This window comes from Burkholderia sp. SRS-W-2-2016, from assembly GCF_001931485.1.
Taxonomy (GTDB): Bacteria; Pseudomonadota; Gammaproteobacteria; order Burkholderiales; family Burkholderiaceae; genus Paraburkholderia.
Genome location: NZ_MSDV01000026.1, coordinates 171,007 through 228,677, shown reverse-complemented (window position 1 = coordinate 228,677; position 57,671 = coordinate 171,007). Strand labels below are relative to the sequence as shown.

48 protein-coding genes (2 of these 48 only partly in view) are annotated in these 57,671 nt (G+C 62.6%); 38 read left to right on the top strand and 10 right to left on the bottom strand.

All coding sequences use genetic code 11. The annotated features are described in order from the left end of the window. Positions 1 to 628: the end of a glucose/quinate/shikimate family membrane-bound PQQ-dependent dehydrogenase gene (locus tag BTH42_RS13665; protein WP_075300080.1), read on the top strand. It extends 1,883 nt beyond the left edge of the window; 628 of the gene's 2,511 nt are visible here — the last part of the coding sequence; the start codon falls outside the window, past its left edge; its stop codon occupies positions 626 to 628. A 137-nt stretch (positions 629 to 765) separates the two neighbouring features. Here BTH42_RS13665 and BTH42_RS35455 read toward each other — a convergent pair whose 3' ends face one another. The 3 genes from BTH42_RS35455 to BTH42_RS13655 all read right to left on the bottom strand — a co-directional run bounded on the left by BTH42_RS35455 (position 766) and on the right by BTH42_RS13655 (position 2,561). Further along, positions 766 to 918, bottom strand: a complete 153-nt coding sequence (locus BTH42_RS35455; protein WP_178392168.1) for a hypothetical protein — start codon at positions 916 to 918, stop codon at positions 766 to 768. A 402-nt stretch (positions 919 to 1,320) separates the two neighbouring features. Continuing rightward, complete coding sequence (locus BTH42_RS13660) at positions 1,321 to 1,599, bottom strand: hypothetical protein (RefSeq protein ID WP_075300078.1); 279 nt, start codon at positions 1,597 to 1,599, stop codon at positions 1,321 to 1,323. A 182-nt stretch (positions 1,600 to 1,781) separates the two neighbouring features. Next, complete coding sequence (locus tag BTH42_RS13655) at positions 1,782 to 2,561, bottom strand: class II aldolase/adducin family protein (protein ID WP_075300076.1); 780 nt, start codon at positions 2,559 to 2,561, stop codon at positions 1,782 to 1,784. 287 nt (positions 2,562 to 2,848) lie between these two features. Here BTH42_RS13655 and BTH42_RS13650 point away from each other — a divergent pair, with 287 nt between their 5' ends. The 14 genes from BTH42_RS13650 to catC all read left to right on the top strand — a co-directional run bounded on the left by BTH42_RS13650 (position 2,849) and on the right by catC (position 17,433). Continuing rightward, complete coding sequence (locus BTH42_RS13650; protein WP_075300074.1) at positions 2,849 to 4,087, top strand: porin; 1,239 nt, start codon at positions 2,849 to 2,851, stop codon at positions 4,085 to 4,087. A 116-nt stretch (positions 4,088 to 4,203) separates the two neighbouring features. After that, positions 4,204 to 5,430, top strand: a complete 1,227-nt coding sequence (locus BTH42_RS13645) for an alpha-hydroxy acid oxidase (protein ID WP_075300072.1) — start codon at positions 4,204 to 4,206, stop codon at positions 5,428 to 5,430. A gap of 105 nt (positions 5,431 to 5,535) precedes the next feature. After that, the gene (locus tag BTH42_RS13640; RefSeq protein ID WP_075300070.1) at positions 5,536 to 6,444 is read left to right on the top strand and encodes an NAD(P)-dependent oxidoreductase; all 909 of its coding nucleotides are present in this window, start codon (positions 5,536 to 5,538) and stop codon (positions 6,442 to 6,444) included. Positions 6,445 to 6,500: 56 nt separating this feature from the next. Further along, positions 6,501 to 7,952, top strand: coding sequence for an NAD-dependent succinate-semialdehyde dehydrogenase (locus BTH42_RS13635; RefSeq protein WP_075300068.1), 1,452 nt, complete (start codon positions 6,501 to 6,503; stop codon positions 7,950 to 7,952). 69 nt (positions 7,953 to 8,021) lie between these two features. Then, positions 8,022 to 8,921: an alpha/beta hydrolase gene (locus tag BTH42_RS13630; protein ID WP_178392167.1), complete on the top strand. Its 900-nt coding sequence runs from the start codon at positions 8,022 to 8,024 to the stop codon at positions 8,919 to 8,921. Positions 8,922 to 9,142: 221 nt separating this feature from the next. Next, entirely contained in the window at positions 9,143 to 10,060 is a 918-nt protein-coding gene (locus tag BTH42_RS13625) for an SMP-30/gluconolactonase/LRE family protein (protein ID WP_075300064.1), read from the top strand. 112 nt (positions 10,061 to 10,172) lie between these two features. Next, complete coding sequence (locus tag BTH42_RS13620) at positions 10,173 to 11,495, top strand: MFS transporter (protein WP_075300062.1); 1,323 nt, start codon at positions 10,173 to 10,175, stop codon at positions 11,493 to 11,495. 22 nt (positions 11,496 to 11,517) lie between these two features. Further along, positions 11,518 to 12,174 (top strand): hypothetical protein, encoded by a 657-nt coding sequence (locus BTH42_RS13615; RefSeq protein WP_075300060.1) that lies wholly within the window; start codon positions 11,518 to 11,520, stop codon positions 12,172 to 12,174. A gap of 129 nt (positions 12,175 to 12,303) precedes the next feature. After that, positions 12,304 to 13,308, top strand: a complete 1,005-nt coding sequence (gene dctP, locus BTH42_RS13610) for a TRAP transporter substrate-binding protein DctP (protein WP_218642011.1) — start codon at positions 12,304 to 12,306, stop codon at positions 13,306 to 13,308. 1 nt (position 13,309) lies between these two features. Then, positions 13,310 to 13,936: a TRAP transporter small permease subunit gene (locus tag BTH42_RS13605; RefSeq protein WP_075300058.1), complete on the top strand. Its 627-nt coding sequence runs from the start codon at positions 13,310 to 13,312 to the stop codon at positions 13,934 to 13,936. A 12-nt stretch (positions 13,937 to 13,948) separates the two neighbouring features. Then, positions 13,949 to 15,256: a TRAP transporter large permease gene (locus BTH42_RS13600; protein ID WP_083654788.1), complete on the top strand. Its 1,308-nt coding sequence runs from the start codon at positions 13,949 to 13,951 to the stop codon at positions 15,254 to 15,256. A 23-nt stretch (positions 15,257 to 15,279) separates the two neighbouring features. Next, positions 15,280 to 16,209, top strand: coding sequence for an SMP-30/gluconolactonase/LRE family protein (locus tag BTH42_RS13595; RefSeq protein WP_075300056.1), 930 nt, complete (start codon positions 15,280 to 15,282; stop codon positions 16,207 to 16,209). A gap of 52 nt (positions 16,210 to 16,261) precedes the next feature. Next, positions 16,262 to 17,080 (top strand): IclR family transcriptional regulator, encoded by an 819-nt coding sequence (locus tag BTH42_RS13590; RefSeq protein ID WP_075300054.1) that lies wholly within the window; start codon positions 16,262 to 16,264, stop codon positions 17,078 to 17,080. A gap of 77 nt (positions 17,081 to 17,157) precedes the next feature. Then, entirely contained in the window at positions 17,158 to 17,433 is a 276-nt protein-coding gene (catC, locus tag BTH42_RS13585; protein ID WP_075300052.1) for a muconolactone Delta-isomerase, read from the top strand. On the opposite strand, the gene BTH42_RS13580 is transcribed toward catC, so the two are convergent. Further along, the gene (locus tag BTH42_RS13580; protein ID WP_075300050.1) at positions 17,399 to 18,391 is read right to left on the bottom strand and encodes a LysR family transcriptional regulator; all 993 of its coding nucleotides are present in this window, start codon (positions 18,389 to 18,391) and stop codon (positions 17,399 to 17,401) included. The two genes, catC and BTH42_RS13580, sit on opposite strands and share 35 nt — an antisense overlap. A gap of 119 nt (positions 18,392 to 18,510) precedes the next feature. Here BTH42_RS13580 and BTH42_RS13575 point away from each other — a divergent pair, with 119 nt between their 5' ends. Then, positions 18,511 to 19,368 (top strand): oxidoreductase, encoded by an 858-nt coding sequence (locus tag BTH42_RS13575; protein WP_075300048.1) that lies wholly within the window; start codon positions 18,511 to 18,513, stop codon positions 19,366 to 19,368. A 130-nt stretch (positions 19,369 to 19,498) separates the two neighbouring features. On the opposite strand, the gene BTH42_RS13570 is transcribed toward BTH42_RS13575, so the two are convergent. The 5 genes from BTH42_RS13570 to tssC are packed head-to-tail and all read right to left on the bottom strand — an operon-like array spanning position 19,499 to position 23,742. Further along, on the bottom strand, positions 19,499 to 19,777 hold the full coding sequence (locus BTH42_RS13570) for a PAAR domain-containing protein (protein WP_075300046.1): 279 nt from the start codon (positions 19,775 to 19,777) through the stop codon (positions 19,499 to 19,501). Between the two features lie 58 nt (positions 19,778 to 19,835). After that, on the bottom strand, positions 19,836 to 20,267 hold the full coding sequence (gene tssE / locus BTH42_RS13565) for a type VI secretion system baseplate subunit TssE (RefSeq protein WP_075300044.1): 432 nt from the start codon (positions 20,265 to 20,267) through the stop codon (positions 19,836 to 19,838). 7 nt (positions 20,268 to 20,274) lie between these two features. Next, positions 20,275 to 20,952 carry a DotU family type IV/VI secretion system protein gene (locus BTH42_RS13560; protein WP_075300042.1) on the bottom strand — a complete coding sequence of 226 codons (678 nt, stop codon included), beginning with the start codon at positions 20,950 to 20,952 and terminating at the stop codon, positions 20,275 to 20,277. Next, positions 20,949 to 22,295 carry a type VI secretion system baseplate subunit TssK gene (gene tssK, locus BTH42_RS13555; protein ID WP_075300040.1) on the bottom strand — a complete coding sequence of 449 codons (1,347 nt, stop codon included), beginning with the start codon at positions 22,293 to 22,295 and terminating at the stop codon, positions 20,949 to 20,951. Before tssK ends, BTH42_RS13560 begins: the two co-directional genes overlap by 4 nt. Before the next feature lie 43 nt (positions 22,296 to 22,338). After that, positions 22,339 to 23,742: a type VI secretion system contractile sheath large subunit gene (tssC, locus tag BTH42_RS13550; RefSeq protein WP_075300038.1), complete on the bottom strand. Its 1,404-nt coding sequence runs from the start codon at positions 23,740 to 23,742 to the stop codon at positions 22,339 to 22,341. Between the two features lie 262 nt (positions 23,743 to 24,004). Here tssC and BTH42_RS13545 point away from each other — a divergent pair, with 262 nt between their 5' ends. From BTH42_RS13545 to BTH42_RS13500, 13 genes are all read left to right on the top strand, one after another. Continuing rightward, positions 24,005 to 26,332 carry a type VI secretion system Vgr family protein gene (locus BTH42_RS13545; protein WP_075300036.1) on the top strand — a complete coding sequence of 776 codons (2,328 nt, stop codon included), beginning with the start codon at positions 24,005 to 24,007 and terminating at the stop codon, positions 26,330 to 26,332. Between the two features lie 17 nt (positions 26,333 to 26,349). After that, positions 26,350 to 29,151, top strand: coding sequence for a lytic transglycosylase domain-containing protein (locus tag BTH42_RS13540; protein ID WP_256702013.1), 2,802 nt, complete (start codon positions 26,350 to 26,352; stop codon positions 29,149 to 29,151). After that, on the top strand, positions 29,135 to 29,761 hold the full coding sequence (locus BTH42_RS13535; protein WP_143752041.1) for a hypothetical protein: 627 nt from the start codon (positions 29,135 to 29,137) through the stop codon (positions 29,759 to 29,761). Before BTH42_RS13540 ends, BTH42_RS13535 begins: the two co-directional genes overlap by 17 nt. A gap of 136 nt (positions 29,762 to 29,897) precedes the next feature. Next, positions 29,898 to 30,857, top strand: a complete 960-nt coding sequence (locus tag BTH42_RS34825; RefSeq protein WP_143752040.1) for a hypothetical protein — start codon at positions 29,898 to 29,900, stop codon at positions 30,855 to 30,857. A gap of 937 nt (positions 30,858 to 31,794) precedes the next feature. Then, positions 31,795 to 32,403: a hypothetical protein gene (locus BTH42_RS34820; RefSeq protein WP_143752039.1), complete on the top strand. Its 609-nt coding sequence runs from the start codon at positions 31,795 to 31,797 to the stop codon at positions 32,401 to 32,403. A gap of 12 nt (positions 32,404 to 32,415) precedes the next feature. Further along, a complete protein-coding gene (locus BTH42_RS34815; protein ID WP_143752038.1) occupies positions 32,416 to 32,670 on the top strand; it encodes a hypothetical protein in 255 nt (84 codons plus the stop codon). Between the two features lie 2 nt (positions 32,671 to 32,672). Next, a complete protein-coding gene (locus BTH42_RS34810) occupies positions 32,673 to 33,560 on the top strand; it encodes a hypothetical protein (RefSeq protein ID WP_143752037.1) in 888 nt (295 codons plus the stop codon). A gap of 14 nt (positions 33,561 to 33,574) precedes the next feature. Continuing rightward, complete coding sequence (locus BTH42_RS13525) at positions 33,575 to 34,732, top strand: hypothetical protein (protein WP_075300030.1); 1,158 nt, start codon at positions 33,575 to 33,577, stop codon at positions 34,730 to 34,732. Continuing rightward, a complete protein-coding gene (locus tag BTH42_RS13520; protein WP_075300028.1) occupies positions 34,729 to 38,328 on the top strand; it encodes an ImcF-related family protein in 3,600 nt (1,199 codons plus the stop codon). Before BTH42_RS13525 ends, BTH42_RS13520 begins: the two co-directional genes overlap by 4 nt. Before the next feature lie 69 nt (positions 38,329 to 38,397). Continuing rightward, positions 38,398 to 40,197 (top strand): type VI secretion system baseplate subunit TssF, encoded by a 1,800-nt coding sequence (gene tssF, locus BTH42_RS13515; protein WP_075300026.1) that lies wholly within the window; start codon positions 38,398 to 38,400, stop codon positions 40,195 to 40,197. 77 nt (positions 40,198 to 40,274) lie between these two features. Beyond that, the gene (gene tssG, locus BTH42_RS13510) at positions 40,275 to 41,297 is read left to right on the top strand and encodes a type VI secretion system baseplate subunit TssG (protein ID WP_075300024.1); all 1,023 of its coding nucleotides are present in this window, start codon (positions 40,275 to 40,277) and stop codon (positions 41,295 to 41,297) included. 32 nt (positions 41,298 to 41,329) lie between these two features. Next, positions 41,330 to 41,974, top strand: coding sequence for a type VI secretion system lipoprotein TssJ (gene tssJ / locus BTH42_RS13505; protein WP_075300196.1), 645 nt, complete (start codon positions 41,330 to 41,332; stop codon positions 41,972 to 41,974). Positions 41,975 to 42,155: 181 nt separating this feature from the next. Beyond that, positions 42,156 to 43,748, top strand: a complete 1,593-nt coding sequence (locus tag BTH42_RS13500) for an EAL domain-containing protein (protein WP_083654787.1) — start codon at positions 42,156 to 42,158, stop codon at positions 43,746 to 43,748. A gap of 217 nt (positions 43,749 to 43,965) precedes the next feature. On the opposite strand, the gene ppk2 is transcribed toward BTH42_RS13500, so the two are convergent. Continuing rightward, positions 43,966 to 44,784, bottom strand: coding sequence for a polyphosphate kinase 2 (ppk2, locus tag BTH42_RS13495; protein WP_075300022.1), 819 nt, complete (start codon positions 44,782 to 44,784; stop codon positions 43,966 to 43,968). Positions 44,785 to 45,067: 283 nt separating this feature from the next. Here ppk2 and BTH42_RS13490 point away from each other — a divergent pair, with 283 nt between their 5' ends. The 9 genes from BTH42_RS13490 to BTH42_RS13450 form a co-directional block, all read left to right on the top strand. Continuing rightward, positions 45,068 to 45,655, top strand: a complete 588-nt coding sequence (locus tag BTH42_RS13490) for a YSC84-related protein (protein ID WP_075300020.1) — start codon at positions 45,068 to 45,070, stop codon at positions 45,653 to 45,655. A 1,013-nt stretch (positions 45,656 to 46,668) separates the two neighbouring features. Beyond that, entirely contained in the window at positions 46,669 to 47,934 is a 1,266-nt protein-coding gene (locus tag BTH42_RS13485) for an ATP-binding protein (RefSeq protein WP_256702011.1), read from the top strand. Further along, positions 47,931 to 48,557, top strand: a complete 627-nt coding sequence (locus tag BTH42_RS13480; protein WP_075300016.1) for a response regulator transcription factor — start codon at positions 47,931 to 47,933, stop codon at positions 48,555 to 48,557. Before BTH42_RS13485 ends, BTH42_RS13480 begins: the two co-directional genes overlap by 4 nt. A 168-nt stretch (positions 48,558 to 48,725) precedes the next feature. After that, complete coding sequence (locus BTH42_RS13475) at positions 48,726 to 49,115, top strand: response regulator transcription factor (protein WP_075300014.1); 390 nt, start codon at positions 48,726 to 48,728, stop codon at positions 49,113 to 49,115. A gap of 256 nt (positions 49,116 to 49,371) precedes the next feature. Further along, positions 49,372 to 50,619 carry an efflux RND transporter periplasmic adaptor subunit gene (locus BTH42_RS13470; protein WP_143752046.1) on the top strand — a complete coding sequence of 416 codons (1,248 nt, stop codon included), beginning with the start codon at positions 49,372 to 49,374 and terminating at the stop codon, positions 50,617 to 50,619. Positions 50,620 to 50,634: 15 nt separating this feature from the next. Next, on the top strand, positions 50,635 to 53,862 hold the full coding sequence (locus BTH42_RS13465) for an efflux RND transporter permease subunit (RefSeq protein ID WP_075300012.1): 3,228 nt from the start codon (positions 50,635 to 50,637) through the stop codon (positions 53,860 to 53,862). Position 53,863: 1 nt separating this feature from the next. Further along, positions 53,864 to 55,489: an efflux transporter outer membrane subunit gene (locus BTH42_RS13460; RefSeq protein WP_083654785.1), complete on the top strand. Its 1,626-nt coding sequence runs from the start codon at positions 53,864 to 53,866 to the stop codon at positions 55,487 to 55,489. Next, a complete protein-coding gene (locus tag BTH42_RS13455; protein WP_075300010.1) occupies positions 55,486 to 56,835 on the top strand; it encodes a paraquat-inducible protein A in 1,350 nt (449 codons plus the stop codon). The genes BTH42_RS13460 and BTH42_RS13455 overlap by 4 nt, the downstream gene beginning before the upstream one ends. Then, positions 56,819 to 57,671, top strand: partial view of an intermembrane transport protein PqiB gene (locus BTH42_RS13450; RefSeq protein ID WP_075300008.1) — the 5' portion only. Its footprint extends 758 nt past the window's final position; only the first 853 of its 1,611 coding nucleotides appear in the window; it begins with the start codon at positions 56,819 to 56,821; its stop codon lies beyond the right edge, outside the window. Before BTH42_RS13455 ends, BTH42_RS13450 begins: the two co-directional genes overlap by 17 nt.

The window sequence follows — 57,671 nt, the reverse complement described above, 5'->3', positions numbered from 1 at the left end:
GTTCCCGGGCAATCTCGGCATGTTCGAGTGGGGCGGCATCGCGGTCGATACCGACCGGCAGATCGCGATCGCCAATCCGATCGCGCTGCCGTTCGTGTCGCGGCTGGTGCCGCGCGGCCCGGGCAATCCGCTCGAACCGGAACCGGGCGCGAAAGGTTCGGGCACCGAAACGGGGATTCAGCCGCAATACGGGGTGCCGTTCGGCGTCACGCTGAATCCGTTCCTGTCGCCGTTCGGCCTGCCGTGCAAGCAGCCGGCGTGGGGCTTCATTTCGGCGGTCGATCTGCGCACCAATCAGATTGTGTGGAAACAGCGGATCGGCACGGTGCGGGACAGCTCGCCGCTGCCGCTGCCGTTCAGGATGGGGATGCCGATGCTCGGCGGCCCGATCATCACGGCGGGCGGCGTCGCGTTTATCGGCGCGACCGCCGATAACTACATTCGCGGCTTCGACGTGAACAACGGCCAGTTGTTGTGGCAGGCGCGTCTGCCTGCCGGCGGTCAGGCCACGCCGATGAGCTATTCGGTCAACGGGCGGCAGTTTGTGGTGATTGCCGCCGGCGGTCACGGCTCGTTTGGGACCAAGCTCGGCGATTACGTGATTGCTTATGCGTTGCCGGAGAAGTAACTGGGGTAGTGGGCTTGCTCTGCGTGGACGGAGGTGTTCCGTCCACGCGGGTTGGTGGAGCTGCGTTTTGTCATTGCTGGTTTGTCACGGGCAGGTCATGGCCGGCTAGGCATGCGTTTTGTGCGGTTGCGCATTTGTCACTGGCTGGCGGCGGACGGCGAACTGCTCGCCGCCGAATCCGCATTGGCGGGACCGCCCGCTTTATCGGACGGTTTGCAGCCCGCGCATAGCGCGGCGATGGCGAGTGTGAGCGCGCTTGCCAGCAACTGGCGGTATAGAGCTGATTTCATAAGATTTCCTGACTGGATGGGATCGGGTTGGCGGCCTGCTGTTGGCGTGAATCGACGGCGGCAGCGGGTGATTGGCGATCGCCAGCAGTAGTCGGAGGCGTCGATGCGCGCGGCGTCGCGCGATGAAGCGGTACACGTTCGGCTAGCTCGCGCAGCTGTGCATTTCCTGTTCCCGCGATCTCGATCCGGCTGCGGTCGGCTGCTTCTAGCGGCAATTGGGGCGGTGGGCCGCTTAGCGTAAGGGTCGGAAGGTTGCGCCTGGGCGCCTTACAACGCGTAATTTTTGCAACCGAGCGTCGAGGCGCCCGGTTTGCTGCTCGGTCTCGTACAAGACGCGAACCGTGCGATGCGGGTCCGCTGGTCCTGCTCATCAGTCGCGCAAGCGGCAGCGCTGCGTGACACTCACTCGGCGTCTTTTCTCGTGACGTTTTTGCGGCGATAGAGCCGCCATAGATTGATGATCGCCAAATAGGCAAGCCCTGCGACGATCAGTTCAATTGCCAGCCACACCGCCAAATACAAGTCGTCTGGATTTTCAACACCGAGCCAGTCCGACGCACGAACCCATGTGCGCGTTTCGGCTAGTGTCCATTCGTTTGACCGCGGGATATAACGAACTGAAAAAACAAGCAACCCGATGCACAGCCCGATCCTGAATAGCCTACGGACAAGTATTGCCATGCGCGATGACCTCGTTTGTTCCGTATGAGTTAAGCCCTGAGTTACCCGCAGCAGTGGTTTGGGTGCGCAGCAACGCAGTGGGTCGATCATCTCATCATCGCGATACAGTGCAAACCATTCGTGATGTTTTCATTCATCAGCAGGCAGGATCACGAAATACATCTCCTCCCTGCCAGCATCGCCTAAGTCCGATACGACTGATCCCGCCGATCGAGAAATCGCAGCATCGCCGGCCATTCCATCTCTCCATACGGCCGCCGCGTCGCCGGCTTGTACAGGTGATTGGTCTTGCCGATCACGTCGGCGGTCGGAAAATGCAGTTCCTGCTGGCACGACATCGCATCGACCTGCGCGCGGCACGCGTTCTCGAACCAGTATGCGGCGTTGAACGCCTGCGCAATCGACGCGCTCGCAACCAGCAACCCATGATTGCGCAACACCATCACCTCGGCCTCGCCGAGATCCCGCGCGAGCGACGCGCGTTCGTCGAGATCGACCGCGACACCCTGGTAGTCGTGATACGCGACGGTCCCGAAGCGCATCGCGGTTTGCGTCAAAGGCAGCAGCCCGCATTTGAGCGCGCCGATCGCCATACTCGCGCGACTATGCGTGTGAATCACGCATTTGACGTCCGGGCGCGCCGCGTGCACCGCACTGTGAATCACATATCCCGCGCGGTTCACCCCATAGATGCCCGCTAGCGGATTGAGCAATTCATTGCCTTCCAGATCGATCGTCAGCAGGCTCGATGCGGTCACCTCTTCGTACATATAGCCGTACGGGTTGATCAGAATCCGTTCTTCGTCGCCGGGCACGCGCGCGGTGATGTGGTTGTAGATCAGATCGCTGAGCCCGAAATGCGGCATCAGCCGATAGCAGGCGGCGAGGTTCACCCGCATGTCCCATTCCGCGTCTGAGACGAGGTCACGGACTGTCGAAAGTTGGTCTGTGTTGATCAGCATGGCTAAGGTCCCCAGGAGAGTCGGAATGCGGCTCGTTCATGCGATAAAACGCGATAAACGCGATAAACGCGCCGGCGATTCTATTGTGGCGTGCCGTTTCACCGCACGCACGAGCCGCCGCGCAGAACAAATTCAACATGTGAAACCGCCAATGCGCGAGCTCTTTTATCGAGCAGACCGGCACGCTATCGTTTCCTGAAGCGATCGACGCACACAGCAGCCCCAAGCCGCCGGCGCGATTGCGATATTAATCAGACATCCAAACTAAAAAGTATCAGGAGACACCCATGAATGCCCGTCCCATCGCCCGCCTGGTCGCGGCGAGTCTGCTGCTCGTCGCGGCTTCGAGTCACGCGCAAAGCAGTGTCACGCTATACGGCGTGATCGATGCCGGTCTGAACTACATCAGCAATGTGCAGACCGGCCGCAGCGCCGCCGGCTTGCAGGGCAAGCAACAGTACTCGTTCCAGGACGGCGCGACCGGCGGCATTCGCGGCAGCCGTTTTGGTCTGCGCGGCAGCGAGGATCTGGGCGGTGGGCTCAAGGCGATCTTTGTATTGGAGAACGGTTTTTCGATCACCAACGGCACGCTCGCACAGGGCGGCGCGTTGTTCGGACGCCAGGCCTATGTGGGGATGCAAAGTCCGTACGGTGCCGTCACGCTCGGCCGCCAATACGACTCGGTCGTCGACTTCATCCAGCCGTTCCTGTCCGGCGCCGCGTGGGCCGGTTATTTCGGCGCGCACGCGGGTGACGTCGACAATACGCTGAACACGCGCCGTATCAACAACTCGGTCAAGTTCAGCAGCGTCGATTACGCGGGATTCCGTTTCAGCGGCGTGTATAGCTTCGGCGGCGTGCCGGGCAGCGTCGGACGCAACCAGGTGTGGTCGGCCGGCGTCGGTTATCACACCGGGTCGTTCGCGCTGGGGGCCGCCTATCTGAATGCGCGCAATCCGAACCTGTCGTTCTACGGCACCAATCCGAATGCGGGCACGACGGCGGCCAGCAACAACCTCGGCAGCGTCGGCTCGGCAACGTCGCCGCAGTCCAATCCGATCTATGCGGGCTACGCGTCCGCGTCGACCACGCAGATCGCCAGCGCGGCCGCGTCGTATCAACTGGGTCAAGCCTCGCTCGGGCTGATCTATTCGAACGTGCAGTTCCGCGGCTTGGGTTCGCCGTCCGGGCCGAATCCGTTCGGCTACTCGGGCACCGCGACGTTCAATAACGCGGAAGTCAACTTGCGCTACCAGATCACGCCGGCGTTGCTGGCCGGTGTCGCGTACATGTACTCGCACAACTCCGGCGCGGATAACGCCGGCAGCGCGAGCTACAACCAGGTGCAGGCGGGCACCGACTATTTCCTGTCCAAGCGCACCGACGTGTACGTGATCGTCGCTTATCAGCGCGCGTCCGGACACGACTCGCTGAATCAGCCCGCGGTCGCGTACATCACCGGACAAACCCCGTCGGCGACCAATCATCAGGTCGGCGTGCGGCTCGGCATCAGTCATCGCTTCTGAGGCGCGCGCGTGACCGCGAACGCCGGGTTCAACATATGAAACCTTCGATGCCGGCCCGGCTTCACACGAACCCGTCACGCCCCTAACGTAAAGACCCGCCCCTTGAGATTTCCAGCATGAAGAACCAGACAGCCATCAATCTCGAAGACCTGCGTCAGCAGGCACGGCGCAAGCTGCCGCGGATCGCGTTCGACTTCATCGACGGCGGCGCCGACGACGAGCTGTGCCTGCAACGCAACCGCGCTGCGTTCTCGCGCTACTGCCTGGTGCCGCGTTATCTGCGCAACGTGAGCCGGCGCGATCAGAGCGTCAGGCTGTTCGGGCATACCTACGCGAGTCCGATCGGGATCTCGCCGACCGGTCTCGCGGGGCTGTGGCGCCCCGATGCCGATCTGATGCAGGCGGCGGCCGCGCGCGACGCGAACGTGCCGTTCCTGCTGTCGAGTTCGAGCAATGCGTCGCTCGAAGAGACCGCGGAACTCGGTGGCGGCAACGTCTGGTTCCAGATGTATTGCACGACCGACACTCATATCAACGCCGACTTCGTGCGCCGCGCGACCCGCGCGAACGTGCGGGTGCTGGTCGTGACGATCGACGTGCCGGTCAACGCGAACCGCGAGCGCAATCGCCGCAACGGTTTTTCGCGGCCGTTCCGGATGACGCCGGGCGTGGTGCTCGAAGCGCTCGGCCATCCGGCATGGGTGCTGCGCTATCTGCGCACCCGCGGAATTCCGATGATGCGCAACTGGCAGCCGTATGCGCCCGAAGGCGCGAGCGCGGCCCAGGTCGCCGATCTGTTCGGCACGCTGACGCCGGCGCAGGAAGTCTGCTGGGACCACCTGCACCGGATCCGCGACGCGTGGAGCGGCCCGCTCGTGATCAAGGGCCTGCTGCATCCGGACGATGCGCATGAGGCGGTGCGGATCGGCGCCGATGGTCTGGTGGTGTCGAACCACGGCGGCCGTCAGCTCGATGCGGCGCCGTCGCCGCTCGACATGCTGCCGGCGATTCGCGCGGCGGTCGGCGACGACGTGCAACTGATTCTCGACAGCGGCGTGCGGCGCGGCTCGGACGTGGTGATCGCGCGCTGTCTCGGCGCCAGCGCGGCGGTGTTCGGCCGGCCGTCGCTGTACGGGGTCGCGGCGGCGGGGCAGGCGGGCGTCGCGCGTGCGTTGCAGATCATCCGCAGCGAGATCGACATGGTGCTTGCGCAGATGGGCTGCGCGTCGTTTGCGCAACTCGACTCGCGCTATTTGTGGAGCGGCCATGGCGAACCGGCGCCGCGCGCGGCGGATGAAGACACGCGTCGGGTCGTGGCGGGGCGCCTCGGCGCGGCCGCGTAAGCAAGCCGATGAGGTTGGCAGAGCTAAGCATCGATCAATGACTTAACCGCGCGCGGCGACGCGCGCGTCCAAACCAATACGCTGTACTCAATACGCGAGGCACATATGAAAGAAGTCGTCGGTTTTATCGGTCTGGGCAGCATGGGCGGCCCGATTGCTTCACGCCTGCTCGATACCGGGCACGAACTGGTGATTTACGACACGCGGCCCGAAGCGCTCGCGCGCTTCGAGGGCCGCAACGTGACGGTCGCCGATTCGGCGCGGCAGGTCGCGGACCGGGCGCGCATCGTGCTCGTGAGCCTGCCCACGCCTGACGTGGTCCGCAAGGTCGCGACCGAGCCGGGCGGCCTGTGCGACGGCGAAAAAATCAAAATCTACGTCGATCTGTCGACCACGGGACCGAAGACATCGGAAGAAGTCGCGCAGCGTCTCGCGCGCGCCGGCATCGGTGTGGTCGATGCGCCGGTGACGGGTGGCGTCGCCGGCGCGGCAATCGGCAAGCTCGTGCTGATGGCGGCGGGCGCCGAAACGGTGGTCGCCGAGGTCACGCCGCTGCTGGCGAACCTGGGCCAGGTCGAGATCGTCGGCGACAAACCGGGAATGGGGCAGAGCCTGAAGCTGATCAACAACGTGCTGTCCGCCACGCATATGGCGATCACCGCCGAGGCGATGGTGCTCGGCGTGAAGGCCGGGCTCGATCCCGACACGATGCTCAAGGTGCTGAACAAGGGCTCGGGTCGCAACACGTCGACCGAGGAGCGTTTCCCGAAGTTCGTGCTGACGCGCAGCTTCGACAACGGCTTCGCGAATGCGCTGATGCGCAAGGACGTGAAGCTGTGTCTGGAGATGGCCGAAACGCTGCAGGTGCCGTTGTGGGTGGCGACCGCGGTGGATCGGCTGTGGATGCAGACGGTGCTGCAGGTCGGCCCCAACGAGAACACCACGACGATCGTCAAGACGATCGAGCAGTGGGCCGGCGTCGAAGTGCGCGGCAAAGCGGCGCCCGCGCATTGACGTGGGCACCGATTGTGACCACTGATCCAGACCAGCGATCCCAGCGGAGACCCGACATGAAGCTCAACGATCCCCAACTGCTGCGCGAAGCGGCGTTCGTCGCCGGCGTCTGGCGACCGGTTCGCAACGACGGCGAGCCGGTCGTCAATCCCGCCAATGGCGAGCGCGTCGGCGAGCAGCCGCGCCTGCAACGCGCCGAAGTGGACGCCGCGATCGTCGCCGCGCACGCGGCGTTTCGCGAGTGGCGCCAGTACACCGGCAAGGAGCGCGCGGCGGTTTTGCGGCGCTGGTCCGAGCTGATGCTGCAACACGCCGACGACCTCGCGCGGATCATGAGCGCCGAGCAGGGCAAGCCGCTCGCCGAGGCACGCGGCGAGATCGCGTATGCGGCGAGCTTTCTCGAATGGTTCGGTGAGGAAGCGAAGCGCGGCTACGGCCACACGATCCCGGAGCCGAAACGCGGTCAGCGCATCAAGGTGATCAAGGAGCCGCTGGGCGTGTGCGCGGCGATCACGCCGTGGAATTTTCCATCGGCGATGGTCACGCGCAAGGTCGCGCCGGCGCTCGCGGCCGGCTGCACCGTGCTGCTCAAACCCGCGCCGCAGACGCCGTTCTCGGCGATGGCGCTGTGCGTGCTCGCCGAACGCGCGGGCTTGCCGGCCGGCGTGCTGTCGGTGCTGACCGGCGACGCGAAGATGATCGGCGCGGCGTTCTGCGACAGCCATCTGATCCGCAAGATTTCGTTTACCGGCTCGACCGCAGTCGGCAAGGCGCTGATGGCGAATGCGGCCGGCACGCTGAAAAAGCTGTCGCTGGAGCTGGGCGGCAACGCGCCGTTCATCGTGTTCGACGACGCCGATCTCGACGCGGCGGTCGCGGGCGCGCTGGCGTCGAAGTTCAGAAACGCCGGGCAAACCTGCGTGTGCGTGAATCGCTTTCTCGTGCAGCGGGGCATTCACGACGAGTTCGTCGCGCGGCTGAAGGCGGCGGTCGCGAACTTCAAGGTCGGCGACGGCCTCGCGGATGGCACGACGATCGGGCCGCTCGTGAATCGCGCGGCGGTCGACAAGGTGGAGCGTCTGGTGACTCAGGCACTCGACGCGGGCGCGAAAGCCGAACTCGTGGTCGACGCGCCGGCGAGCAGCGGCTCGTTCTATCCGCCGACGATCCTTTCGCAGATCGACGCGTCGATGCCGATCGCCCAGGAAGAAATCTTCGGCCCGGTCGCGGCGATCACCCGCTTCGAGACCGAAGAGGAAGCGATCGCGCTCGCCAATGCAACCCGCTACGGCCTCGCCGCCTACGCGTACACGCAGAACGTGCATCGCTGCCACCGGCTCGAGCGCGAACTGGAATACGGAATCATCGGCGTCAACGAAGGGCTGATCTCGACCGAGGTCGCGCCGTTCGGCGGCGTGAAGGAATCGGGCTTCGGCAAGGAGGGCTCGTTCTACGGGCTCGACGAGTATCTCGACAGCAAATACATCTGCCACGGCGGCATCGCCTGAGCGGCGGCGCCCGGAACGCGCGCGCGAGCCGCTGTGGCGAAGCGCGCCGGCACACAATCGGAGTTCATGATGAAGCACGCAGCAACCGAATCGTTCGACGTCGAGATCCGCGACGTCGTTTATCTGGACAAGGCGGGCACCGCGCTAGACGCGCGCATGTATCTGCCACGCGGTGACGGTCCGTTTCCGTTGATCGTCGAAATTCACGGCGGCGCGTGGTGCCGCGGCAGCCGTCTCGACGAACACAACATGAACGAGGCGCTCGCCAGACGCGGTATCGCGGTTGCCGCGATCGATTTCACGATGCCGCCCGCCGCGAGCTATCCGGCGTCGCTGCGCGACATCAACTTCGCGGTGCGCTGGGTCAAATCGACGGCCGCGCAGTGGCGCACGCGGCCGGATCTGGTGGGCTTGCTCGGCGTATCGAGCGGCGGTCATCAGGCGATCGTGACGGCGATGCGGCCGCGCGATCCGCTGTTCGCGGTCGAGCCGCTGGCGCCGGCACATGCCGACATCGACGCGCGCGCCGCGTTCGTGGTCGCGTGCTGGCCGGTGATCGATCCGCTCGGCCGCTATCTGTACGCGAAGCAGTTGCAGTCGAGCGGCAAGCCGTATCCGGCCGCGATCGACCGCGTGATTCCCGATCAGGAAAAGTACTGGCTCAGCGAGGCCGCGATGGCCGAGGGCAGTCCGGCGATCGCGCTGGAGCGCGGCGAGCCGTGCGAGATGCCGCCGCTGTTGTATCTGCAGGGCGAGGACGATATCGTGCATCCGCGCGCGCAGCTCGAACGCTTCGTCGGTGCGTGGCGTCGCGCGGGCGGCAGCGTGACGCTGCATCTGTACGAGAACGAAGCGGAGAGCTTTATTACGCGACGCCCCGATTCGCCCGGCACCGCCGACGCGATCGCGGATATCGGCGACTTCGTGCTGCAACAGGCCGAAGCGATTCTCGCCGGGTCGCTGTCCTGAGCGGCGCACGGTTACGCCGGGTGTTGCCCGGCGGCTTACGACGTGTAAGCGCTCGCACCAGCCCGCAGCGCAGCAAGGTTCAACATGTGAAACAACATCGGCAGCGACGGGTTTGACAATGTAACGCAGCGGTTAAGATCGACTTCATCCCCGTCACGACCGGTCAGCGGCGAATCGCCCGACTCCGTGCTCAACAGTTTCCGCGCCGAGGCATCTCTTTCATGAAGGTACTAGCAAAAGGTTTGAAGTTTCCGGAAGGTCCCGTCGCGATGGCCGACGGCTCGATCTGTTGCGTCGAAATCGCCGCCGGCCGCGTGACGCGGATCGGCACCGACGGTGTCGTCACGCAACTCGCGCGCACCGGCGGCGGCCCGAACGGTCTCGCCGCGGGCCCCGACGGCGCGCTCTACGTATGCAACAACGGCGGCTTCCTGACTCGCGAGGTCGACGGCGAAACTCACGTGATCCACGGCGAGTTGCCGGCCGACTACGTGACCGGTTCGATCCAGCGCGTCGACCCGGCGACCGGCGCGGTGACCACGCTCTATACCCATTGCGGCGAGGTTCCGCTCAGCGCGCCGAACGATCTGGTGTTCGACGCGGCCGGCGGCTTTTACTTCACCGACTTCGGCAAGATCCGCAAGCGCAGCCGGGACGTGGGCAGCATCTACTACGCGTTGCCGGACGGCAGCGCGATCCGCGAGGTCGTGCATCCGATTGCGAATCCGAACGGTATCGGTCTGTCGCCGGACCAGCGCACGTTGTATGTCGCGGAAACGGAAACCTCGCGGCTGTGGGCGTTTTCGATCGTCGAACCCGGCTGCGTGAAGAAGGAGGGCTTTCCGTCGCCGAACGGCGGGCGGCTCGTGTGCGGGCTGCCGGGCTATCAGCGCTTCGACAGTCTCGCGCTCGAAGCGAACGGCAATCTGTGCATCGGTACGCTGATCGCCGGCTGCATCACGGTGATCAGCCCGGCCGGTGAAGTACTCAGGCAGGTCGGCATGCCCGAGGCCTATCCGACCAATATCTGCTTCGGCGGCCCGGACCTGCGCAAGGCTTACGTGACCTTGTCGCATACCGGCCGGCTGATCGAACTGGACTGGGACGCGCCCGGACTCGCGCTGAACTTCGGCGCCTGATATGGCGGGCGTTTTTTCGCGGCATCGATAGCTGGCGACCGGTGCGAACCGGCCCGACCCCGAGACGGGGCGAGAACCAGCAAAGAACCAGCACAAGAATCAGGAGACAAGCATGACTACGACCAACTCCGGCGCGGAGCGGCCGGCGCTATGGCGCGTTTGCGTCGCCGCGGTGGCGGGCTCGACGATCGAGGGCTTCGATTTTCTGGCCTACGGGACGGCGTCCGCGCTGGTGTTCGGCAAGGTGTTCTTCGCCAATCTCGATCCGACCACCGCGACCATCGCCTCGTTCGCGACCTTCGCGACCGGACTGCTCGCGCGGCCGGTCGGCGGCGTGATCTTCGGGCACTACGGCGACCGCGTCGGCCGCAAAACGATGCTGTCGATCAGTCTGATTCTGATGGGGCTGTCGACGCTCGGCATCGGTCTCGTACCGAGCTACCAGGCGATCGGTGCGTATGCGCCGATTCTGCTGGTGCTGCTGCGGATGGCCCAGGGCGTCGCGTTCGGCGGCGAATTCGGCGGCGCGATCCTGATGGCGGTCGAGCATGCGCCGCCGCGCTGGAAAGGGATACTCGGCGCGCTGCCGCTCGCCGGTGTGCCGATGGGGCTGGTGCTGTCGGCGCTGTCGTTCTCGCTGGTTACGCGCCTGCCCGACAGCGACTTTCTCGCGTGGGGCTGGCGTCTGCCGTTCATCGCCAGCATCGTGCTGGTCGCGGGCGGCTACTACATCCGCTCGTCGATTCCGGAGACGCCCGAATTCGTCGAGGTGCAGAAGCAGCGCCGGACCGCGCGCGTGCCGTCGCTCGAAATCCTGCGCGAGCACTGGACGCGGCTGCTCTTCACGATCGGCAACAAGCTCGGCGAAGTGACGCTCTACTACACGGTGACCGTGTTCCTGATCGCTTACGCGGGCAAGCTCGGTTTCAGCAAGGCCGATACGCTGCACGCGCTGCTGATCGGCGCGGTGTGCCAGGTGCTCGGGATGATCGTCGCCGGCTGGTTGTGCTCGAAAGTGGGCGGGCGGCTGATCGCATGCTTGGGCGGTCTCGCGATGGCGCTGTCGATCTCGGCGCTGATCGCGATGATCGACACCCACGATCCGTTCTATCTGACGCTCGCACTCGCGCTTGCGCTCGGCGTCGTGCATCCGCTCGTGTATGCGCCGCAGGCCGCGTTTTATAGCGCGCAGTTTCCGGCCGAACTGCGCTACTCGGGGCTGTCGCTGGCGATTCAACTGGGCGCCGCGGTCGGCGGCGGGATGGCGCCGATCGTCGCGACCCAGTTGAGCACGCAGTATGCGAGCCTGACGCCGATCGCCGTGTATGTCGGCGGGATGGGGCTGCTCGGCGCGTTGTGCGCGTGTTTCATGCGCGGCAGCGAGGCGGGCGAGTCGCGCGACGAGCACGCGCTGGGCACCGCCGGTACGCACTGAAGCATTCGTTCGGAGTGCGAGCATGGTGCCCGGCGGCAGCGCGGCCTCGATCCTGCTCGCATTCGTCGCGTCGAGTATCGACGACTTCTTTCTGCTCGCCTGTCTGTACGCGGACCGGCGAGTGCCTATCCGCGGCATCGGCGCGGCCAAACTGGCCGGCGCAGCACTTTCGCTGAGCGCGGCAGGCGTGTTGGCGAGCGCGTGCGTCGCGCTGCCTTTGAGTCTGTCGCGGCTCGCGGGGCTCGTGCCGTTGGCGCTCGGTGTCAAACGTCTGATTGCCAGCCGCGTCGCGGTGGCGTCCCATTCCGCGATCCGCGCGGACTCGCCGGAACTCGCGGCTGCTTCCACTCCCGATTCCGCTTCTACTTGCTTTCCCGCTTCCGCGCGCGGCTTCCTGCGTCTTCTGTTCATCTTCATCGCGGCGAGCGCGGACAACATCGCGCTCTACATCCCATTGCTGACAGACGGCAGTCGCAGTGCCGCCGTTCCCGCCATCGTCTCCGCGTTCGCGGTCGTGCTGCCGATGACGCTGCTTTTATGCGCGCTCGCCTGGCTGTCGAGCCGCGTGCGATTGCCGTCGCGACTGCCGCTGCCAATGCACCGGCTGCGCGTCGATGCGGCAGTCCCGTATCTGATGATGCTGACCGGCATCAAGGCGCTTGTGACGTCGCTGCTCTGAGCGTCACGCACAGTTTCAACATTCGAAACTTCACTCTCGCGAGCCGTTATCGGCCCTTCATGAAGCGGCTATCGTTAGCTTGTACCGCCGAGCTATCGACGGACCCGATTTCAATAACAGGAGACAACGATGACGATCACGATGCGCGGCCGCAACGGCCAATGGCGCCGCTATGCGTGCGCTTTCGCGCTGAGCCTCGGATGCGCGGGCGTCGCGCACGCGGCGCAGGCATGGCGTGCTTACACCTATAACGCGGTGGCGACCGTTACGCCGGTCAAGGGCATGCAGGCGATGCTCGACGAGATCCGCAGCGAAACCGGAGGACAACTGAACATCCGCCTGAATGTCGGCGGCACGCTGCCGATCACCGAGAGCAACATCACCCAGGCGGTTGCCGACAACATGGTGCAGATGGGCGACGACGCCGGCTTCGTCGGCAACCTGCCGGTCGGCGGCCTCGTGCGGCTGCCGCTGCTGCTCGGCACGCGCGCGGACTTCGACAAGGCGTGGAACCTCGAAGCGCCGTATCTGCGCGACGCATTGCGCGCGAAGCATATCGTGCTGCTCGGCCGTTATATCTACCCGCAAAACGTGATGTGGTCGAAGCACAAGCTCACGTCGCTCGCGGATGTGCAGGGCCAGAAAATTCGCGTGATCTCGCCGGAACAGGCGCAGTTCATCAAGGTACTCGGCGGCATTCCGATCACGCTCGGTCCGGCGGAGGTCGCGCCGGCGCTCGACCGCGGCGTGATCGACGGGGTGCTGACCGCGACTTCCGGCTATGGCTACGTGTGGCGCGATCTTCTCAAGTACAGCTACCGGCTCAACGTCAGCTATATCGACTCGCTGATCCTCGTCAACGAGGACGCGTGGAACAAGCTGTCGCCGGACGTGCGCGCGAAGGTGCAGGCGTCGGTCGATAAATACACCGCGCAGATCACCACGCAAATGGTCGCCGAAGACGAGCAGCTGACCAAAAAACTCGCCGCCGACGGGATGATCATCACCGAGCCGAGCGCGGCCGATCTCGCGGAAGCCGAGCGCCGCATCAGCCCGTACTGGACGCAATGGGGCCAGCGCCGTCCCGAGTTGCAGGATGCGTTGCAGAAAGTGCGCAGCGCGGTCGGGAGGTGAGATGGGCGAGATCAGCAAACCGCTGCCGGGCGTCGGCGGCGCGCTCGCCGAGGCCGCGGGGGGCCATGAAGGTGGCCATGAGAGTGGCCACGAGTGGCACGACGAACACGCCGGGCCCGCTGACGAAGGCGTCATCGAGCGCGTGCTGCGCTGGATGGTCCACGCGATCGTGCTCGGCCTGCTCGTAATGATGGGCGTCGAGATGTTCGTGCGCGCCGCGCTCGGCATGTCGATGCAGATCAGCAACGAGGTGGGCGGCTACGCGCTGGTGGCGATCTGCTTTCTGTCGCTGGCGTCCGGCCAATCGCTGCATGCGTATCACCGCGTGCAGCTGGTCGATCGCTGGCTCGGCATGGCCGCGCGTTTGCGTCTGAAGCTGCTGTTCGATGCGCTGTCGTTGGCGGTTGCGTGCGTGCTGCTCGGCGAGATGGTCCGCTTCGAGCTGCTGTCGTGGCAATCGGGCGACGTCGCCGCGACCTCGCTGATGACGCCGTTGTGGCTGCCGCGCGCGGCGATGCTGATCGGGGTAGCGGGGCTGGTGTGCGCGCTGCTGCGCACGCTCGCGGCCGACACGCGCCGGCTGCGGGCGGCGGCTCTTGCCGTTCATTTCGAACCGCGTCGCGGTTGAAGGAGATCATTCATGGATGGCGCTATGTTGATCGTTACGGTCTTCATTCTTTTTATCGGCCTGTTGGCGGCGGGGATGGCGGTGCCGTTCGCGATCCTGCTGCCGGCCATGTTCTATCTGTTCATGGAGGGCGGCTGGTCCGCGTTGCACGGGCTCGGCATGGCGAGCTGGGGCAGCATGGACAGCTACACGCTGACCGCGATTCCGCTGTTCGTGCTGATGGCCGAAATCCTCCAGGGCAGCGGCCTCGGCGCGCGTGTGTACAACGGCCTCGCGCGACTCGTGCGGCGCGTGCCGGGCGGGCTGTTGCAGACCAATATCGCGGGCTGCGCGGTGTTCGCGGCGGTCAGCGGGTCGAGCATCGCGACGGCCGCGTCGATCGGGCAGGTCGCGCTGCCGCAGCTCGAAGCGCGCAAATACGACGTGCGGATCGCGACCGGCTCGCTGGCCGCCGGCGGGACGCTCGGCATTCTGGTGCCGCCGTCGATCGGCATGATCGTCTATGCGTCGTTCACCGATACGTCGGTGGTCAAGCTGTTCATGGCCGGCGTCGTGCCGGGCGTGGTGCTGACCCTGCTGTTCATGGCCTACGTGATGGTCGCCGCATTGCTGCGTCCGCAGATCGCGCCGGACGCGAACAGCAGCGACACGCCGTCGATCACCGCGTTGCGCGCGCTGTTCGACATCGTGCCGTTCATGCTGCTGATCGCCGGCATCATGGGCGCGATCTACAGCGGGATCGCCACGCCGACCGAAGCGGCCGCGGCCGGCTGTCTGTTCGCGCTGGTCATCGCGCGGGTGTTCGGCATCTTCAACTGGCGAGTGCTGGAAGGCGCGCTCAAGCGTTCGATGCTCACCGTCAGCAACATCCTGTTCATCACCTACGCGGCGTTCGTGTTCTCTTACGCGATGACCTTCGCGGGCGTCGGCGAGGAGATCACCCGTTTCATCATTTCGTTGCAGCTGAGCCGGACCGGCTTCTTCATCGCGCTGTTCGTGCTGTTCACGCTGCTCGGCGCGCTGGTGGAGAGCCTCGGGATGATCGTGATCACCGTGCCGCTGCTTTACCCGTTGCTGGCGAGCTATGGAATCGATCCGGTGTGGTTCGGCGTGGTGGTCGTCGTGTTCATCGAAATGGGGCAGATCACGCCGCCGATCGGCATCAATCTGTTCGTGATTCAGGGGATTTCACGCGGCAATCTGTCGGACGTGGTGGCCGGCACCGTGCCGTTTCACGCGCTGATGTTCGTGCTGCTGATCCTGCTCATGCTGTGGCCGCAGCTCGCGCTGTGGCTGCCCAATCATCTGGCCGCCGGTTGAGCGGCGGTATTTCGGAGAAGCTCATGTTTGCAGCACCGGAGAAATTGAAAGCGGAAGTCTTCACGCGGATTCCCGAGAAGTTTCATATGAAGGACCGCCATTGCGACTGGACCCGCACGCAGTTGCACGGCGCCCACGCGAATCTGTTTATCGAGGGGCCGTCGTTCGACCGCGACGGCAATCTGTGGATCACCGATATCCCGTGGGGCCGGATTTTCCGCATCGACCGCGCGGGCAACGTCGAACTCGCGCTCGAATACGACGGCGAACCGAACGGTCTGAAGTTCCATCCGGACGGCCGCGCGTTCATCGCCGATTACCGGCACGGGATCATGGTGATGGACCCGCGCCGCGGCACCATCGAGCCGTTGTTCGAGCGGGCCCGGCTCGAACGCTTCAAGGGCTGCAACGACCTGTTTTTCGCGTCGAACGGCGACCTCTACTTCACCGACCAGGGGCAGACCGGACTGCACGATCCGACCGGCCGGCTGTTCCGGGTGCGCGCGTCGGGCCAGTTGGAGCTGGTTTTGCAGGGGATTCCGAGCCCGAACGGGCTGGTGCTCAATCTCGACGAAACCGCGGTCTATCTGGCCGCCACGCGCGCCAATGCGATCTGGCGCGTGCCGTTGCTGGCCGACGGCAGCGCGACCAAGGTCGGCACGTATATCCAGATGTCGGGCGGCGGCGGGCCCGACGGCATCGCGCTCGATGCGGCCGGCGGCCTCGCGGTCTGCCACGTCGGCTTCGGCGCGGTGTGGCTGTTCAGCCCGCGCGGCGAACCGCTGTACCGGATCGATGCGCCCGAAGGGCTCGCAACTACCAATTGCGCGTACGGCGGGGACGGCAATCATACGCTGTACATGCTCGAATCGCGGACCGGCACGGTGTTCACCGCGCGCCTGCCGGTCGCGGGTCGGCAGATGTATTCGCATACGGCAATCAATCCCGCGTAGCGCGCGCCGACGCATCGGCGGGCGGCGCGCCGCGGTACAAGGAGAGCGGAAGATGAATCTGGCCGAAATGGCTTCCATCATGCCTGTCAATCAGCACACGACGTCACGGTTCGGCACCCAAAGCCTCGCGCGCGGCATCCGCCTGATGCGCACGATCGCCACCCGGCCGCAGGTCGGCTGGCGACTGACCGATCTGGCGATCGCGTGCGGCCAGGACAAGGCCACCGTGCGCCGGATGCTGGCCTGTCTGGTCGAGGAACGGCTGGTCGAACAGCGCGACAGCGATCGGCGCTATCTGCCGGGGCCGCTGATGTACGAACTGGGGCTCGCGCTGCCGCAACACGCGGCGTTTCAGCGGCGCGCCGAGACGATCGTCGAGGAATTCGCGTTGCGCATGGGCGGCATCGCGCTGTTGCAACTGCGCAGCGGCGGCGATTTTGTTTGCAGCATTCGCGCGGGCACCGTGCAGATGACCGGCGCGATGGTTTATCCGGGCGTGCGCCGGCCGCTGTTCACGTCGGCCGGCGGCATCGCGATTCTGCAGACGCTGCCGGCCGAAGAGGCCAACGCGATCCTGATGGACAACGTCAATCAGGAGATCAAACGACACGGCGTGCCGCGGCTCGCGTCGCTGCAGAAGATGCGCGACCGCTCCGAGCGGCACGGTTTCGGCGTCAATTTCGGCTACGTGGTGCCGCATTCGTATGCGTTCGCGGTGCCGGTCAGGGGCGCGAACGGCGATGCATTTGCGGCGGTGTGCATCATCGGGACGCCCGAGGCGTATGGAGAAGAACGGCTCGATGAGGTGCACGATGCGTTGCTGGCCGTACAGGCACGGCTCGAAAGCGCGGCGCACGAAGCTGGCTTGTGATGAGTCGGGTCGGGTTGGGGTGACGCGTCGTGGCTCGTTGCGGCGCGGATTTTTTTAATCACGAAGGAGGGGGCTTCATGCTGTATTGCGTGGCGATGCAAATCAGGATTCCCGACACGCTCGACGCGGTCACCGTCGAGGCGATCAAGACGGCCGAGCGGGCGCGCGCGATCGAGATCCAGAAGACCGGCAAGTGGCCGCATCTGTGGCGGGTGGTCGGTCAGTACGCGAATATCAGCGTGTTCGACGTGGATAGCCACGACGAGCTGCATCAGTTGCTGTCGTCGCTGCCGCTGTTTCCGTATATGTCGATCGTGGTCACGCCGCTGGCGCGCCATCCGTCGGCCGTTTGACGCGGCTGCGCTTTTTCGCCGGCGTTTGCGCGGCCCGCAGTTCGGACGGATCGAGAAAATAGTCGCGGTTGTCCAGCATCCGTTCGACCATGAAGTCGATGAACGTCCTCACGCGCAGCGACTGCTCGGTGCGATGCCGGTAGTAGATGTAGATCATTCCGTGTTCGGTGACATGCCCGGTCAGTAGCGGCACGAGCCGGCCGCTTCGGATATGCGGCGCGGCATTGAAGCTGCCGAGCTGCCCGATGCCGAGTCCCGACAGCACCGCCTGCGTTTCCATCTCCGTATCGTTCACGCAGATCGCGGCAGGCACGTCGCGATAGACGATCTCGTCGCCGATCCGGAACTGCCACTGCGCGAGCTTGCCGGTGTTCGCGCGCCGATAGCCGGTGCAGCGATGCTGCGCGAGTTCGTCGATGGTGCGCGGCGTGCCGTTGCGCGCGAGATAGTCCGGCGCCGCGCAGACGATCAGTTGAATCGGCACCAGCCGGCGCGCGATCGCGCCGCCCGACGGCGGCGGTCCGCCGCGAAAGCCGACGTCGGCCCGCTCGGTGACGAGATCCGTGAACTGGTCGTCGAATTGCACTTCGAGTTGCACGTTCGGATAGTGCTTCTGGAAAGCCTCGAAATGCGCCCACAGCACCGGCAGCCCGAGCGCGCGCGGTGCGCTTACGCGCAGCATGCCGGCCACTTCCTGTTTCGAGCGGCGGGCGTCGTCGAGCGCGGACGACAGTGTGGCGAGCGCCGGCTTCACGCTGTCGAACAGACGTTGCCCCTCTTCGGTCAGGCTCAGCTTGCGGGTGGTGCGGTGAAAGAGGCGCACGCCGAGTTCCTTTTCCAACTGCATCACCGCATGGCTCGCGGCCTGCGGCGAGATCCCCTGATCGACCGCCGCGCCGCGCAGGCTGCCGAGCGCCGCCGCGCGCACGAAAATGGTGATCGCCCGAACTTCGTTCACGCCGGCCTCCGGATTCGCAAATAAAAGTTGATTATCACTCTAGCAAGCGACGGCTAGTTTGTGTCAATCGACGCGCCTACGATTGCCTCACTTCATCACACATACGTAGGAGAAACATCATGGCTCAGGTTCAACACGGCGGTTTCAAACGCGTCTGGCTGATCACCGGCGCGTCGCGCGGGATCGGCGCGCTGATTGCCGAAGCGGCGCTCGCGGACGGCAACGCGGTGGTGGCCGCCGGCCGTAACGTGGCGGCGATCGTCGAGCGTCTTGGCACGTCGGACGCGTTGCTGCCGGTCGCGCTGGACGTGACCGACGAGGCGCAGGCGCATGCTGCGGTGCGGGCGGCGCTCGACAAATTCGGCCGGATCGACGTGCTGGTCAACAACGCCGGCTTCGGCCTGCTCGGCGCGGTGGAGGAATCCGCCGACAAGGACGTGCGCCGGATGTACGACACCAACGTGTTCGGATTACTGAACGTCACGCGCGCGGTGCTGCCGACGCTGCGCGTGAATCGCTCGGGCCACGTGATCAATATTTCGTCGGTTGGCGGTTATCGGGCCGCGGCGGGATTCGGCGTGTATTCGTCGACGAAGTTCGCGGTCGAAGGGATCACGGAGGCGCTGTACGCGGAGTTGAAACCGCTCGGTATTCACGCGACCGTGGTCGAGCCGGGTTATTTCCGCACTGACTTTCTCGATGCGTCTTCGCTGGTGGTCGCGCCGCATGTGATCGGCGATTACGACGATACGTCGGGTGCGGTGCGCCGTAAGGCGGTGCAGATGAATCACAACCAGCCGGGCGACCCGGCGAAGCTCGCGGTCGCGATGATCGCGTTGGTCGATGCGGCCGAGCCGCCGTTGCGGTTGCCGCTCGGTACGGATACGTTGGCGGCGATTGCGGCAAAAAATGATGCGGTGACGCAGGAGATGGACGAGTGGCGGGAGTTGTCGGCGTCGACTGATTTTGCTGAGTAGCAGTGATCAGGCGATGCCTGTAGTGGTATCGCTGGAACGCAAAACGGCGGCCGGATTGTTCCGGCCGCCGTTGTTTTGCAAGTGACGACGCGTCGATCGAGCCGCTACCGGAATTCGACGCTTGACCGGCCTATTCGTCGTAGTACTCGGAACGCGCGATCACGCGATTCGTTCCGCGCGGGCACTGACACGCGACGATATCGTTGTCCTTCACCGCGGCCGTGCCACCGGTCAGCCCCCAGCCCTTCGCAGTACCGAGCATGGGTCCATTGCGCCCACAACGCCCGCACGATGCGAGTCCGCCATCTTTCGCGAGCGCGCCATTTTCGTCCGCAAAGTCCTCATCGCCTTCGAGTACTTCACCGCCGGTCGTCGTCCGGTTGCCTTTGACTGCCAGCATCGTTGCCATGCGTTTTCCTCTCGAATTGAAGCCGCAAACCGCAATAAGCCGCGAGCGGCTTATTGCATCAATACCGGTCCAGTGCAGCCTGCAGCATTTTCAGACGGGTCTTGCCGTCGGGCGTGAACACCGTGTCGAAGCGCACGAGTCCCTCCTGATGCAGATGGCAGGCCATCGTGAAACTGACCATCATGCCTGGCTCCGGCGTGTGCACTTCGATCTCGACCGCCTTCAGGCGCGGCTCATACTTGAGCAAGGTCGACTCGATCGCATTGCGCAGCCTGTGCGTTGACGAGGGCAGGTGCCGGTAGATCTCCGACAGATCGTCGAGCCCGAAGTCCGGCAGGTGCGCGAGCGAGCGACGCCGGCTGTTCAGAATGCGTTCGATGTTGTCCCGCACCGAAAGGAACGTCTGGTCCTCCGGCGTGAAATCGCTGACGGTCGAGCCGTCGGCGAAATGGCCGGTAATCCGTTCGAATAGTCCTGGTCCTGTACGCATGCGTGTCCTAATGCGTCATTCCGGCAATCGACGACAGCAACCACCGGTCGATAGCGAGCCAGACCAGACCCGCGGCGAGAGCGGCGAGGAGAACCCACGCGAGAGGCGACAGCGGCCGCCGGCGACGGCGCGACGGGTTCACTACGAGCGGCTTGGACCAGTCGGGTGAATTGCCTTCCAACCTGGCGCCCGACGCGCGCGAGAGACGTTCGTTAATTGAACTGATGAGTTTCGTACGGGCGCCGGTTTCGTCCACTGCATAACGCCCCTTGAACCCGAGTGCGAGTACGGCGCCGAAGATCGCCAGCAGCGGCAGCACGGGCGTCGCTTCGCGCAGGCGCTGATCGATCCGCCGGAACAGTTCTTCGCCCGCATCGTTGCGGCCGGACGTGCGCAGTTGCAGCGGCTCGCGCTCCCATGCGTCGCGGGCCGCGCCGTCGAGTCCATTGAGCGCCGCTTCATCGATCAGCGCGCAATGTGCATAGAGCGCATCGTCGATCACGTCGGGTGGATGGCCACGCCGCTGCAATTCCTCGCGCAGCGCGGCAATCTGCGCGTCGGAGTCCTGGCGCAGGAGATCGAGCGAGGGCGGATTCCCACTGCGAAGTTCGACGACGGTGCGCGCGGTGTCGCGCAGCGCGACAGGCAATAGGTCGGGCGCTGTTTGTGCGGTGGCGAATTTCATGACGGCAGCACCGCGTAAAGTTCGAGCTCGGCTTCAGGAATCGACCCGGGTACATAGATCTGGCAGGCGCGCGCCGCGATCATCCGGGCGAACGCGGGATCGGTGCTATCGACCGCAAAGTACTGGTTTTCGATGCGCACCGGAATCGCGGCCGGCAGACGCGACACCGGACGCAGCGCAATGCCGGCCAGCGCGGAATTGACGACCTGCTCGACCTCGTCGGGCGCGCCCATCTTGCACAGCGCCGGAATCTGTTCGAGCAGCGCATGGGCCGGCATCGCCGCGCGCACCGACAGGTAGTAGTCGACGTCTTCGGTAAGCCGCTCCTCGTTGATCTGGCCGCGCCACATCGAGGTACGCAGGCGTTCGAGCGCAATCGGGACGACCCGCGAAGGAATGACCGCATCCAGTAGCGCGCGGATCAGCTCTTCCAGTTCAACGAACACGGGCTCCGGCGCATGGTGGTCGTAGGCGGGGATCGCCTGCAGTGTTTCCGTGGTCGAGAACGTGAGAAGCGATCCCGCGAGACGCGCGAGTACAGCGTACAGGCGCTCGGGATGCTGATCGGGCGCCTGCGCGAGCCGCGCGAGTTCGGGCCACGTGCTGTTGACCGAATGCAGCAGCCAGAAAAGCGCGACGTCGGACACCGCGAAGTCCGCGATCTGGTCCGAACGCTCCTTGCGGCGCACCGCGAGACTCGTACTTTTTGCGGCCAGGATATCCGACAGGCGCCGCAAGCGTTGCGTGAGCCGCGTGCTGGCCGACAGGAAGAGGCACGGCGGCACGAACGTTTCATCCACGTCGAAGCGGCCCTGTTGCGTCCGCACGAGACGCGCGACGGGGCATGTAATGAAGTCGTCCGGTTTCTCGAAGTCGAACAGCAGCGCGACGACCTGACGCTCGACGCTGATCTCTTCCTTGTCCTCGCCGTTGAGGTCGACGACATGGACGAATTCGCGCGTCACGCGCCGCGGCCGCGCCGGCTTCTCGCCAGGCTCGACGCAGTTGCCGCCCTGCGCATCGATCAACGCGACGCCGGCAAGCACCGTCACCGCGTCGACGTGCGCCGGCACATCCGACAGATTGCGCGCAGCGGGCAGCCAGTCGGCGGTTTCACTATCGATAAACGTGCCGTCGCGCAGACGCGCGGTCAGCTTCGCGAACTGCAAGCGGTCGACCGCGAGCGCCTGCGTGTCCAGTGCTACACCGATCAGCCCCCACGCATCGGGACTCGCGATACGGGCGATCTGCTCATTGGCGAACTGCTCCCATAGCGCCTGCTGCTGGAAGTGCTGGGGCGTCATGAAAATGCCGCGCGCCCACAGAGGTTTCGTTATTTTCATCGTTGATGGTGGTCTTGATTCTGGTGGGGAGAGTGGGCGAGGTTCAACGCTTGGCCTTCGGCATCTGCGACAGCAGCGACAGACTCACGTCCATGCCCTCGATCTGGAAGTGCGGAACGATGAAGAGCGCAATCCGGAAGAAGCCCGGATTGTCTTCAATGTCTTCTACGACGACGCGCGCTTCACGCAGCGGGTGCGAGGTTTGCAGGTCGTCACCCGGTGTTGTCATGACCGTGACGAGGCCCTTGATCCACGTGTTTAGCTCCAGTTCGAGTAGCCTACGATCCTTCGTGGTGCCGATGTTCTCGCGCTGGATCATCTTCAGGTAGTGCGCGATCCGCGACAGCAGAAAGATGTACGGCAGGCGCGCATTGATGCGGCTGTTGGCTGCCGCGTCGCGTGTGTCATAGAGCGCAGGCTTCTGCGTCGAATGCGCGGAATAGAAGCACGCGTAGTCGTGATTGCTGGTGTACGACAGCGCAATCAGACCCTGCTCTGCGAATTCGAATTCGCGGGTTTCGGGAATCAGCGCGTCGGAGGCGATCTTGCCGAGATGGCCGGTATCGAGATCGTAAAGATGGACCGGCAGGTCGGGTATTACGCCGCCGGCCTGCGGACCGCGTATCTGCAGGCACCAGCCATTGCGCACGAAACTTCTCACCAGATTCACGGCAAAGACGAACGCCGCGTTCGCCCAGACGAACGCGCTACGCCCGCTGCTGCGGACATCTTCGGTGTAGTTGAAAGCACGCACGGGATTGATGTCGGGTCCGTACGGCTGGCGTGCCAGAAACCGCGGCAGCGTGAGCCCGACATAGCGCGCATCTTCCGTTTCACGAAATGCCTTCCATTTGAGGTACGTGGCGCGCTCGAAATGGCCGGGCAGATCGCGTATCGCAGAGACTTCCTCCATTGAGGTTTTGCCGAAAAAGGCCGGCGAGACCGCGCCGATAAATGGCATGTGCGCGGCGGCCGCCACCTTTGACAGATTGCGTAGCAACGCAATGTCGGGCGCGCTCGCGTCGAATTCGTAGTTCGCGATGATTGCGGCAATCGGGTACGCGCCCGGCGTGTCGTATTCCTGCGTGTACGTCTGGAGGAACAGGCCGCTTTGGGTGAGATCGGGCGCATCCTCGAAGTCCCGGCGCAAGGTTTCTTTCGGGAGGTCGAGTACCTCGATCAGCACATTGCGGCGGAACTCGGTCCGGTCGACCAGGAATTGCAGACCGCGCCAGGCGGATTCGAGCGTCTGGAAAGCGGGATGATGAAGAATCGCGTCGATTTGCCTGCCGAGTAACAGGTCGATCGTCGCTAACGCGTGATCGATGCGCAATGCATTTATGCGCGCATTCTCATTACGTTTGAGTATTTGTTCGTACTCGTTCGATGCCATGATCTCTAAATCTTTAACATCTATCTGAGTCGGTTTCCGGAGGCTTGCGCTCATTGTTCAGTGCCAGATCTAATTCGGCGCTTAACGATTAACCCGTGATGTTTAACACGCAATTCATCTCAAAAACAGCTTTTAAAGTGAACAATTGTCATTGCCTGATTAAAAACAACAAAGCCTGATTTTTTGATGCTGACGATACTTCCATGTGAGATTGAAGACGAGTAATGTGGCTACCCTAAAAACCCATTGGTTGCGCAGTCCTATTTCATGCATAGCAGTTTTGAAGCGCTGCTGATCAGGTGAGGAATAAGCGGATATGGCAGGCATGTATAGCGAAGCAGGCAGGTTGGTAGCGGATATCGCGGGAATATCCGGACGGCAGGCGTATTTCCTGGATGTGCCGGGTACTGACAGTGCGGCGCAGCTATCGGTCGTGTCGTTTGACGCGTCCGAGAAAATGGGCGAACCGAACGTTGTGCGCATCGTGGTGACCCACCCGGGGCAGCTTGCGCGCGCCGACTATCTGAGTCGCGACGCGGTCTTCAGAATCGTGTCGGACGATAACATTCCGAAAACATTTTCCGGATATATCGAGCGCTTTTCGACAATACAGACCACGAAGGATTTCAAGAAATATCAGATTGTTCTGAAGTCCCATATAGGACGACTGGCCGCGGTCGACAATACGCGGATCTATCAGCATCAGACGACGCCGGAGATCATCGCATCGATATTGCGACGTCATGGTCTGCGTGAGCATCAGTTTTCTTTCTGTCTGCGAAAACAGTATTCAAAGCACCTGTTTCGTTTCCAGTACAGAATCGATGATCTGGCCTATCTGCAAATGCTCATGCAGAAGTCGGGTATCTACTTCTATATTGTCGAGTCTGAATACGGCGATCAGGTCGTGTTTGGCGACGATATCGATCATTACATCTATGACCCCCGGTTAATCGTGCCGTACCGCGAAGCGGCGGGGCTCGAGGCGGGTGGGGTGGAAGCGGTTACGTCGATCGTCACGCATACCGAGACGGTGCCGCAGTCGTTCGTGGTCGCGGACTATAACCCCGAAAGCGCGTGGGAGCGTTTTCGCGATGAGGCCAATGTCGCGCCGGACGATCCGACCACGTATGGTCAGCCGTACATTTACGGTACTCATCACCTCGACCAGGAAGGCGCGAAGTGGGAAGCGCAATTGCGCCACGAGGCGGCGCTTGCTCGTCAGGTCGTGTATGAGGGCGAGAGCACCGTGCTCGCGCTGCAATGTGCGCGCGTGCTCGAGACGGACGTCGTGCTGCCCGATGCGCTCAAGGGGCAGGTGATCGTTGAGGTCACGCATAGCGGTGCGCGCGACACGTCCTATACCAACACTTACAAGGCTATTCCGGCCGACCGGCGCTTTCGGCTTGAACTGAAGCCGGACACCTGGCCGAAAATCGCGGGCACATTGTCGGCGCGGATTTGCAGTCCGGATAAGTACACGTATGGGTACCTGAATTCGGTCGGGTATTACGTGGTTCGCTTCGATGTGGATTTTGCGGAGTGGCCGAAGGGCGGGGAAAGTGTGCCGTTGCGGCTGGCGAAACCGTTTGCCGGGAAGTTGCAGACCGGGATGCATTTCGTCGCGCTGGATAACGACGAAGCGGTGATTTCGTTCCGGGATGGGGATCCGGATAAGCCGGAGATTACTGCATTCCATCATCATTCCCAGGCTCGTGATCTGATCGCCAACGATCGTCGCTGGCTGTCGCGCAACATGATCCGTACGCAGAAGAATAACAAGCTGCGGATGGAGGACTGGGAAGGGCAGGAAGGGATCAAGCTGAGTACCGAGCATTCGGGGAAGTCGCAGCTTAATCTTGGGTATCTGGTTGACAACAAGCTGGATTACCGCGGGGAAGGTTATGAGCTTCGGACCTCGGGCTATGGAGTTAGCCGCGCAGGCAAGGGGCTTCACCTGACGGCGTACGATCGCCCGGCCGCGAGCGGCAAACAGCTCGATATGCAGGAGACGATCGCACAGTTGGAAAGTGCGTTGGCCACCGCGAAGGCGCTGGCGGCGTCGGCGAGCAGCGCGAAGGCGGAACCTGCCGATACCGATGCGCAGCAGCAGGTCAGAAGCGATCTCGACGGACTGAAAGAGCCTGGGCTGCTGATGAGCACGCCGGCCTCGGCGGCACTCGTCACGGGGCAAGGGATGCAGTTTGCAGCAAAGGACAATATCTCGGCTGTTGCAGGAAAGAGCGCCGACTGGAGTGTGGTCAAGCAGTTCACGGTCGCGGCCGGCGAAAAGATTTCCCTGTTCGCGCAGAAGCTCGGCATCAAGATTTTCGCGGCGAGAGGGCCGGTCGAGATTCAGGCTCAGAGCGATGCGATGTCGCTGTTCGCTGATCAGGATGTGTCGGTGTCGAGCGTCAATGGCACGGTCCGCGTCAGCGCGAAGAACGAGCTCGTACTCGAATGCGGTGGCGCGTTCATCCAGCTCAAGGGCGGCAATATCACGCTCGGCGGTCCTGCCGATCTGTTCTTCAAGGTCATCACTATTCAGAAGAAGGGGGTGGCGTCGATGCAGTCCTCGCCGACGCTGCCCACGTCAAATGACCTTCCTGACCTGATCGGGCACGGCTCCAGGTTCTCCGGCTAACCTCATTCGATCCGAAAATGGCCTCACCACAAAACCCACCGACGGCGCCGCAGAGCACTCCGCCAAATGTCCCGGCGGCATCGCCATTGACCTGGCGATACCCCTTCCCGTCGAAGGACGGCAAGGAGATCACCGATCCGCAGATTTTCTATGGCGCCTTGGGTGCCATGAGCGACGGATTTTTTCCGCTGGGCGTCAACGGATTTCCGCACGGCGGTATTCATTTCGGTGCGGGATCCGCGTCTCGTGTAGATCAGTCCAAAGGTGTACGCGTCATCGCTGACGGAGATATCGTTGCTTACAAGCTTGACGATGCCTACTCTCAGTTGCACTTCACGCAGACTCGCGACTGGGCTCTCTACTCGACGGGCTTTGTGCTGGTCCGTCACAAATTGACAATGCCTCGCGCGCAGGGGAGTACGGCCGCGCAACCGGCAGACGAGACGCTGACATTCTTCAGCCTCTATATGCACATAGCCGACTGGTGCACCTACCTGGCGGACGACTCCCTCGACCGACCAGGCTGGTGGCTTGGTGTGGACGCCTTTCGTATAAAGGCCAAGGACAAACAGGTTGGCGACGGCGGCGCATCCGGGGCAGTCGTGTACACGGCTCCGGCAGCAGGCACAAGGAGAAATACATACACGCCCGGCAAGCCCGTTGGCTTTTTGCCTGAAGGTAGTGAAGTCACGATCGGCGAAACTCGTGGGCCGTGGGGGCATATCAAGGCCGTAACGAGTGGGACAATGGTTTCGCCGAGCAGCGGCGGCTACTTCGGCTGGGAAGATGGGCCGCAGGCACCCTGGCTAGTACCGGATGGCGTAGAAGACACCGCACCAACCCTGACGCCCGAAGGCGATTGGGGCTGGATAAACACGCACGATCATCGCGCACTTAAAGAACCAACCAACGTCGGTACGGTAGTTATCCCGCCAAAAGAGCGTCCCATTCATGTGCAGGCCGGAACGCTACTGGGGCAACTCGGAGAATACATCGACTACGAGACGTCGACGCCTCTGCCACCTGCCCCGCTGCGGCAGTTGCTGCATCTCGAAGTTTTCGCCGACGATTCGTTGAAGGCATTCATCGAGAAAAGTCGAGCTCGGGTTGCGCAGTTGCCACAGAGTGACAAAACCATTTTCGTCATTCAGGCAGGTGCGAAGCTTGTCACAAAGCCAGTCGATGCTGACATCAAGCTTGGCGATGGAGTACGACTTACCAAGCTCACGCTGACTTCTACCAGTCCGAAAACGGGAACGTGGATACAGGTCCAACCATGGATCAATGGTCCGTCTGGTCGTGAGCAACAATACCAGGGGCCAGTCTGGATCGCACGGTCAGGATTGAGCCGTCTCGGTTCTCCGACCGGTCTTTCTGCGTGGAAGGCATTCCCGCTGCAATTGAGCCAGGCCGGTTCACCCGTCAATGCTGATCTGGTCACGTATCCACGTGCCGAGCTGAATTCGCTCGGTGACGGAAACGTCGCGGTCGACGACAAGGGAGTGACGTGGTGGCGCCTTGAAGTCGGTACCGGTGCAGGGCAAGCGGCCACGGGTTGGGTTTGCGGCGGAAAGCAGACTGACGGAAGCGGAAGTCACCCCGGCACGCGGTGGGAAAGTCCGTGGGCATGGCCAGGCTTTGAAATTGTCGACGCAACTGGGATTAGCCTCACTGATGCGTTCAAGCGAAATCTGTCCGTTACTGGTTCAGCGAGCCCCAATGAACAAAAAGCGTTCGCACCTTCCACTGCGGCGGTTGGCAGTAGCGCGCTATTGCTAAAGCTCGAGCAGACGGTTAGTCGTTTGCCTGCATCGGGCGGAGTAAAGGACGACAAGGGCAAGGATGGCAGCGTGGCTGTGACTGCGGCCAAGTTGCAGCAGGCATTGACACGTCGATGGCTGGCAAATGATCTGGGCCACGTCATTCTGAAATACGAGAGCGAATGGGGCGGTGGCACGAGCCGGTGGGAGGCACTCACGCCGCTGATGCGTAATGCGGCCGAGAACTGGAAATGCGAGTTGGAGCGCATTAAGAAGCTGCAGTGGTGGGATTCGGTACAAGGGAAAGTGGACGGATTTCCGTCCGGTCCCGTGGTAAATCACCTTCACCCCATAGCTGTGGCAGTAAATTTCATCCTTAACCGGAAGAGACGGGACTACGATCTCGGTAAATTGTCAACCCAATATGAAACCAGTGGGCGCGGTCCGAGTACAGTATCCGGCGGGCAAGGAGATCCCGGTGGCGTTTCGTACGGCAGCTACCAAATGACCAGTAAAACACGGAGAACCGATGGAACGTTCGTCATTGGAGGAACGGTCCAGATCTTTGTGACTTCGCCAGATTTCCCTTGGACCTCAGACTTTTCTGGATTGACACCCGGTACTCCAGCCTTTACCCAAAAATGGAGAGAAGTTGTACAAAATAATACGAATAAATTTGTTTTAGTCGAACACGAATACATGAAAAAAACTCATTTCGACGTACAGATTCGTACCGTGATGTCTAGGACGGGCGTAGATCTTCGTTATCATTCACACACGATTAACGATGTCGTATGGTCGACTGCAGTTCACCACGGCCCGACCACCGACGTTATAGCTACAGCGATAGGAAATCTGAATATGCCAAATTCGGAAACTCGCGATTATGATCAAGCCTTGATAGATGCTATCTACGCGGAACGCGGGAAGACTAACGCGCAAGGCCAAGTGATTAGGTTTAGAAGCTCATCAGCTGCCGTGCAAGCTGGGATCCTTCAACGATTCAGATCGGAAAAACCAAAGGCTCAGGATGAACTTCGAAATGAAAACGATTATTAAAGCAGCTCTTCTCATTGTTGTGTTGGTTCATGCCAAAAATGCAATGTGCGGATCCACGATCAACGTGTACGCTGGCGCACATGCTGATGCTCTGTTGATCGATTCTGGCGAGCACAAAACACTGCTGGTAGCCGGGGGCGCCATACCGCAAGGTCCGGCGACGGCTGCCGATTGTTTCGCCAAAGCCACGCTTCAGCTAAAGAAGAAGCCGAATTTCTACGAAGGGCCGTTGAATCCTGTTCACAACGAGATTATCGATGCAGACGCCAATTCGGTTTCAGGGAAGCGTGCGGGTCTGTATGTCTATCCGGCTAGCATTCGAATTGGCAACGTGGAAACTGCGGGAATTTGCGCTGATGGTGTAGATTTTTTCGGGGTCTATAAAAAAATCTCCGAGCGAGATGCGAAATACGCGAGCGTTTTCACCAAGTTCATGCTTCTGGAAGACCAAAATGCTGCGGAGATGAAAAAAAATGGGAGGTTCGATGAGGCTAATCAAGAGTTACGGCCATTCGTTGAAATAAACCATGCCAAGCTGAAGCTAGGCAGTGCCGACAGGAAAGCCGTCGAATCCATCGTGAAGGAATACGAATCGGCGCAGGGTAGATAAAAGTTAATAGAACGAGTGATAATTTCGATCCTGTGCGCGACGATGCCGCAACAATGAAAAATCTTTCAGTGGGCTGAGGCGGACTGATCGTGACCACTATTCAGTTATGAAACACACAGTTGATAAGGTCGCATCCATGCGAAAAATCCTCTTTTCGATTTTTCTATTACCTTTACTGATGGTAAAGGTATGCGTTGCCGCGTCTTATCAGCTTCCAGGTATAACGACCTGTGATACGCAATCTGGTTGCGCTATCGCTATTGATGAAGATGGTTTTCTACGGAATTCCGTATCTCATGAAAAGATCTTCGATTTACCCCTTCAGCAAACCGTTTTTGATAGCTATTCTCTGCTGAAATCGGGAAAATACTACATTGTTGAACGTAGCAACACCTCCTCCTCACGAAGCTGGGATCTACTCCTCCTTACTTACGTAAATGGATCAGCGCGTGTCGAACGGGTGGTCTCCCTTTCGAGGGGCTTTGCCATGACGTCGCCAAAAGTGTACTGGAGTGGCTACGAGTGCAGAGGTGACGTCCAGCCTGAGAAGCACGCTTCTCCGTTTGATGCGGCGAAAGCGGCTCTCTGCGGCGCAGTTCGACAGCCTGATTCGTTGACCGTGGAGAAAGATAGCGTCATCAGTGCTGCCAAAGCGCAGGGGTTGGTGGTCCATATCCCCGTTTACAGCCTTGCCTCGAATCAGAGCACAACGTATTTTTTCCCCGGAGTAGATGAACCTGACGCAGGGGCACTACTTTGCCTGCGTAATTGTAAATCTGGAAAAGAAACATTTGGACGATATGGCGGATGGATCGGCCAACGGCTCTGGATTGATGTCGAATTGCAGCAATCTGGCGGTCCTCTCAATTTGACCGGAAATTATATTTACATCGGCAAGAATGAAAAAATAAAACTGGCCGGAAGCTTCGCTGATGGAAAGCTAAATTTACGAGAGTCAGTCCCTGGAGGCCACGGCGTCAAACAAGAATCTGCCATATTTGAAGGGTATGGCTCAAGCGATGCTTTCGCAGGAAAATGGCGCTCCATTGATTCAGGGAAGATCTATAAGTTTTTTATCGCATCTCGTGTTTACTAATGAGGCCTGAAATCATCGATTCAATCCTCACGTCGGTGACATTGTTCACCGCGTGTGGCTCGTCAATGGCTGCGGCTCCTCTACATTCATCAGCCGTTGCGCCTGAGGATGCGGCCAGAACTAACTCCTCTGCGCTTCCGCGATATCTTTCGGGAAAGTGGCAGGTTGAGTCGATGAATTTGAATACGGCTTCAGGGCGTAGAACCGAATTTCAGTGGGATGACCCTCGGTTGGTAGGAAGAATATTCACATTCGACACTACATTAGTGTCCAACGGCGAATATGACTTTCCAGACCAATGTACTCGACCTAAAGAAAATTACGTTTATCTAATATTTCCTCATCTTCGTCAGAGAAGCATGGGTGGATACAACTCGCTAGATCAGGTCGACTCCGATCCGGTTCTAGATTATCAGTTAGATGTAAGCAAGACACAGCAATACGCTGTCGTTTTGCTTAAGTGTGAAGAAGGGCGATGGCAGGGAGATCTCGGAGGGGATGCCACGAACTCCATTCAGGGCGCGTGGATCGTCAAAACGAACGATAGAGTCTATCTTCGTTGGAGAGATGAGTCGGTACTGATCTTAAAAAAGATCAACAACCTCTCCGACGTAAAAGCATCGTTTGACTGCAGCAAGGTGGCCGAAGGAGCTGAGCGCACAATATGCGACTCTTACGAGTTACGGGCATTTGACACCAGTATTCAATACTTACTCGATACTGGCGAAACAGTTTCGAGACAGCGGGGACGATCTTCGGGCTCTTCAAAGTAGTCAACGAAAATGGATTGCAAAACGCAACAAATGCAACTCCGATACGAGTTGTATAAAATCGGAAATGCAATCAAGGTTAAATTTGATTGGTAGTTGGACGAATAATTGATTGAATTATAAAGCGTGATGACTGAACGGACGAAACGATGGTTAGGAAAGCTTTGGTGACTGCCGCACTTCGAAATCTTCTTCTGGCGATGGCCATCGCTGCGTGCAGTCTCTCGGTCCAATCAAGCCATGCCGCTCGCGGTATGAGTGCTGCGTGCGCCGATGACGGCGTCGAAAAGTTTGCGATCGAGGAACACGAAGATAATCGGGTGAGTGTATGCCGCGCCGATGGTGTTGGAGATTGTCTCTATACACAAGCTTACGGCAAGACATTTGTGGATAGCCGTCTACATCTTAATACCGACAAACGTCGCGACTATGTCATCAAAGACTTTACTGGCGCATATGGGCTCAACGATGTGGTTCACTTCATGCTGTTCGCACAGTGCCGCGACGGGAAATATGTCCAAGTGGCGGATGACTTCTTTACCAGCCTCAAGGCCGGTGCTATCGATGCGTCGACGGGCTGGCTCAACCTTCATGTCACTCGCGATTGCTATAGCGAAAAAATCGGCGATACGCAGGCGCGCAGTTACACGATTTCCTTTGATCCGAAGCATTCAGAGTACGGTCCGCCCAACGCCAATCCGGCCCTGACGCACTACTGTAGTGATGCGGAACTTGCGCTGCCGGCGAGTGCCGCCAGCTCACCGCTGTCGAAATAGAGCGAATTTGCTGTGCCGATCATGTCGCGATTCATTAAATCACTTATCGTTGCCGGAATTTTTTTCATCGCCTGCGAGTCGGTAATAGCCGAAGTTTCGGTTTCGTCATCGGTCGAGCTCAGCGGTCGGAGGGCTATGACCGCCAATGTTCACGGCGATTTGTGCGTCATCGATGTAGCTGCCCTCCCTGCTGCCACAGACGAACCTGCCTGCGCTCAGGAAATTGCTGGCTTCGCGGTTCGATTCAAAGCGATTCCGGAGTTATAAAAATGTTAAAGCGACTCGCGAATTTTGTCATCTTTGCGTCGGCATGGACATGTTTTTCCGCCTTTTCTGCGCCAACATTTACGTTATCATTCTCAACAAAGGATGGTGTGTTGTCTCTATATAGTGGGGAGACGAGTCTTGGTCGTTTTCCCAATGTACTCATCAGTAACGGGGCGATGTCATCAATTGTCGAGAATTCCACCGCCGGAACTCCACTCATTAGAATAGCTACGGACGGATCGCGCAACAAGTATGACATTGTCGTTCCCATTATTCAGATGGATGGCAGCCCGTATACAAATTGTGTCTACAAATCCGGCTTTGATTCGAACGAAGGAAACCGATCGGTTGGAGTATCGTGCTCCTTAACGCCTCTGCGCCAATTTGATCCGGAAGCAGCTGTTGGCGAGCAGCATCTCATTAAATATCGAACGGGATTCCCTTGGCTGCAGGATGCTATATCGAAAAAATGCGCTACTCCACTGGGCATTGAGTACGGTAGCTACCATATCGCCTTATGTGCTGATCATGAAAATCCTGATCCGTCTCAGGAAACGACGATCGTATATAGTGCAAATGGAAAAAGGATATTTTCCGTTCGTGGTTATGAAATTATCCCCGGCGGAGTTTCCGAAGGCGAGTTCGCCGTTATTGGATCTGCTGGCGAACGCATCACGTTTTATACAAGCAATTTTCATTGTCTGACCTTGCCTGAACTATCGAATACAGTAGCACCGAAGACCGGGTCAATCGGAAAGTACAGAATCCAATATTCAGCGCGTACAGTCGGCGATTGTGCCTACGGCAAGAACGATTCGTACGATCCCCCGCAAGCTAAAGCCACGCAAAGTCCGACCCACATCGCTCACGCGCACGAACAAATCAAATAGTTAAAAAATCCCCGATGTCCTGGCCTATTCCAGTTTTCACAAAAATCGAATACCCCAAGCCGATCGCGTGGCGGCTGTGGCTTCCGACGCTCTCCGTCATTGCTGCTGGAGCAGTGGGGGCGGTGTTGCTGCTATGGCCTCACGGCAAGTCGACACAGACGTTACAGTTCTGGGCCACGCTCATTGGTGCGCCGCTGGTGGCCTGCGCGTTCGTGTTTGGTGCAAAGCTGGACCAGTGGGAAGATGATCAGACTGACGCAGAGGAATCCGAAAAGGAGCAGCACCGGCTTCGAGGGATGTGGCGTGAATGGACACGCCGCGATTTGTGCGTCATCGATGTAGCTGCCTTTCCTGCTGCCACAGACGAAATTGCCAGTTTCGCCGGGGCAGCAACCGACTTGCCCACGAACAGCGACCGCAGCGTGATGTATGACTGGACGAAGAACCGTGGGACAGCGTTTCGGCGCACACGCCTCTTGCATCTGGTTGCACGGCGCTTTGCCGACAAGCTCCGGCTTCGCAAAGAGGTGCTGGTTACGCTGATGCTGGACGATTCGTCGCTTGGACAGGAGGACGCCTGGACTAATCAGGTAATGCGCACTTTTTCCGCTTTCGCTCCAGGGACGATATTTCACGTCGAAGCCCAATCGGCAGAAGGCGGTGTTGATTGGATTACGCGGCAGACGGACACGGTCGATCCAGCCATGCGGCTTGTGATCGCCGCGCAACTGTGGCGAGACGGAGAAGAGCAGCACGGATTCAGCGAAGGAGCTGCGGCCTTTCTCATTGCACCTGGTTCGTCGCATGCAGGTGTCATCTTCCGCCCTATGACTAGCACACGCGACACGCGAGAAATCGGCCTCACCCAGATCAAGGAGTACCAGGTCCCTCCCGACCGTCTGGCACTTGCGTGGTTCACCGGCTGCGAAGAGGCCGAGTCGACTGCCATCCGCTCGGCGCTAACACAAGATCCGACGGACGCCACAGTCGAACGTCTGCTCGACAAGTCCTTGGGACTACCCGGCCCGGCCAGCGGCTGGATCGCCCTCGCGATCGCAATGGAAGCGATGCGCGGAGCCGGCCCGCAACTGGTTGCCTGGCGCGAGCCCGAATCTGAATCCCTGCATCTGTGCACGGTCTTGCCCCTGCCTCAAAAGGAAACAACGGTTTGAAGAGCGAAAAAAAACGTATCGTGGGACGGGTTCTGATCATTGCCGCGCTCATTGCAATAGTCGCGTGGTTTCTCTTCTTTACCGTGGACTCAAAGTATCTGGTCGGGTGGATTACCCGCTATCAGAACTTTCTTATTCCTGCTGGACTCTTCGCCATCGCCGGGATCGGTTTTGTTATTCAGCGACGCCGGCAGAAACGCGACACGATCCAGCAGACATCGAAAGAGCAGGGTGCGCAGCCGGCAGAGAAAACGGATGCGACCGCCAACGCCGCGAAGAATCGTGCAGAGCAGGTCGTGCTGTGGGCGCAGGACCTGAAGTCGCATCTGAAGCAGAAACGATGGTTTCGCTGGGCCTACGTACAACCTTGGGTGCTGGTTGCGGGCGACGCCGCGACCGTGACCGCGTTGATGCCGGAACTGGCCACGAAGGGCTCGCTGGTGACCGACGACGCTGTGCTGCTCTGGGGCGGCCTGCGCGCCGACGGTCGTCTGGATGAACTGTGGTTGCGTCAGATTCGCAAGCTACGCTGCAGCCGTCCGCTCGATGCGATCGCAGTCGTGCTGGATGACGGAACCCTCTTGCTTGACCATCCGAACGAAAAGAATCTTTGGGGTCTACACCTTGCCGGGATCAGAGAGATTCTGCGCTGGTCGGCGCCAGTGTTTGTCCTTGACATCGCCGGCGCGGATCCTGTGCACCGGTTCGACACGCCAGTCACCGGCTGTGAATTCCGCCGTCCGCTCAATGCGTCCGCGGTTGAATCGGCGCTGTTCGAGCTACGCGACCGGCTCGCGGACCGTAGCGTGTATCAGCTCGTCGCCAATCCGGACGACGCGTACACGTCGGAGCTTTCAAAGCGGCTCGATACCCGCGCGGCGCCGCTCGCGCGCTGGATTACCGGTCTTTCCGACTGGCAGCGTCGTGCGATGCCAGTCGGTGGTGCGTTCTTCGCGCCGCTGGCCATTGCTGGCGGATCGGCATCGACATCGGCGTCGTGGGATAACACCCGTTTGCCGCTCTGGCGCTACCTGACAGAGATTGCGAACCGTACACCGGGCCGCCGCACCTTCACCAACCCGGTAACGATCACCTCGACCATCGCGCTCGCCCTCATCGCCGTATGGACCACCGGCATGCTCATCTCCGGCATGACCAACGCCCGCGAAGTGATGCTCACAAAGGAGTCGCTGCAAGCGCTGACCCACGCAACCGACACCCCCGCCCGCCTACGCGCGCTGCACGGCCTGCAACAGCGCATCAGCCTGCACGAGGCACGCGTGCAGGAACACACGCCATTACTGACCCGCTTCGGCCTGAACCACGACCGCGCCGTGCTAAACGCGCTATGGACCCCCTACGCGCAAGCCGCAAAACCGCTCCTGATCGCCCCCGTCCAGCAGGACATCGAAGGCCAGCTCATCGACCTCGGCCAGATGCCGACCGACCAGATTGACGACCAGACCAGCCAGATGGCGCAGGACGGCCAGCGGGCGCTGAAGACCTACCTGATGATGGCCGACCCGCAACGCGCCGATCCCGCGTTCATGACGCCGCAGCTCGCGCATCACTGGAACCGCGACACCGGCCTTCGACCGGGCGAAAAACTCGACCTGTCCACCCAGCTGATGAGCTTCTGGGCCCAACACCTCCGAGCCCACCCCGACTGGCGCATCCAACCGCGCGAGGATCTCGTCGGCAACGCGCGCCAGACGCTGCTAGCGATCATCGGCGTGAAGAACTCCGAGGACACGATCTACCAGAGCATCGTCGATTCGGTAGGCCACAAGTACCCCGACCAGACCCTGGCGTCGCTCACGGCAGGCACGGACACGCGCGGCCTGTTCTCGACATCGGCGACGGTCCCCGGTGTCTTCACGCGCCAGGCCTGGGAAGGCTCGATCGAAGCAGCAATCGACGACGCCGCCCAACGCAATGGCGTAGAAGGCAACTGGGTGCTAGGCAACACAGGAGACTCACAAGACTCACAGACCGGCACGGCAATGCCTCCCGACGCGCTACGTACAGCCCTGCGAGCACATTATTTCTCCGACTACGCCGAGCGCTGGCAGGATTTCATGAACAGCATCCGGTCCGAAACCGCGCCGACGTTGCCGGCAGCCGTCGGTCAGCTCAAGCTCATCGCCGATGCACGCCAATCGCCGCTCATCGCGCTGATGAAGTCGCTCGCCTGGCAGGGCGGCGCGGGCATCCAGCAGGCGTCGCTTTCGGATGCGCTGGTCACGAAGGCGCAGAACCTGCTCGGCAGGAAAGACGACGGCCCGCAAACGGCCCAGACCGCACCGGCCGGACCGCTCGATGCCACCTTCGGACCCGTGCTCAAACTGGTCGGCGTGGCGAACAGCGGCAACCCGGCACCCGCGGCCGGCAGCGACGTAAGCATGGAGCGCTTCACGGAGCGCGTGACGACACTGCGACTGAAGCTGCAGCAGATCAGCGACAGCGCCGACCCCGACGACCAGGCGCGCCAGATCGCCCAAACACTCTTCCAGGGCAAGGGCTCGGAGCTCTCCGACACGCTAGCCTACGCGCAGCTCGTCGCCGCAAGCCTCGGCGAACAATGGGCCGGCATGGGCAACGCGTTGTTCGTGCAGCCGATCGAGCAGGCCACGCAGACGGTTCTCCGCCCGGCAAAAGCAAGCCTGAACGATGCATGGCGCCAGACGATCGTCGCCGCATGGAACCGTTCGTTCGCCGGACGCTATCCATTCGCGAGCACTGCCAACGATGCGTCGCTGCCCGAGTTCGCACGCTTCGTGCGTCCGCAGGGCGGCCTGATCACCACCTTCCTGTCCACCCAGCTTGCCGGCGCATTGCAGTTGCAGGGCGATCAGTGGGTAGCGGCGTCGGGTGGTACGGGCGCGGGCAGCATGACGCGTGCTTTCGATCCGCAATTCCTCAAAGCGATCAACACGCTGCAGCAGATCGCCGGTCACCTGCTCGCGCAGGGCGAGCCGCAATACACGTTCGCGCTCAAGCCGGTGCCGACGCCGGGCATCACCGATACGCTGCTCACCCTCGACGCCCAGACATTGCACTACTACAACCAGCTGCAAACGTGGCACACGATGACGTGGCCATCGAGCGATCCGCAAAGCGCCGGCACACGCATCGAGTGGCAAACGGATTCGGCGGGCACCAACAGCACGTTCGAATACAGCGGCCGATGGGCACTCGTGCGCATGCTCGAGCACGCCAGCGTCGAACCGGTCGATAGCGCGACGTATCAGTTGACATGGCTGGCCCGTCCTGACAACGCGGATATCAAGGCCGCTCCGAAGCAGACGGACGAAGCGGAAGACGCGGCGACACTGACAGCACAGGCGCCGCGCGCGCCGGCACCGTCGAACATGACCCGTCCATTGCGCTACCTGATGCGCACCGACGTGGGCAAGGGTCCGCTGGAACTGCTCGCGCTCAGAGGTTTCACGTTGCCCACGCGCATCTTTATCGAGCCCGCCGTGCCCGGCGCGAAAGCGCCCAAAGTAAGCGGCCCGCCGCCGTTGCCTAAAGCAGCGTTGGCCGCCGCAAAGCACGCGTTCATGCCCATTCCGCAAGGGCAAGTACCGCAATGATCGATTCGCGCGACCCGCAAAAGCGGTTGTCGAAAAGCGTGACGCATAGCCAGACAAAGAATCCGTACCATGACAGACCCCACCCGAGATAACGAGATCCTGCGCTATTACGAGGCAGAAATGCGCTACCTGCGCGAGGCCGGCAAGGAGTTCGCGCAGGCGTTTCCCGATCGCGCGCGTGAACTGGACCTCGATCGCGTGGGCGAGCGTGATCCGCACATCGAGCGCCTGTTCGAAGGCTTTGCTTTCCTGATGGGGCGTCTGCGCCACAAGCTCGATGACGAGTTGCCCGAACTCACCGAAGGTCTCGTCAGCATGCTGTGGCCGCACTATTTGCGGATGATCCCATCGCTCGCGATCCTCGAACTCATTCCCGAACAGGGCGCGCTGCAGAAGCACGAAACACTCGAAGCTGGTCTTGAGGCGACCTCAGACCCGGTCGGCGAGGGCAACGTCACAACCGAGTGCGTGTACCGCACGACCCAGGCGGTCGACATGTACCCGCTCGTGCTGAGCGAGGCCGGCGTCTATGCGCGCGAGGACGGACGCTCCGTGATCCGTTTGCGTCTCGACATCCAGACGCAAACCGAACGCACACGGCTTCAGGTGCCGCGTCTGCGCCTATACCTGAATGCGGATCGTCCAGTCGCGCTCTCCCTCTACGCCGCACTCACCGCAAAGCCCGTAGCGATGCAGGTACGTGTACCGGGCTGGCCCGAAGACCGCCCAGGTGCACCGGTCGCGATGCCAGGCCTGCGCCTCGCACCAGCCGGTTTCGCCGCCGAGGAACGCTTGTGGCCGAAAGCCGATAACGCGTTCGGCGGCTACCAGCTGCTACTCGAATACTTCACGTTCCCCGAGAAGTTCATGTTCGTCGATCTGTTCGGACTCGATCTGCAGGCGCTCCCCGCGTCGGCCACATCGGTCGACGTCGAGGTCGTGCTCGAACGGCCGTATCCGGACGACATGCGCTTCACCGCGGACAACGTGCGTCTCTATTGCACGCCGGTCATCAACCTCTTCACGGTCGGGGCCGATCCTGTGACGGTCACGCAGCACGAAACTGAGTATCGCGTGCGAGCGCGGGCCGAGCAGGGTTCGCTGATCGACATCTATTCGGTCGATGGCGTCGAGTACTTCGAGCGCGGCCGGCGCTTCGAATACGTGCCGTTCGCCGCATTCAAACATCGCGGCGGCATGCTGCGCCACGACATGCCCGAGCGCTACTACCACACCCGCATGCGGCGGGGGCCGTCCGGTCGGTTCGATACGTGGATCGTGCTCGGCGGCCATGCATGGGAGCAGGCGAACACGTTGCCCACCGAAACGCTGACGCTATCGGTGACCGGCACCAACGGGATGCTGCCGCGCAAGGCGCTGCGCGAAGCGGGCATTACGCGGATGCGCGGCGGCTTCACCAACATCGGCGCGGTCCGCAATCTCACCGCGCCGACGCTGCCGGTCTATCCGCCGACAGGGGACCGCTACCACTGGCGCGTCCTCTCGCATCTCGCGCCGAACTACCTGTCGCTGCTCGACGCGGAAATCCTGCGCGGTTCGCTCGCGCTTTACGACTGGACCGATGGTGAGCTCAACAGCCGGCGCATCAATGCGATTACCGATGTGCGGCATCGGCCGCTCAGCAAGCTCGTGAAGGGCGGACTGATGCGCGGCGTGGAAATCACGGTGACGCTCGACTCGGGCCGCTTCGCCGGCGATGGCGACATCGAACTCTTCGGCAGCATGCTCAACCGTTTCATCGGCCTCTACGCGACGTTGAATCTCTATACGAAGCTCGTGCTCGTCGCGCAGCCGACCGGACGCCGTATCGAATGGCCTGAAACGAAGGGCGAAGGAGCGCCGTTTTGAACGCATATACGAGGCGCGCCGCTGCACCGGCGAACCCTACGCCCTTACTGCCCGCGCTATTCGATCAGGCGACGCGGATGAACTTCATCCGCTTCTGCGAACTGCTCGAATTGGCCGCTCCGGACACGCCGTCGCTGGGTACAACCGATTCGCCCTCGACCGACCCGGTCCGGTTCCGCTCGCGCGCACAGTTGGGTTTCCCCGGCCGGGAGATCGACGCCGTCAGATACGACATCGATAATCCCTATGGGCCGCCGTCGGTGGTCACGACCTTCCTCGGACTCTACGGTGTCGATGCGCGCATGCCCGCGTATTTCATCGACGAGGTTGCGCAGCATCGCGACGGCGCCGAGCCGCTGGCGGCGTTTCTCGACATCTTCCATCACCGCATCATCACGCAGTTCTATCGGGTCGCACGCAAGTACCGGTACCCGGTCGGCTTCAGACGCGACGGCACCGATCCGGTGTCGCGCTATCTGCTCAGCTTCGCCGGCTTCGGATTCAGCGCGCCCGCACGTCTGGCCCATTCCGCGACCGGCGCAAAACACCAACCCGCCGGCGCGCGCCAGCGGCTCGCCGAGGTAGCCGACAAGCGCCGCCTACTGTCGATGCTCGGCCTCGCGATGCAGAAAACGCGCACCGCCGAAGGCCTCGCCGGCGTGTTGCGGCACGCGGTACCGGACGCCGCGATCACGGTCGAGGAATTCCATCCGGTCTGGCGGGAAGTTACGGATTTCGAACCGGCCGCGCTCGGCGAACAGTGCCTGCTCGGCCGCGGCTTTTATGACCGCGCGAACGTGGTCCGCGTGGTGATCACGCCGGTCTCGCGCGAAACCGTGTTGTCGCTGGTGCCGGGGCAGCCCACGCATCGCGAGATCATGACGCTGCTGCGTTTCTATCTCGGCTACGAGAGCGAAGCGGACCTCGAAATGCATGTGCGAGCGGAGTTGATGCCCAGACCCACGCTGGAGCCGCGCCAGACCAATCTGGGTTTTACCGCCCAACTGCAAGCACCGTCCCGATCCGCAGCCGACGCATCGGCGCGCATCACGCGCGTGCAGCTTGGCCGCTGGAACGGAGCAGGGGAAGCAAACGCATGAAGAACAGCAAAACGAACGGGGGCTACCTCGAAATGGATAAAAACATGAAACCCGTTGCACATCACCTCAGCCTCGCACTCGCAATCCTGTCGGCTGTTGCCCTGGCCGGCTGCGGTGTCGCGCAGGCGGTCGGCGACGGCACCGTCGATGCCGCGAAATGGGCGTTCACGACCCAGGTCAAAACGATGAACGTGGACCTGAAGGGACGCGCGTCGATCAACACCGATGCGCAGGGGCAATCGCTGTCGACGGTGGTGAGGTTCTACCAGCTCAAGGATGAGAAGACCTTCGCGCAACTCAATTACACCCAGTTGCAGTCGAACGATCTGAAACTGCTCAACGCGGATCTGCTGGCAACCAAAGACGTCGTGCTGCGTCCCGACGCGAGCGCAAGCATCGACGAACCGATGGACCCCGACGCGGAGTTTGTCGGCGTGGTGGCGTTCTTCCGCGAACCCGACCGGAACGGCGCATGGAAGCTCAGTATCCCGAAGAAGCAGTGGAAGAAGACGGACCCGGTAAAAATCGAAGTTATCGGAAACCAGCTGGTGCTGGTCGACGCGAAATCGCAACCGGTCAAACCGAGCGCTCCGCAGCAGGCGGTACCGGCAAGCGCTGCGTCGTCGGCGTCGTCGGCGGCGGTAAAGCCTCAATCGGTTACCCGTGAGCAGGGTTGACCGGCCTCCACGCACTACCGTGGCCGCCGTTGCAATTGCATTGAAAACCTCCACAAAACCCGGGTATTCTTTCGTCTGACGTTCGGCATGCCGAACGTATGGGGCGGCGTGCCGCGAAACCACCGCCGCGCAACCCGCCATTCACTCGCAGTCGTCCGCACCCTCGTGCACGGGCTTCGAAATGATCAAGCGCATCACGCTGATTTCCGCTTCGATAGCCCTCGGGTGCGTCGCGACCATCGGCCCGGTGCTCACGAGTCTCTACGTCGCGCACCGCGAGGTCGAACGGCGCGACCGGGTCGAACTTCGCGACCTCGCCGAAAAAGCCACGATCCGCGCGGAGATGGTCGCCTATCAGGTGCTCACCGCGCTGGCCGATCTGAACCGCGAGCCCGGCATGCCCTGTTCGCCGGAGAACCTCGAACAGACCGCCCGCGTCATCTACAACTACCGCTATGTGCAGGACGCCGGCGCCTATGCGAACGGCTACTACCTGTGCTCGCCGCTGCTGACCGGCACCGAGCCGAGCGAGCTGGGCCTGCCGCCGCCGGATTTCCGCGGCACCGACGGCTATTTCCTGTGGTTCCAGCGTCAGAGTCCGCTGAGCGACGCGCGCAAGGACATCCTGATCGGCCACGACGGCCACTACGTTTCGATCGATCCGACTTCGTTCGTCGACCTGATCGATCCGGCGCGGCGCCCGATCGCGGTCATCCACATTCCGTCGGGCACGCTGCTCGCGGTGTCGACCGGGACCGATCCGGACGAGATGCTCCGCGTGTGGAAAAACGGCGGCAGCGCGCAGAGCGACAACTGGAATTACGCGGTCGGCCGCTCGACGACCCAGCCGCTCGCGGTGGTCGTGAAATCGCCGCGCAGCAGCGCCGCCGGCGACTGGCCGAAGCTGCTCGCCGGCTGGCTGACGATCGGCGTGGCCGCCGGCGGGGTGCTCGGCTGGCTCGCCTACCGGCGCGTGTCGCGGCAGCTGTCGTTCGTCGCCCGGCTCGAATGGGCGATCGCGCGGCGCCGGATCGACGTCGTGTATCAACCGATCATGCGGCTCGCCGACGGCCAGTGCGTCGGCGTGGAAGCGCTGGTGCGCTGGACCCAGAACGGCCGCGTGATCTCGCCGGAGGTGTTCGTGCGGGTTGCCGAGCAGAACCGGTTGATCGAGCCGTTGACCGATCTCGTACTCGAACAGACGCTCGTGCAACTGGGTCCGTTGCTGCGCGCGAATCCATCGTTCTACGTATCGATCAACGTCAGCAGCGACGATCTCGGCACCCGCCGGTTCCTCGACCGGCTGACCGCGTCGCTCGCCGGCACCGGCATCGCGCCGGCCCAGCTGCGGGTCGAGGCGACCGAGCGCAGCTTCATGAACGCGGATACCACCCGCGACGTGATTGCCGCGTTCCGCGCGGCCGGGCATCCGGTCTATATCGACGACTTCGGCACCGGCTATTCGAGCCTTTCCTATTTACAGAGCTTTCGCGTCGACGTGCTGAAGATCGACAAGTCGTTCGTCGATACGATCGTGCAGGACGCGGCTTCGAGCGTGGTCGCGCCGCATATCATCGCGATGGCTCACGAACTGGGCGTGGAACTCGTCGCGGAAGGCGTCGAGTCGGCGGGGCAGGCGGCGTGGCTGCGCGACAAGGGCGTGCAGTATGCGCAGGGCTGGTATTACGCGAAGGCGATGTCCGCGGCCGAGCTGACCGGCTGGCTCGCCAGCAATCGCCGCGCATGCGAACTGGATAGCGCGCCGGTGGTGTAAAAACGCCGGCGAGCCCGAGCCTGAGCACGAGCCGGAGCCCGAGCCTGAGCCCGAGCCCGAGCCCGAGCCCGAGCCCGAGCACAAGCCCGAGCACAAGCCCGAGCACAAGCCCGAGCACAAGCCTGAGCCTGAGCCCGAGCCCGAGCCCCAGCCCGAGCCTGGGCGCGGGCCAACACCAATACTCGCGCCGCCGCCGCGCGTCAGAACCGCCGCCGCGTCAGAACCTTTCGGACACGTATTTAAACGGATAGTCCGGTTGCGTATAGCCGTCCGCCTTCTGCCGCTTCGGCAACGTCACCTTCTTGCGCGGCATCTGTTTGTAAGGAATCCGGCTCAGCATGTCGCTGATGATGTTCAGCCGCGCGCGCTGCTTGTCGTTCGAATCCGCTACGTACCACGAAGCATATTCGGTGTCGGACGCCGCGAACATCGCGTCGCGCGCGCGCGAGTAGTCGTACCAGCGGCTGTACGACTTCAGATCCATGTCGGTCAGCTTCCACGTCTTGCGGCCGTCGTGAATACGCGATTCGAGCCGCCGCGTCTGCTCGTCGGCGCTGACCTCCAGCCAGTATTTGAGCAGGATGATGCCGGACTCGACGATCGCCCGCTCGACCAGCGGCACCGCCTTGAAAAAGGCCGCCACCTCCGCCTCGGAGCAGAAGCCCATCACCCGTTCGACGCCCGCGCGGTTGTACCAGCTGCGATCGAAGATCACCACTTCGCCGGCGGCCGGCAGATGCGGCACGTAGCGCTGCATGTACATCTGGCTTTTCTCGCGCTCGCTCGGCGCGGGCAGCGCGACCACCCGGAACACCCGCGGACTGACGCGCTCGGTCATCGCCTTGATCGTGCCGCCCTTGCCGGCGCCGTCGCGTCCCTCGAACACGATGCAGACCTTGGCGCCGGTCTGCACGACCCACTCCTGCAGCTTGACGAGTTCCACGTGCAGGTCGAATAGCGCCTTGCGATAAGCCTTCCCCGAAAGCGAGCGGTCTTCTTTCGCCGACGCGTCGTTGTCCGCCGTTTTGCTGGTCATTTGGGTGTCTCCAATGGATGCGCGCAACCGGGCCATGATCCGGCGCTCGCATCCAGGGTACGACGCCGCGCCGGACAAGACCATACGACCTTGGTCCAATAGGGTCGTACGGGGTGGCTCGCGCGGCTTGCGCGGCGCGTCCGGCCCGCGTGCGGCGCCTGCTGTAAGACCAAGGTCCGATGGCCGCGACGGCGGGCGATGACATCATGAGTCTGCAGACATGCCTGGCGGCACCGGTCGCACGCACCGGGGCGTCGCAACATAACCAGAACGGAGGTCGACGGTGAACAGACGGAATTTTGTGCAAACCCTCGCGTTGTCCACCATTGCCGCGAATCTCGCGTTGGCGGGCTGCACGATGACGCCGGGAAGCGGCAAGACCCCGGAGACCAATGCGTCGAAACGGCAGGCGATCGACGCCGCGGTCGACGGTACGCTGTCGCGGCTGTTCGGCACGGTGAAGGGTTCGAGAGAGCTGGTGGATAAAGCGCAAGGGGTGCTGGTATTCCCCGACGTGAAGAAAGCCGCGTTCATCGTCGGCGCCGAATACGGCGAGGGTGCGCTGCGGATTCACGGCACGACCGCCGGTTATTACAGCACCGCGGCCGCGTCGTTCGGACTTCAGGCGGGCGCGCAGTCGACCGCGGTGATCTTCCTGTTCATGACGGCCGACGCGCTGCATAAATTCCAGAGTTCGGCGGGCTGGTCGGTGGGCGGCGACGTCGCGGTGTCGCTGGTGAAGGTTGGCGCGAACGGCGTGATCGACTCGAACTCGGTGTCCTCGCAGGTGGTCGCGATGGTGCTGACCAATACCGGTCTGATGGCCGATCTGTCGCTCGCGGGCACCAAGGTCACGCGGCTCGACATCTAGCCACGCGCGTTCGCGGGCGCCACTCGCGGGGCCGCGTCGAACGACGCGGTTCGGGCGAGTTCTGGCTGCGCGCTTCGCATTGCGCGGTGGCTTCAAAAATATACGGCGCCGGTTGCAACCGGCGCCGTCGCGTTTTTGTATTCGCTCGAATCGCTCGATGCGAGCGGGTTGTGTCACCCGTCCAAAAGCGCCAATTCTTTTCCAATTCCGCCATCGCCTGCCGCCGTATTGTGTTATTTACAAAGGATTCAAACGGATTCGTTACACGGCGGCCAAACGATCGGTCTCCCACGACCATCGATTTCTGAATAAGCTAATTCGCGACAATTTGATTGTGATCAAACTATTTTGCTGAAATCCCGGCAATTTAGTGGACCGGGTTATTGCGAAGCCGTTATCCGGAACGAGAAAGACGGTGAGCGAGCGCGGCGTGGAAGCGCGACCCTGAAGCGCGATCCGGAAGCGCGATGAGCACCGCGTGGCGCGGAACCCTCCGCGGCTGCGCGATTTTATGCGTTTTGCGTTGCAGATCGGCTCCGTATAATTAAATGGATATAAAACAGCAATGCGCTTTATGTCGTAAACGTGCTACGGATGGCGGAAACTGCATAGATTTTTTTCCTACGCGTATACGCCAGCGGCAGAAAATACATGCAGCCCGAGCATTTCATTTCGCGAATGGCCTATACTGGTCTAGCTATCGTCAAACCGACAAAAAGTAAGGGGCGGACATACGAGGGTCCGCTCGAGAAGGGATAAGTCCAGCTGATAAAGAATCCGTGGTGCCAATCCGGAGATACCGAATGATCAATCTGATCGTACACGGCAGACATCTGGCAATGGGGGCGGCGGGGATATTAACGGCACTGTATGCGCAGCAGTGGCGTGTAGCAAAAAACCCTTCCGCGGCAGATTCCCGTGTTGCCAGAATTCCCGAGATTCAGGGACACAGCTTTTCCAGTTTCACGTCTCCCATCCCGTTTCGCCCGCCGTTCCCGTCCCATGCCGCCGGCATGACGGCTAGCGCGTCGGTGGCCGGCACGCAGCCCGCGCCGGCATCGGGCTGGCTGAGGTACGCGGCAGCGGCCTGCCGGCCGTGGCGGCACAGCGGTCGCGACCCGCTTGCGCGGCAGATGCTCAATGCGAAGACCCGGCTGGGTGAAACGCTGAACATGCTGCCGGTGCCGATCGTCACCGCGGATCAGTTCGACAGGATCGTGTTCGCCAATGAGAGAGCGGCGCAGCTATTCGGCTATACGTGCGAAGAACTGATCGGCGCATCCACCGCGATGCTGTTTCCGGGCAGCGGCCAGTCCGCCGCCAATCCGGCCGGCGCCGCGCGCGGCGCGGGCAATCAGGCGGCTCAAGGCGCGACGCCTGGGGCGACCGCCGGCGCGACCGCGCAGACGCTGATCGCGCGGCGTCGCGACGGCGTCAGTTTTCCGGCCGAAGCGGAAACCAGCCATTGCCGCATCTCGAACCAGCTGTTGCAGATCACCGCGATTTCGGACTGGAGCAAGTGCCCGGAATTCGGCCGCAATCCTAAGGAACTCGAACATCTGGCGCGCGCGTCGTCGTTGGGCGAACTTGCCGGGTCGCTCGCGCACGAGTTGAAGCAGCCGCTCACCGCGATCCTGTTCAACGCGCAGGCGGCGAAGAAATTCGTCGATTCGGAAAACGTCAATCTGGTGGAACTGCGCGAGGCGCTCGAAGATATCGTCAGCGACAACTGCCGTGCGAACGACGTGATCCAGAAAATCCGCGCGCTGGTGCGCAAAGGCGATGTGGAATTGCAGCTGCTGGACCTCGGCAGCGTGGTGCGCGACATCGCGCTGCTCGTGCACAGCGACGCGCTGACCCGCGAGGTGCGCACGCGCTTCGATATCGCCGACAACCTTGCGTTGGTCTGCGGCGATCGCGTGCAGTTGCAACAGGTGGTGCTGAACCTGCTGCTGAACGCGTTCGATGCGGTCAAGGATTGCGCGCCCGCCGACCGGCTGGTCGAAACGATCGTGCGCGAAGAGCCGGACGGCCATGTGCGGATCACGGTGAAAGACCGGGGGCAAGGTCTGACCGTCGACAACATGGACAAGATTTTCCGGCCTTTCTTCACCACCAAGCCGCAAGGGCTCGGTCTCGGACTGTCGATCAGCCGCACGATCGCGACCGCTCACCAGGGCCGGCTGTGGGCCGAGAACAACGACGACCGCGGCGCGTCGTTTCACCTTACGCTGCCGCTCAGCCGCGGCGGCCGTCAGCCTGGCGAGTTGCGCGCATGACGAACCAGAGTGCCAGCCGGGTCTTTGTCGTCGACGACGACGATAGCGTGCGCGCCGCGCTCGCGCGTTTGCTGCGCGCGTCGGGCTATAACGTCGAGTCTCTGGACTGTCCGCATGCGTTGCTGGAGCGTGCCGATCTGGCGAGCCAGCCGGCCTGCGTCGTGCTCGATCTGCAGATGCCGGGCATGACCGGACTGGAGGTGCAGCAAAAGCTCGCGCGCCTGCTGCCGATCGTGTTTCTGACCGGCCACGGCGACGTCAGCTCGAGCGTCGAGGCGATGAAAGGCGGCGCGCTCGACTTCCTGCCCAAGCCGGTCGCCGAAGCGCAACTGCTCGCGGCGGTCGAGCGCGCGCTCAAGCGTGCGTGCATCGAAAGCGAACGGCGCCACGAACGCGCGGAAATCGAGGAGCGCATCAGCCATCTGACGCGCCGCGAGCGCGAGGTGATGGACCTCGTCGTGACCGGCCGGCTGAACAAGCAGGTCGCCAGCGACCTGGGCGCGGCCGAAAAAACGATCAAGATTCACCGCGCGCGGGTGATGGAAAAAATGAAGGCGAAAACCATCGTCGAACTCGTTCAGCTGGTGACCAAGGCGCGCGCCTGCGCGACCGACGAAGAATGATGGACGAGGGGCCCGGCGCGTGGCCGGGCAGGGTTGCGGCGCCGCCGTCGCGCGCGTCGCTCTACCGCTCCTGGTGGACCAAAGTCCTATATCACGGAGAGCTTTCAACAGTTACGCTGGGTCTTCGACGATCTACCTGGCGGAACATTCGCGCGCTCGCGCCGCATTATGGTCAATCCGAACCAAATCGTTGCGGTGGTCGATGACGACGTGTCGGTATGTCGGGCTATCAAGCGCTTGTTGCATTCCGAAGGTATCAGAGCAGAGACGTTCGCTAGCGGTGACGAGTTTCTGAATACGCTTTCGGCAATTCCGTCATATCGCCCCGCGTGTGTGATCGTCGACGTGCAGATGCCCGGAGTCAACGGCCTCGAGGTCCAACGCCAACTCACGTTGCTCGGCGTACCCGTGATCATGATTAGCGCCTACGACGATCTCGCCGTACGGCAGGCCGCGCTTGCGTCCGGCGCCGCCGCGTATCTGCGCAAGCCGTTCAACAGCGCGATCCTGTTCAAGGCCGTCGAGATGGCGATCGCCGGTCCGCAGCCCGGACCGTGACACTCGCGCGATATGAGACCAAGGTCCCATTGTCGCGATATTTCCGAACTACCACACTGAATCCTGCCGACGCATCGAACGGGAGAGCGCGCACGTCGCAATGGATGAGCGCACGCCTCGCACCGATGCGCGGCGAGGTTCGCGCGCGCGCCGTCGATGGCGCGCCGCTCGGCAACGTGCAAGGACCAGGCGGGAGCGCACGATGAGAGCACCACCGGTTTGTCTCGCGAGTTTGGCCGGCGTCGCCGCGACGCGCATGTCGGCGCAGTGGCCGCCGCGCATCGCGTCGCGGCGTAGGTCGGGGTCGTGCGGCTGGTTGCTCGCGCTCGTCGCGTTCGCGCTGCTGGGCGCCTGCAAGAAAGCACCGCCGCCGCCGCAGGCGGCCGCGCCGGAAGTCACCGTGATGACGGTCGCGCGCCAGGACACGCCGGTCGATTTCGAATTCACCGCGCAAACGCAGAGCTCGCGCGAAGTCGAGATCCGCTCGCGCGTCGACGGCTTTCTCGACAAGCGCACGTACACCGAAGGGCAGATGGTCAAGACCGGCCAGACGCTGTTCCAGATGGACAGCAAGCCGTTCGAAGCCGCGCTGCGCACCGCGCGCGGCCAGTTGGCCCAGCAGCAGGCGCGCCACGAAGTGGCCAAGGCCAACCTCGCGCGGGTCCAGCCGCTCGCCGCGATGAACGCATTGAGCAAGAAGGATCTCGACGACGCGATCGGCAACGAGAAGCAGAGCGCGGCCGCGGTGATCGCCGCGCAAGGGGAAGTCGATACCGCGCTGCTGAACCTCGGCTATACGACGATCAAGTCGCCGCTCACCGGGCTGTCGAGCTTTGCGCGCCAGCAGGACGGCAGCTATGTGGCGGCCACCACCAACGGCCTCCTGACCTACGTGTACCAGCTCGATCCGATGTGGGTGAACTTCAGTATTTCGGAAAACGAAATGCTTCGCTATCGCGACCAGATCGCCGACGGTCAGCTGCGCTTCCCGCCGCGCAACGATTTCGTCGTCCATCTGGTGCTCGCCGACGGCACCACCTTCGCGGAGGTCGGCCATATCGACTTCGCGAATCCGGCCTTTAACACCGAAACCGGCACCTTCCTCGTGCGGGCGGTGTTCGACAACCCGAAAGGCGTGCTGCGCCCCGGCCAGTTCGTGCGCGCGCGCATCTCCGGCGCGATCCGTCCGAATGCGACGCTGGTGCCGCAGCGCGCGGTGCTGCAGGGCGCGAAGAGTCACTTCGTGTGGGTCGTCGACGATCAGGGCAAAGCGCATCAGCGGGTCGTCGAAGTTGGCGACTGGCGCGCGGAACAGTGGTTCGTCTATGACGGGCTGAAGCCGGGCGAGCGCATCGTGGTGGACGGCGCGCTGCGCGTGACTCCGGATGCGCAGCTGAAGATCATCAAGACCGCGGCGGCGAATCCGCAAACCACGGCCGCGACGGCCGCGGCGTCGCAAAGCACGGCGGCGCCGGCCGCCTCCGGCGTCGGCACGGCCGAATAAAGGGGAGCGGCCGATATGAATATCTCCCGCTACTGCATCGATCGGCCGATCTTCGCGTCGGTGATCTCGATCGTCATCACGCTCGGCGGCGCGCTCGCGATGTTCGCGCTGCCGATCGCGCAGTACCCGGACATCACGCCGCCGCAAATCACGATCTCGGCGACCTACCCGGGCGCCAACGCGGAGGTCGTCGCGAACAACGTCGCCGCGCCGATCGAGCAGCAGGTGAACGGCGCGGACAACATGATCTACATGAACTCGTCGAGTTCGTCGACCGGCAATCTGACGATCAACGTGTTCTTCAACATCGGCACCAACCCCGAACTGGCCCAGGTCGACGTGCAGAACCGCGTCAATCTCGCGTTGCCGCAACTGCCGCAATCGGTGCAGTCGCAGGGCATTCAGGTGCAGAAGAAGTCGTCGGCATTCATGATGGTGATCGCGATCTATTCGCCGACCGACCGCTACGACTCGACCTATATCGCCAACTTCGCGAACATCTACGTGCTCGACGCGATCAAGCGGATTCCGGGCGCGAACCAGTCGAGCATCTTCGGTACTCCCGATTACGCAATGCGAATATGGTTGAAACCCGACCGGATGGCGCAGCTCGGCGTGACCGCGGCCGACGTGCAGAACGTGGTCGCGAACCAGAACCAGCAGTTCGCGGTGGGCAGCATCGGCCAGTCGCCGACCGGCAACGCGGTCCAGCAGTCGTTCGCGGTGACGACCACCGGCCGCCTGACCGAGCCGTCGCAGTTCGACAACATCATCGTGCGCGCGGCGAGCGGCGGCGCGGCGATCGTGCGTCTGAAGGACATCGGCCGCGCCGAACTCGGGCAGAAGGATTACTCGATCCGCAGCCGCTTCCAGGGCAAGCCGGCTACCGTGATGGCGGTGTATCAGCAGCCGGGCGCCAATGCGCTCGAAGTGTCCAAGCAGGTGCGCAAGACCCTCGAGGAGATGAAGAAGTCGTTTCCGGAAGGGCTCACCTACGAGATCGCGATGGATACGACCGAGTTCACCCGGGCGTCGATCTCCGACGTGATTCATACGTTCTTCGAAGCGCTGGTGCTGGTCGTGATCGTCGTGTTCGTGTTCCTGCAAAGCCTGCGCGCGACGCTGATTCCGATCATCGCGGTGCCGGTGTCGATCGTCGGCACCTGCATGTTCATGCTGCCGCTCGGCTTCTCGATCAACATGCTGACGTTATTCGGGATGGTGCTCGCGATCGGTATCGTGGTGGACGATGCGATCGTCGTGATCGAGAACGTCGAGCGCAATATGACGGTGCACAAGCTCAGTCCGAAAGAAGCGGCCAAACAGGCGATGGACGAGGTGGCCGGACCGGTGGTCGCGATCGTGCTGGTGTTGTGCGCGGTGTTCGTGCCGGTCGCGTTTCTCGGCGGCATTACCGGGCAGATGTACAAGCAGTTCGCTATCACGATTGCGATTTCGGTGGTGCTGTCCGGCATCGTCGCGCTGACGTTGTCGCCGGCGCTCGCGGCGATTCTGCTGAAGAGCACACACCACGAGAAAAAGGGCTTTTTCCGCTGGTTCGACAATACTTTCAACCGGATGACGGCCGGCTATACGCGCGCGGTCCGGCTGATCATCAAGCGCTGCATCATGGCGCTGGTGTTCTTCGTCGCGATGATCGCGCTGGCGGTCGTGATGGTGAAACACATTCCGTCGGCGTTCCTGCCGCCCGAGGACCAGGGCTATCTGCTCGGCGCGGTGATCATGCCGGATGCGGCGAGCCTGGATCGCACCGGCGAGGTATCGCAACTGGTGACCGACTACTTCATGAAGCAGGACGCGGTCGGCAGTATCGCGACGGTCGACGGCTTCAGCCTGCTCGACAGTCAGAACAAGAACAATTCGAGTACTTTCTTCGTTGGCCTGAAGAGTTTCGACGAGCGTTATACGCGTGCAAACGCCAGAACGCAGAACGCCCGCAGCGTGCTGCTCGACGCGTACCGCTACTTCGCGAATCTGCCGCAGGCGATCGTGCTGCCGGTCAATCCGCCGTCCATTCCGGGTCTCGGTACGACCGGCGGCACCGAAGTGTGGATCCAGAGCAAGGGCGACGCGACCATCGCGCAACTCGCGGAGGTGTCGCAGCAGTTCGTCGGGAAGGCGCGCGCGCGGCGCGAGCTGACCGGCGTCACGTCGACGTTCAACGCGTCGTCGCGGCAACTGCTGGTCGACGTGGACCGCGACAAGGCCGAGACGCTCGGCGTGCCGGTCGAAGACGTGTACAGCGCGATGCAGACGATGTTCGGTTCGCTGTACGTATCGCAGTTCAACCGTTCGAGCCGGCTGTGGCAGGTGATTCTGCAAGCCGAGCCGTCATACCGGCTCAAGCCCGACGATCTCGACCAGATCTTCGTGCGCAGCCGCACCGGCACGATGGTGCCGATCAAAGCGGTCGCGAGTTACCACTGGGTGACCGGGCCGGATCTCGTCACGCGCTTTAACAACTTCCCGGCCATCAAGGTCACCGCGAACGCGGCGCCGGGCTTCAGCTCCGGGCAGGTGATCTCGGCGCTGGAGGAGATCGCCACGCAGATGCCGGAAGGCTACGACGTCGCGTGGAGCGGCGAAGCGTTCGAAGAGCGGCAGTCGGGCGGCACCTCGGGCATCGTGTTCGTGTTCGGCCTCGTGATGGTGTTCCTGATCCTCGCCGCGCAGTACGAGAAGTGGACGCTGCCGATCGGCGTGCTGATGGCGGTGCCGTTCGCGCTGTTCGGCGCGCTGCTCGCCATCCTGCTGCGCGGCCTGAGCAACGACGTGTACTTCCAGATCGGCCTGACGATGCTGGTCGCGCTCGCCGCGAAGAACGCGATCCTGATCTTCGAGTTCGCGGTGCTCAATCGCGAGGGCGGCGCGTCGGTGCTCGACGCGACGATGACCGCCGCCGAGGAACGGCTGCGCCCGATCGTGATGACCTCGCTCGCGTTCATTCTCGGCTGCGTGCCGCTCGCGATCGCAACCGGCGCGTCGGCCAACAGCCGTCATTCGATCGGTACCGGCGTGATCGGCGGGATGCTCGGTGCGACCGCGATCGCGGTGTTCTTCATCCCGATGTTCTACTACCTGCTCGAAACGATGTCGTCGCGTTCGAGCGGCAAGAAGAAGCCGGACCAGCAGGCCCCGGGCGGCGCGGCGCACGACGCGCCGCTGCCGACCGGGCCGGGCACGTCGAGCGAGGCGCCGTCCGCGCCGCAAAAAGGTGACTGACATGCGCCGCACGGCATCGCTGCGTCTGCTTGCCCCCGTGATGCTGCTCGCGCTGAGCGGATGTCTGCTCGGCCCGAACTATCAGCGTCCGGCCGTCGAGGTTCCCGCCACTTACCGCTTTGCCCAGGGCGAGGCCGCCGGTCTCGCGAACTCCGCGTGGTGGGAACAGTTCGACGACCCGGTGCTCGATCAGCTGATCGCCACCGCGTTGCTGGAAAACCGCGACGTGAAGATCGCCGCCGCGCGCGTCGACGAATTTCGCGGCCAGTTCGTGACCACTCGTTCCGCGCTGTTCCCGCAACTGTCGGCGGGCGCCGATGCGTCGCGCGCGCGCGAGTCGCGCGACGCGGGCCTCGGCCTGCTGTTGCCGCCCGGCGCGAGTCCGGTCTACAACCAGTTCGACGCGACGCTCGCGGTGTCGTGGGAACTCGATCTGTTCGGCAAGGTGCGCCGCCAGACCGAGTCCGCGCGCGCGAGTCTGCTGGCGAGCGAGGAGGGTCGTCGCGCGACCATTCTGACGCTGGTCGGCTCGGTCGCGGCCTCGTATATCAACCTGCGCAGTCTGGACCGGCAACTCGAAATCGCGAAAGAGACGGTCGAGAGCCGCGGCGAATCGGTGCGGGTATTCGAGCTGCGTTTTCATGGTGGCGAAGTCTCGCAGATGGAGCTCGCGCAAAGCGAGTCCGAATACGAGGCCGCGCTGGCGACGATCCCGCAGCTCGAAGCGCAGATCGCGCAGCAGGAAAACGCGTTGTCGGTGCTGATCGGCCACAATCCGGGCGCGATTCTGCGTGGCCGCGAACTCGGCAAAATGGGCACGCCGCCGATCCCGGCGGGCTTGCCGTCCGAGTTGCTCGAACGCCGCCCGGACGTGCTCGAAGCCGAGCAGGCGCTGGTCGCGCAAAACGCGCTGATCGGCGCGGCGCGCGCGCTGTACTTTCCGTCGATCTCGCTGACCGGCCTGTTCGGTTCGGTCAGCGCGCAGTTCTCTAATCTGTTCAGCGGACCGGCGCGGGTGTGGTCGTTCGCCGGCAGCGTCACGCAGCCGATCTTCACCGCCGGCAACATCACCGGCCAGGTGCATCAGGCGGAAGCGCGCGAGCAGCAGGCGTTGTTCGCGTACGAGAAGACGATTCAGGTCGCGTTCCAGGAAGTCGAGGACGCGCTGATCTCGGTGCAGAAAACCCGCGAGCAGCTCGACGTGCAGAACCGCCAGGTCGCCGCGTTGATTACCTATGCGCATCTGGCGCGACAGCGTTACGAGGGCGGTTATACGAGCTATATCGAGGTGCTCGACGCGGAGCGCAGCCTGTTCAACGCGCAGCTCGGCTCGACGCAGACCCAAAGCGCGGTGTTGACGTCGTTCGTGACGCTGTACAAGGCGATGGGCGGCGGCTGGGTGCTGGAGGCGGAACGGCGCACGGTGCCGGCGGCCGAGCCGGCGGGGCCGGCTTCGGCGGCGGCGGCTCCCGCGCCGGCGGCGAGCGCGCCGGTTGCACCCGCCGCGCCGGCCGAGGCGGAGGCGACGGCCGCGGTGTCGCGCGCCGCGCAGCCGGCCGTCGCGCGGGCCGTGGCGAGCGCCGGCAAGCCGCCCAACTCGCCCGCACTTGCTTCGGAGAACAGATGATGGAGCGGGAGCTGATCGCGTGCGCGGAGTGCGACCTGCTGCAGTTCGGCGCACCGCTTGCCGCCGGCCGCGCGTTGCGCTGCCCGCGCTGCCACGCCGAACTGAAACGCGACCGCAAGCATGGCCCCGTGTATGCGCTGTCGTTCACGCTCGCGTCGGCGGTGCTGCTGGTGATTTCGAACCTGTTTCCGATCGTCGGTCTGTCGCTGAACGGCAATGTGGTGCAGACCACGCTCGCGGGCTCGGTGCGGATGCTCTACGAACACGGCGCGTGGCCGCTCGCGCTGCTGGTCGGTCTGACGACGATCGTCACGCCGGTGCTGCAGGTCGTCGCGATGCTGTGGCTGCTGGTGCCGCTGCATCTGGGGCGGGCGCCGTGGCGCGCGGCCGAGGGCTTCCGGCTGTACCAGCTGACGCGGCCGTGGGGCATGACCGAGGTGCTGATCCTCGGGCTGCTGGTCGCGCTCGTCAAACTCGCGCACATTGCCAAGGTGGTGCCGGGCATCGCGTTGTGGTCGTTCATCGCGTTGATGCTGCTGCTCGCGGCGGCGTCGGCGAGCTTCGATGCGCGCGACGTGTGGGCGCGCATCACCGCCGCGCGGCACGGTCCGCGCGCGTTGCCGTTGCCGCGTCTGCGCGCGCGCCGTCACGCACGCACGGCGGCCGCGCACGGGCTCGTGCTGTGCGAGGAGTGCGGGCTGCTGAATCCGCCGGCTTCCGCTCCTGCCGCTTCTGCCGCTTCCACCGCTTCTGTCTCTGCCGCCTCTGCCGCCGCTTCTGCCGCCGGTCATCACCCGCGCCACTGCCCGCGCTGCAAGGCGCCGCTGCATCTGCGCAAGCCCGCGAGTCTGTCGCGCACGTGGGCGTATCTGGTCGCGGCGATGGTGCTGTACATCCCGGCCAACGTGCTGCCGGTGATGGACACCAGTTCGCTGTTCGGCACGCAGAAGGACACGATCATGAGCGGCGTCGTCTACCTGTGGGTGTCCGGCTCGTGGCCGCTCGCGGTGCTGGTGTTCGTCGCGAGCATCGTGGTGCCGATGCTGAAGATTCTCGGCCTCGCGTATCTGGCGGTGACCACGCAGCTGCGCTCGCAATGGCTGCCCGGTCAACGCACCCGCATCTACCGGGTGATCGAGCTGATCGGCCGCTGGTCGATGCTCGATATCTACGTGATTACGATGCTGGTCGCGCTGGTGCAGTTCCAGGCACTCGCGACGATCAAGGCCGGCCCGGCCGCGATCGCGTTCGGCGCGGTCGTCGTGCTGACGCTGCTTGCCGCGATGGCATTCGATCCGCGTCTGATCTGGGACGCGTTGGAGAGCGACGATGTCCGCGCCCATTGAGGATCCCGAACTGCCCGCCGCGGAGCCGGTGCCGCCGTCGCGCTGGCGCATGCAGCTGGTGTGGCTGGTGCCGATCGTCGCGATTCTGATCGGCGGCTGGCTCGCGGTGAAGGCGGTGATGGAGCGCGGCGAGGAGATCACGATCAGCTTCAAGACCGGCGAAGGCCTCGAAGCGGGCAAGACCAAGATCAAGTTCAAGGACGTCGATATCGGCGTGGTCGATACGGTGTCGCTGTCGCCGGACCACAAGCGCGTGATCGCGAAAGCCGAGGTGGTGCGCGACGTCGCCAATCTGATGGTCGACAACACCCGCTTCTGGGTGGTGCGGCCGCGTATTTCGGGCGGCACCGTGTCGGGGCTCGGCACGCTGCTGTCCGGTTCGTATATCGACGTCGACGCCGGCAATGCCGCGAAAGCGCGCCGCGAGTTCGTCGGCCTCGAAGAGCCGCCGGTGATCGCGAGCGACATACCGGGCCGCGAGTTCACGCTGAAGGGCGTCGGGCTCGGCTCGCTCGACGTCGGCTCGCCGATCTATTTCCGCCGGCTGCGGGTCGGCCAGGTGGCGTCCTATCATCTCGACCCGGATGGCCGCGGCGTCACGCTGAAGGTGTTCGTCAACGCGCCGTACGATCAGTTCGTGCGCACCGATGCGCGCTTCTGGCACGCGAGCGGCATCGATATGTCGTTCGGCGCCGACGGTCTGCGCGTGGAGACGCAGTCGATCGTGTCGATCATCATCGGCGGGATCGCGTTCGAGTCGCCGCCCGATTCGCGCGTCGATGCCGGCGCCAAGGCCGGCACGCAGTTCGCGCTGTACCCGACCCGCGACGACGCGA

Coding starts and splice junctions, on each gene's coding strand:
- BTH42_RS35455 (WP_178392168.1), bottom strand. CDS start 918: ATGAAATCAGCTCTATACCGCCAGTTGCTGGCAAGCGCGCTCACACTC.
- BTH42_RS13660 (WP_075300078.1), bottom strand. CDS start 1,599: ATGGCAATACTTGTCCGTAGGCTATTCAGGATCGGGCTGTGCATCGGG.
- BTH42_RS13655 (WP_075300076.1), bottom strand. CDS start 2,561: ATGCTGATCAACACAGACCAACTTTCGACAGTCCGTGACCTCGTCTCA.
- BTH42_RS13650 (WP_075300074.1), top strand. CDS start 2,849: ATGAATGCCCGTCCCATCGCCCGCCTGGTCGCGGCGAGTCTGCTGCTC.
- BTH42_RS13645 (WP_075300072.1), top strand. CDS start 4,204: ATGAAGAACCAGACAGCCATCAATCTCGAAGACCTGCGTCAGCAGGCA.
- BTH42_RS13640 (WP_075300070.1), top strand. CDS start 5,536: ATGAAAGAAGTCGTCGGTTTTATCGGTCTGGGCAGCATGGGCGGCCCG.
- BTH42_RS13635 (WP_075300068.1), top strand. CDS start 6,501: ATGAAGCTCAACGATCCCCAACTGCTGCGCGAAGCGGCGTTCGTCGCC.
- BTH42_RS13630 (WP_178392167.1), top strand. CDS start 8,022: ATGAAGCACGCAGCAACCGAATCGTTCGACGTCGAGATCCGCGACGTC.
- BTH42_RS13625 (WP_075300064.1), top strand. CDS start 9,143: ATGAAGGTACTAGCAAAAGGTTTGAAGTTTCCGGAAGGTCCCGTCGCG.
- BTH42_RS13620 (WP_075300062.1), top strand. CDS start 10,173: ATGACTACGACCAACTCCGGCGCGGAGCGGCCGGCGCTATGGCGCGTT.
- BTH42_RS13615 (WP_075300060.1), top strand. CDS start 11,518: ATGGTGCCCGGCGGCAGCGCGGCCTCGATCCTGCTCGCATTCGTCGCG.
- dctP (WP_218642011.1), top strand. CDS start 12,304: ATGACGATCACGATGCGCGGCCGCAACGGCCAATGGCGCCGCTATGCG.
- BTH42_RS13605 (WP_075300058.1), top strand. CDS start 13,310: ATGGGCGAGATCAGCAAACCGCTGCCGGGCGTCGGCGGCGCGCTCGCC.
- BTH42_RS13600 (WP_083654788.1), top strand. CDS start 13,949: ATGGATGGCGCTATGTTGATCGTTACGGTCTTCATTCTTTTTATCGGC.
- BTH42_RS13595 (WP_075300056.1), top strand. CDS start 15,280: ATGTTTGCAGCACCGGAGAAATTGAAAGCGGAAGTCTTCACGCGGATT.
- BTH42_RS13590 (WP_075300054.1), top strand. CDS start 16,262: ATGAATCTGGCCGAAATGGCTTCCATCATGCCTGTCAATCAGCACACG.
- catC (WP_075300052.1), top strand. CDS start 17,158: ATGCTGTATTGCGTGGCGATGCAAATCAGGATTCCCGACACGCTCGAC.
- BTH42_RS13575 (WP_075300048.1), top strand. CDS start 18,511: ATGGCTCAGGTTCAACACGGCGGTTTCAAACGCGTCTGGCTGATCACC.
- BTH42_RS13570 (WP_075300046.1), bottom strand. CDS start 19,777: ATGGCAACGATGCTGGCAGTCAAAGGCAACCGGACGACGACCGGCGGT.
- tssE (WP_075300044.1), bottom strand. CDS start 20,267: ATGCGTACAGGACCAGGACTATTCGAACGGATTACCGGCCATTTCGCC.
- BTH42_RS13560 (WP_075300042.1), bottom strand. CDS start 20,952: ATGAAATTCGCCACCGCACAAACAGCGCCCGACCTATTGCCTGTCGCG.
- tssK (WP_075300040.1), bottom strand. CDS start 22,295: ATGAAAATAACGAAACCTCTGTGGGCGCGCGGCATTTTCATGACGCCC.
- tssC (WP_075300038.1), bottom strand. CDS start 23,742: ATGAGCGCAAGCCTCCGGAAACCGACTCAGATAGATGTTAAAGATTTA.
- BTH42_RS13545 (WP_075300036.1), top strand. CDS start 24,005: ATGGCAGGCATGTATAGCGAAGCAGGCAGGTTGGTAGCGGATATCGCG.
- BTH42_RS13540 (WP_256702013.1), top strand. CDS start 26,350: ATGGCCTCACCACAAAACCCACCGACGGCGCCGCAGAGCACTCCGCCA.
- BTH42_RS13535 (WP_143752041.1), top strand. CDS start 29,135: ATGAAAACGATTATTAAAGCAGCTCTTCTCATTGTTGTGTTGGTTCAT.
- BTH42_RS34825 (WP_143752040.1), top strand. CDS start 29,898: ATGCGAAAAATCCTCTTTTCGATTTTTCTATTACCTTTACTGATGGTA.
- BTH42_RS34810 (WP_143752037.1), top strand. CDS start 32,673: ATGTTAAAGCGACTCGCGAATTTTGTCATCTTTGCGTCGGCATGGACA.
- BTH42_RS13525 (WP_075300030.1), top strand. CDS start 33,575: ATGTCCTGGCCTATTCCAGTTTTCACAAAAATCGAATACCCCAAGCCG.
- tssF (WP_075300026.1), top strand. CDS start 38,398: ATGACAGACCCCACCCGAGATAACGAGATCCTGCGCTATTACGAGGCA.
- tssG (WP_075300024.1), top strand. CDS start 40,275: ATGAACTTCATCCGCTTCTGCGAACTGCTCGAATTGGCCGCTCCGGAC.
- tssJ (WP_075300196.1), top strand. CDS start 41,330: ATGGATAAAAACATGAAACCCGTTGCACATCACCTCAGCCTCGCACTC.
- BTH42_RS13500 (WP_083654787.1), top strand. CDS start 42,156: ATGATCAAGCGCATCACGCTGATTTCCGCTTCGATAGCCCTCGGGTGC.
- ppk2 (WP_075300022.1), bottom strand. CDS start 44,784: ATGACCAGCAAAACGGCGGACAACGACGCGTCGGCGAAAGAAGACCGC.
- BTH42_RS13485 (WP_256702011.1), top strand. CDS start 46,669: ATGACGGCTAGCGCGTCGGTGGCCGGCACGCAGCCCGCGCCGGCATCG.
- BTH42_RS13480 (WP_075300016.1), top strand. CDS start 47,931: ATGACGAACCAGAGTGCCAGCCGGGTCTTTGTCGTCGACGACGACGAT.
- BTH42_RS13475 (WP_075300014.1), top strand. CDS start 48,726: ATGGTCAATCCGAACCAAATCGTTGCGGTGGTCGATGACGACGTGTCG.
- BTH42_RS13470 (WP_143752046.1), top strand. CDS start 49,372: ATGTCGGCGCAGTGGCCGCCGCGCATCGCGTCGCGGCGTAGGTCGGGG.
- BTH42_RS13465 (WP_075300012.1), top strand. CDS start 50,635: ATGAATATCTCCCGCTACTGCATCGATCGGCCGATCTTCGCGTCGGTG.
- BTH42_RS13460 (WP_083654785.1), top strand. CDS start 53,864: ATGCGCCGCACGGCATCGCTGCGTCTGCTTGCCCCCGTGATGCTGCTC.
- BTH42_RS13455 (WP_075300010.1), top strand. CDS start 55,486: ATGATGGAGCGGGAGCTGATCGCGTGCGCGGAGTGCGACCTGCTGCAG.